Source organism: Actinoplanes sp. NPDC024001, assembly GCF_040638955.1.
In the GTDB taxonomy this organism is placed as follows: domain Bacteria; phylum Actinomycetota; class Actinomycetes; order Mycobacteriales; family Micromonosporaceae; genus Actinoplanes.
The window spans coordinates 1-40,956 of sequence record NZ_JBEZZB010000093.1 but is presented as its reverse complement, the minus strand read 5'-3'; the positions used below and the strand labels follow the sequence as shown (position 1 = coordinate 40,956).

Below are 40,956 nucleotides of genomic sequence, written 5' to 3'. Positions count from 1 at the left end.
CTCCAGCAGGCGCGCCACCGGCGGCAGGACCAGCGCGATCAGCGGGGGCAGCGCGGCCAGCAGGCCGGCCGCCAGCAGCACCCCGCCGGCCAGGGCGAGGGGCAGCGACGCGCTGACGGCCGCCACCGCCAGCGCGGCACCGCCGACCGCCGTGATCGCGACACCGAGGATCAGGCGGCGGCCACCGCGGACCGTCCCGGCCGGCGGCTCGTCGGCGGCCTGCAGCGCCCGCACGGGAGCGATCCGGGTCGCCCGGCGGGCGGGCGCCCAGGCGGCCACCAGCGTGGCCAGCACACCGGCGAACACACAGGCGACCAGCGCGAGCGGGTTGATCCGCAGGCCGCCGCCGCTGATGTCGAGCAGGTCAGCGCCGAGATAGCCCAGGCCCACTCCGACGGCTGCGCCGGCGAGACCACCGGCCGTGCCCGCGATCGCCGCCTCGGCCAGCACCACCCGGCTGACCTGGGTGCGGTGACCGCCGACCAGCCGCAGCAGGGCGATCTGCCGGACCCGCTGCACGATCACCACGTGGAACGTGTTCGCAATGACCAGCACGGCCGCCAGCAGCGCCACCGCGGCGAAGGCGAGCATCAGGACGACCAGCTGGCCGTTGCCGCCGGCGAACCGGGCGGCGGCCTGATCGGCGGCCGCCGAGGCGTCGGTCGCCGTGACCCCCGGGCCCATCGTCTGCCGCAGCGTGTCGACGGTGGCGGCGAGCCGGGACCGGTCGCTGACCGTGATCAGGGCGGCCGGTGGCACATCGCCGGAGAAGAACGACGGGTCGGCGTAGAACCGGAAGTCGGACCCGGTCAGCGGCCGGAACCCGAGATCGGCGGCGCCGGTCACGGTGACCGGCGCCGGCTGGCCCTCGCCGTGCCGGAACATCAGCGTGGCGCCGAGGTCCACCCCGAGATCGTCGAGGGTCCGCTGGTCGGCGACCACCTGGCCGGGACCGGTGGGCCAGGCGCCCCGGTCGAGCTGGAACCAGCGCACCTGCGGCGTGGCGGCGATGCTCTGCACATTGGCGGAGCCACGGCGCGAGCCGCCGAACACGCTGACCGTGCGCGCGAACTGAGGGTCGAGCGAGCGCACCCCCGGCACGGTGACCGCGGCATCGAACCAGGCCGGGTCGCGGACGGTGTCGTCGGCGTCGAGCACGATGTCGGCGGTCGTCAGCGGCGCGGCCGCGGTGCGGCGCAGGCCCTCGCTGGAGGTGGCCGCGAACGTCGCGGTCGCCGCCAGGAAGCCGGTCGCCAGCGTCACCGCGGCGATGATCGCGAAGAGCCGTGCCGGGTACGTCCGGAGCTGTGACCAGGCAAGCGCGAAGATCATGGTCACACCGCCACCGAAGCCATCGCGGCGAGGATCTGATCGCGCCCGGGGCTGCGCAGCTCCTCGCGGATCCGGCCGTCGGCCATCACCAGGACCCGGTCGGCATAGGTCGCGGCGCCGGGATCGTGCGTGACCATGATGATCGTCTGGCCGCTGCGGCGCGCCGCGTCGCGCAGGCCGCCCAGCAGGGCGCGGCCGGTCGCGATGTCCAGCGCGCCGGTCGGCTCGTCGGCGAAGACCACCGACGGTTTGGCGAGCAGCGCCCGCGCCACCGCGACCCGCTGCTGCTGGCCACCGGACAGCTCGGCGGGCCGGTGGCGGAGCCGGTCGCTGATCTGCAGCGCGTCGGTGACCTGCCGCAACTCGCCGGGATCGACGCGGCGGCCGGCAAGCCGCAGCGGCAACACGATGTTCTGCTCGGCGGTCAGCGTCGGCAACAGGTTGAACGCCTGGAAGATGAAGCCGATGCGGTCGCGGCGCAGGTCGGTCAGCGCGCGATCGTCCAAACCAGCCAGTGACCGGCCGGCCAGGCTCACCGCTCCCCCGGACGGGGTGTCCAGCCCGGCGAGCAGGTGCATCAGGGTCGTCTTGCCGGACCCGGACGGGCCCATGATCGCGGTGAACTCGCCGGCGGAGAAGCCCGCGGACACCCCGTCGACGGCCACCACGGCGGCCGGACCGGTGCCATACGTCTTACTGACGTCCTGGCAACTGACCATCTCGGCACGTGTCGTCTGCATCGTCACCGCACCCACGCTAGAAATCGGCGCGGACCGGCACATCCCACCACGGGATCCGCCTTCGCCGGGAGACCGATACCTAGGTATCAGACGCTGGTATCGACCTCGGGCGTCGTGTTCCCGCGGGCGACCGGCTCTGCCTAGTCTGGGAGCGTGGTGATTCGAGGCGGACGGGTGCTGAGGGTCGATGCCCTCATCGCCGGGGCCGCGATCACCGGCTGCCTGCTGCTCGGTCTCACCGGGCTGCCGGAGTGGTACTGGTCGGCCGTCATCGCCGTGCCGCTGGTGCTCCGGCGCACCGCACCCCGCGCCTTCCTCGTCCTTGTCGCCGTGATCTCCGGCCTGCACCTGCTGATGTCGCAGAGCTTCATGTTCCCGGGCGACCTGGCCATCCTGGTCGCCGTGCACGCCACCGCGGCCTACGCGCCGGATCGGTCACGGCACATCGGCCTGCTGCTCGGCGTGGTCGGCTCGGTGGTGGTCGCCGCCCAGGCCCTGCGCGACGGCCATCTCGGCTCGGCGCTGCCCGGCGTGCTGATCCTGGCCACCACGATGGTCGCCTGGTCGCTCGGCCTGATGCAGCGCCAGCAGCGGATCGCCGTGCAGGACGCCGAGCACCGCCGCCGGCTGGCCGAGCAGGACAGCGCGATGCGCGCCCAGCTCGCCGTGCATGAGGAACGCACCCGGATCAGCCAGGAGATGCACGACATCATCGCCCACTCGCTGGCCTCGATCATCGCTCAGGCGGAGGGTGGCCGGGTCGCGGCCCGGGCCGACGCGCGGATCGCGGGCCCGGTGTTCGACCGGATCTCCGGCCTCGGCCGGCAGGCGCTCACCGATGTGAAACGGCTGCTCACCGTCGTCGATCACGACGACGGCACCTGGCACGACGACGGGCTGAGCCGGCTGCCCGAGCTGCTCGCCGGGGTCACCGAGGCCGGCCTCGACCTGACCGCGAAATCGGACGGGCCGGAGCAGCCGCTCGCCGCCGGCATGGATCTGGCGGTGTTCCGGGTGATCCAGGAGTCACTGACCAACGTGCTCAAACACGCCCCGGTGCTCCGGGCGGAGCTGTGCATGGAGTGGACGCCGGCGCTGTTGACCGTCACGGTGCGCAGCCCGCTGCCACCCGGCCCACGGGAGGAGCTGGTGGAGGGCCGCGGCCTGTCCGGGATCCGGCAACGGTGCTCACTGTTCAACGGCGACTGCACCGTCACCGCCGCCGACGACCTCACTGTCCGCACCACGTGGCCGCTCACGCCGGAAGGAGCCCGGGCATGACCCGATCGCCACTAGGGACGCCGAGCATCGGACGGAGCCCAGGCATCACGCCGACCGCCGCAGGGAGCCCGAGCATCACGCCGAACGTCGCAAGCAACCAGCACAGGAGTCGAGTCGCCACCAGAAACCAGCGCATCACGCCGGATACCGCAAGGAGGCGGCGCTGGGATGCGGTCGCGGCGGGGAGCCGGCACTGGAATCGGGTCGCGGCGGGGAGCCGGCGCTGGAATCGGGTCGCGGCGGGGAGCCGGCGCTTGGCTCGGCCATCGGAAAGGGGCGGCGCGTGACGCCGATCGCGGTGCTCATCGCTGACGACCAGGAGCTGGTGCGCACCGGTTTCGCGATGGTCGTCGACGCCGCGCCGGACATGCGGGTCGTGGCGATCGCCGCGACCGGCGCCGAGGCGATCGACCTGGCGGCGAAACACCGGCCCGATGTCATCCTGATGGACATCCGGATGCCCGGCACGGACGGGATCACCGCGACCAGCGCCATCCTGGCGGCCGGCGACAAACCTCCCAAGATCATCGCGTTGACGACGTATGACAGCAACGACTACGCGACGCGCATCCTCAATGCCGGCGCCAGCGGTTATCTGTTGAAGGACGCGACCGCTGAGGGCCTGACCGCCGCCATTCGCAGCGCGTTCCACGGCGGGTCGGTGATCGCACCGACGACCACCCGCAACCTGGTCGCGGCCCGCACCGAGCCGCCACCACCGCCACGCGATCCGGCGCCGCTGGACTCGTTCACCGCCCGCGAGCGCGACGTGTTCGACCTGATCGTCGCCGGCGCGAACAACGCGGAGATCGCCCAGCGGCTGCACCTGGCCGAGGTCACGGTGAAGACCCACGTCGGCCGGGTGCTGGCCAAGCTGGGCGTCCGTGACCGGCTCAACGTGGTGATCTGGGCGTATCGGAACGGCGCCGCACGCTGAGCTGGAGGAGAAGGGGGTCCGCATGGACGCACGCTGTTGATTTCCGTGTTCGGCCGACCCTAGGTTCAGGGGTATGTCGCCGGCCGCGAGGATGTTCCGGTTCGACGAGGCGGTCGCCGACGTCTACGGCGACCTCCGGCTGGCGGCCGTCCTGCGGCGACTGCTGCGGCACACCGGCCGGCTGACCGGCTCGCCGGCCGGCAGCATCTCGCTGGTCGACGCCGACCGCGGCCGTTACATCAAGGCCGCCGAGTTCGGCGTCTCCTGCCGGCTCGGGCACGAGTTCCCACTCGACGAGGGTGCTACCGGGCGCGCCTTCGCCGGCCGCCGCCCGGTGGTGATCGGCGACTACGGCCAGTTGCGCGCCGGCCATCTGGCCGCCGCCCACCCGGCCCGGAGGGGCCCGGCCGCCGCGGTTCCGATCTGGTGGCGCGGCGACGTGATCGCCGTCAACGTCGCCTTCTCCCCGTCCGCCGGCGCCCTGTCGGCACGCGGCGTCGACGAACTGGAGGCGTTGTCGCAGTCCGCCGCCGCCGCGATCGTCGAGTCCGGACGCCACGACCCGTCGCTGGCCGCGCTGATCAAGAGACGGTTCGCCAACACCGTGGTCACCGAGGCCGGCGTGATCCGCCCGGTCACCCCGCAGGTCGCGAGGCTGGCCACGGACCTGGTCGCCCACGCCAGCCGCGCCGCCCCCCGGCAGCGGCTGGACGTCGCCATCGTCTACCGCCAGGACGGCCTGCGCGTGCTGCTGCAGGAGGAGGCCGCCGAGCCCGGCACCTGGAACCAGCTGCCCCGCCAGGACCAGGCGGCCGAGCCCGCCGCATGGAACCAACAAGGACAAGCCACCGAGCCCGCCGCCAGGAGCCAGCAAGAACAGACCACCGAGCCCGCCGCCAGGAGCCGGCAGGAACAGACCACCGAGCCCGCCGGCTGGGACCGGCTGCCCCGCATCGAGGGCGCCGACATCACCGTCGAGCAGGTTCGTGGCTGGGGTGTGCTGGTCCGCGCCGACCTTCCCTACGCCGCACCGGCACCCTTCACCCCGCGCGAGGCCGAAGTCCTGGAACTGCTCCGGCGAGGGCTCACCTACCGCGAGATGGCCGGCCGGCTCAACCTCTCGGCGAAGACCATCGAGAAGCACGTCAGCGCGATCATGCGCAAGACCGGCACCTCGAACCGTACGGCCGCGGTGGTCACCGCCATGGACAACGACTGGGTGGGGGTTCTCCCCCATACCGCGGAGCACCAGCACGGGTCTTGACTGGCGGCATGCCCGTCGTCGCCATGAAGGACATCCTGGACCGGGCGCTGGCCGACCGGTACGGCGTAGCCGCCTTCAACATCGTCAACGACCTGACCATCGAGGCCGTGCTGGCCGCCGCCACCGAGGAGAACGCCCCGGTCATCCTGCAGACGTCGGTGAAGACCGTCCGCATGTACGGCCGCCGCCAGCTCCACGACATCGTCCACGCCCTGGCCCGCGACGTCCCGGTCCCGGTGACCCTGCATCTCGATCACTGCCCGGACCGTTCGGTCATCTCCGACTGCCTGCGAGGCGGCTGGAACTCGGTCCTGTTCGACGCCCACGAGCTCGACGTCGCCGACAACCTGCGGCAGACCGTCGAGGTGGTGGCCGAGGCCCGCCGCACCGGCGCCCACGTGGAGGGCGAGATCGAGGGCATCCAGGGCGTTGAGGACGACATCGGCTCCGATTACGCCTCGATGGTGCAGAGCCTGCAGGTCGCCGTCGATTTCATCAAGCGCACCGGCGTCGACTGTTTCGCCCCGGCGATCGGCAACGCGCACGGCCAGTACCGGCAGGCGCCGGTGCTGAACGCCCAGCGGGTCAGTGACCTGGTCGCCGCCACCGGCGTCCCGATGGCGCTGCACGGCGGCACCGGCCTCTCCGACGAGCAGTTCACCGACCTGATCGCCCGCGGCTGCGCGAAGGTCAACATCTCCACCGCGCTGAAGGAGTCGTTCATGATGTCCGGCCTGGAGTTCCTGCGGGAGGCCGGCGAGCGCGGCAAATGGGATCCGCCGTCGCTGTTCCGGCATCAGCGGGCCGCGGTGACCGAGATGGCGCGGCGGCACATCCGGCTCTTCGGCGGGTCGGGACGCGCGTGGTGACCGCCCTCGTCTTCGACTGCGACGGTGTGCTGGCCGACACGGAACGGCACGGTCACCTGCCCGCTTTCAACGCGACCTTCGAGCACTTCGGGCTGCCGGTGCGGTGGAGCGAGCAGGACTATGCCGGGAAGCTGCGCATCGGCGGCGGCAAGGAGCGGATGGCCGCACTCTTCGCGGACCCCGCTTTCGCGGCCGCGGTGGGCGGCTCCGACCGTACCGAAATGGTGCGGGCCTGGCACACGGTGAAGACCGCGACTTTCACGCGGATGGTCTCCGAGGGCCGGATTCCGGCCCGTCCGGGCATCGCCCGGATCATCCGGGCGGCGCTGGAGGCAGGCTGGACGGTCGCGGTCTCCTCGACCTCGGCGGAGGATTCGGTACGGGCGGTGCTCACCCACGCCGTGGGTGCGGCAACCGCCGAGCGGATCCCGGTGTTCGCCGGTGACATCGTGCCGGCGAAGAAGCCGGATCCGGCGATCTATCAGCTCACCGTCGACCGGCTGGGTCTCGATCCGGCGGCCACCCTGGTCGTGGAGGACTCCCGCAACGGTCTGCTCGCCGCCACCGGCGCCGGGCTGGGCTGCCTGATCACGGTCAACGGCTACACCCGCGACGAGGACTTCCACGAGGCGCTGCTGGTCGTCTCGGAGCTCGGCGACCCGGGCCGTCCCGGGATCGAGGTGCTGGCGAACCGGAGCAGGGCGCGCCCGGGAAGCTTCCTCACCCTCGACGACCTGCGCGCCTGTCTGGAGGAACAGCGATGAGCGGCAACGCGCTGCCGGGCGCCGAACTGGTGGTCCGCACGATCGCGGAGACGGCGATCGCGAACGAGAAGTACTTCGGCGACCTCGACGCCGTGGTCGGCGACGGCGACCTCGGCTACTCGCTGGCCCGCGGCTTCGAGAAGCTGCTGGAGGGCTGGGACGAGCTCGACCGCAGCGACGCCGGGACGTTCCTGAAACGCAGCGGGATGATCATCGCGTCGCGGGCGGGCGGCACCTCCGGGCCGCTGTGGGGCACCGCCTTCCTGCGCGCCGGGACCGCCGCCGGCTCCGCGCCGGACCTGACCGGCGAGCAGGTGGTGGCGATGCTGCGCGCGGCCATCGACGGGATCAAGACCCGCGGGCGTTCCGACGTCGGCGACAAGACGCTGCTGGACGCCCTGGTGCCGATGACCGACCGGCTCGAGCAGGAGTTCGCCGGGGGCGCCGACGGCGACAAGGCGCTGCGGGCCGCCGCCACCGTGACCCGGGAGGCGGCGGAGGCGACTCTCGGCATGGTCGCCAAGCGGGGGCGCGCGTCGTACACCGGCGAGCGCAGCAGGGATTCGGTCGACGCGGGTGCTGTCGCGGTGGCCGTGATCGTCGAGCGGATCAGTGAGAACTGGCACAGCCGAGGAGCGACGTCGTGAAGAAGTTCGTCAACGACCCGAAGAACTACGTGGCCGAGATGCTCGAGGGCGTCGCCCTCGCCAACCCGGACAGGCTCAGGTACGTCCCGGACTACAACCTGATCATGCGGACCGACGCGCCGCGTGACGACAAGGTGTCCATCGTGCAGGGTTCCGGATCGGGTCACGAGCCGGCGCACGTGATGGCGGTGGGCCGCGGCATGCTCGACGCCGCCTGTCCCGGCGACGTGTTCGCCGCGCCACCGATGGATTACGTCTACGAGACCGCGAAGCTGCTGAACTCGCCGAAGGGCGTGCTGCTGCTGGTGAACAACTACACCGGCGACCGGATGGCGTTCGACATGGGCAAGGAGATGGCCGAGGCCGACGGGGTGCGCGCGGAGATCCTCACCATCGACGACGACGTGGCCGTGCAGGACTCCACCTACACGGTCGGCCGCCGCGGCGTGGCCGGGAACTTCTTCGTCATCAAGTGCGTCGGCGCCGCCGCCGAGCGGGGCGCCGACATGGACGAGGTGCTGCGGATCGGGCGCAAGGTCAACGACGTCACCCGCACGATCGGGGTCGCGCTGACCGCCTGCACGCCGCCGGCGAAGGGCTCGCCGCTGTTCGAGCTGGGCGCCGACGAGATCGAGTTCGGGGTGGGCATCCACGGTGAGCCGGGCCGGGAACGCCGCAAGATCAAGGACGCCGACGCGATCGTCGACGACATGCTGGAGGCGGTGGCCGGCGACCTGCCGTACGAGTCCGGCGACCGGGTCGCTCTCATGATCAACGGCTTGGGCGGGACGCCGATCAGCGAGCTGTACCTGCTCTACCGGCACGCTCACCGGCGTCTCGCCGATCGGGGCATCAGCGTCGGGCGCAGCTACGTCAACGAGTACTGCACGTCGCTCGACATGGCCGGCGCGTCGCTGACCCTGGTCCGCCTGGACGAGGAGATCACCGGTCTGCTGGAGGCGCCCGCCGAAGCCGCCGTCCGGATCTTCTGAGGACCCTTACGCAGCGCCGCGGCGGACGGCTTCGCTGGCCAGGCGAGGGCGGCGCCGGTCGGCGTTGGTGGTCAGGCCGAACTTGTCGTAGAGGTTGGTCAGGTGTTTCTTGACGGCGCTCTCGGAGAGGCCGAGTTCGCCGGCGAGCTCGCGCACCGACGGCGGCTCGGGGAACGCCTGACCGCCGGTGGTCAGCGGGCGGCACAGCGCGGTGAGCACGTCACGTTCGCGCCGGGTCAGCGACGGCACGGCCGGCGCCGGCTCCACGGTGACCGTCTCGGTGGCCGGCTGCACGTCCGGGCAGCGGTAGAGCAGCCGGGCCGGGCCGATGTCGATGCGGTCGCCGTCGTGCAGCGGCCGGGCCTGGCGCAGCGGCACGCCGTTGACCGAGGTGCCGTTCGTGCTGCCGAGGTCGCGGATCGACCAGCCGGACGGGAACCGTTCCAGCACCGCGTGCAGCCGCGACACCCGGCGGCTGTCGATTGCCACCTCGTTCGCCGGCGCCCGGCCGATGGACAGCAGCGGGCCGGCCAGGGCCACCAGCCGCACCCCGCCGCCCTCGTGCACCTCCAGATGCCCGGTCACGCGCAGTGTTCCCCGGTGGCGACGGTCAGCGGTGCGGTCAGACCGGTTCCGGTCATGGTCATGGTGGCCCGGGCACAGCCGGTCAGGGGCATCGGCTCGGTCCACTGCTCGATCGGCTGCCCGGTGGAGACGGCGGGCCGGCCGCCCGGTTCGGCGGCGACCCGCACTCGCCACTGCCCGTCGGCGCCGGCGTTGTCGCGGTACTGCTTCCACACCCAGGTGTAGGCCATCACCGCGCGGCAGGCCGGTGACCAGTACAGCTTCACCGACACCGCCTTGAAGCCGCCGACATACCCGTAGGCCGAGTACGCCACCTGGTAGGCGTCGGTGTAGCAGGGCCCGGGCGGCGGGTCGTCGTCACGGGCGTACGCGATCATCCCGTGGCCGGCCAGCACCACCGTACGGTCGAGGATCCGCAGCGTGCCCCGCTGCGTGCCGGCGGCGCGCGGGGTGAAGGCCAGCCCGAGCCGGCAGGACGCGCCCCGGGCCAGCACGCGCCCGGTGCAGTCGTCGCCGGCGAGCCGGAAGTCACCGTCGAGGGTGACCCGCAGTGACGGCGTCGGGTAGGGCCCGGCGTTGCGCACCGTCACCAGCCGCGGCTCCGGCTCGGCGGTCACCTTCTGCTCGCCGAAGTCCACCGTGGCCGGCGCCTCCAGCCGCGACGACGCCACCGCCTGCGAACCGCCCATGGCCAGCGTCAAGGTGACCGCGACCAGCGCCGGAAGGACCTTCCACCAGGCGCGGCGCGGCTGCGGCCGATTCGCGACGGTTGCCGAGAGTTCCTGTGCCGCCCGCACGCGCTGTGACAGCGACACGGCCGGCGGCGGCGCGGCCGGTTCGCCGGTGTCCGCCACGATCAACGGCGTCACCGCGACCCCGCACGCCCGCTGCGCCGCCCGCAGCTCCGCCGCGAACGCCGCGGCCGTGCGCGGCCGCGCCGCCGGATCCCTGGCCAGCGCCCGCTCCAGCACCGCGCACACCGGGTCGGGGACGCCGGGACGCAGGTCCGGCACGGGCTGCGCCTCGATGCGCGCCACCAGGCCGGCGACGCTCTCGTCCCGATCCGGTACGAACGGCGCCCGCCCGCACAGCCACCGGTACAGCGTCGACGCCAGCGAGTACACATCCGACGCCACGGTCGCCGGTTCGCCGCGCAGCACCTCGGGCGCCGCGTGCAGCAGGCTGGCCGTCACCGACCGCTGCTCCCGGGGCGGGTCGCGGCGCACCGGCCGGGCCAGCCCGAAGTCGGCGAGCTTCAGCTCCCCGTAGCGGGAGATCAGGATGTTCTCGGGTTTGACGTCGCGGTGCAGCACGCCCGCGCGGTGCGCCGCCTCCAGCGCCCCGGCCACCGCGACCCCGCCGGCGAGCACCTCTTCCCAGCCGGTGGCGCCGGCCCGCCCGGCCAGCGAGCCGCCCTCCTCGTAGGCCATCAGCAGGTACGGCGCACCCGAGTCGGTACGGCCCGCCTGATGCACCGTGACGATGTGCGGATGCCCGGACAGCCGCCCCAGCGCCTGCACCTCGCGCTCGAACCGGGCCTGGTCGACCCGTTCCGCGGCCAGGACCTTCACCGCGACCGTCCGCAGGAAGTCCGGCTGCCACGCCCGGTAGACCACGCCGAACCCACCGCGGCCGATCTCGATCGGGTCCTCGCAACCGGGGACACCGATCGACGGCCCGGTCGCCGGACCGGACTGCTGTCGGCGCAAGGCTTCCCCCCACTGCGGAACGATGGCGACCGTCGATGATACGTGGGGAGGAAAAGGTGGCTGATCCGGCACCTGTCGGGCACCCCGGACCGGCTGGTTCCCTGGTCGCGGACATTTCACCGGGAGGAAATCATGCCCAATCTCCGCCGAAGCCTCGCCACCGCGGCCGTGCTCGCCGCCGCCGGCGCCGCGGGCACCCTGATCAACCCTGCGCCCGCGCTGGCCAGCACCCCGCCGAGCTGCGGCAGCGTCCGCCAGATCGGCACCACCCGGGTGCTGACCGTCGGTGGCATGCAGGCCGCCTCGGTCAAGCAGTACTACGGCTGCGGATACAACTACGCCTACATCTACGTCTGGCAGCAGTACCGGGAGACCCACTCCAACTGGGACCTGCACGTGCACGTCGTCGACCACACGGACAGCGGCACCGATTACGGGATGGGCACGCTCAACAACACCACCCGCGCCGAACTGTGGGGCGCCCCGGCGCCGACCGCCGCGCACTGCACGCACGCCACCGGCTACCTCAACTCGACCGGTGGCTCCACCAGCAAGGTCTGCTGACCGGGGTTGTGCCGCCGTCCGCGGGGGGACGGGCGGCGGCACGGCCTTGCCCTGACTCGCATCCGTGCGGTCTGATTGACCCGGATCGCTTCGCCGCGGTGCGCCGCAGCGAGCAGGCACCGAGTCACGGGTGGTGGTGCGGTGAGTTCCTGGATGCGCCGGCGAGATCACAACATCTTCGTCAACGCGTTCTCGTTGATGGTCTGCGGCCTGATCACCGGCGTGGTCGTGGCGGCCGCGGTGTTCCCGTTCGCCGCGATGTCGGGGCTGGCCGCCAAGGCCGGCGAGCAGGCCTTCGCGAGTCTGCCCAGTGAGCTGAAGGCGTTCCGCTCACCGCAGATCTCCCGGGTCTACGCGGCCGACAACAAGACCCAGATCACCCAGTTCTACGACGAGTTCCGCAGCGAGGTGCCGCTCAAGGCGATCTCGAAACACATGCAGCAGGCCATGATCGCCGCGGAGGACCGGGACTTCCACCGGCACAACGGCGTCGACCTCAAGGGTGTGGCTCGGGCCCTGGTCAACAACAAGAACGGCGGCCCGAAACAGGGCGCCTCGACGATCACCATGCAGTGGGTGCGGATGTCGCTGGCCTATTCGGCCACCACGCCGAACGACGTCATCGAGGCGACCAAGGACACCCCGAAGCGCAAGGTCACCGAGATGAAGTACGCGCTCGAGGTCGAGGAGCAGCTGACCAAGGACCAGATCCTCGAGCGCTACCTGAACATCGTGCCGTTCGGCAAGCAGACCTACGGGATCTACGCGGCCAGCCGGGTCTACTTCAACAAGCTGCCCAAGGACCTCACCGTCGGCGAGGCCGCCATGCTGGCCGGCATCGTGCGGGCGCCCTCCGGTTACGACCCGACCTCTCCGGACGGCTACGAGGAGATCCTGCAGCGGCGCAACGCCTACGTCATCCCGGGCATGGTGGAGATGGGCTTCATCACCCAGGCCCAGGCCGCCAAGGCGGTCAAGGAGCCGATCCCGCGCAAGGTCCGGCCGGTCAGCAACGGCTGCGTCTCGGTCGCCAAGAACAACTGGGGCTTCTTCTGCGACTACTTCTACCGCTGGTGGCTGGGCCGGCAGGAGTTCGGCCCGACGACGTACGACCGGGAGCGCCGGCTGAAGAGCGGCGGCTACCGGATCACCACGACCCTCGACGTCAAGGCGCAGGGCCAGGCCCGCGAGCGGATCTCCGACCGGATCAGCGAGAAGAACAAGAACGCGCTGCTGCTGGCCGCGGTCCAGCCCGGCACCGGCAAGGTGCGGCTGCTCGCCGCGAACCGCAGGTACAAGCTGGACAACCCGGCCGACCCGCAGAACGGCATCTCCACCGATCCGGGCAAGGCCCGCAAGGGCATCCGCGGCACCTACCCGAACACGACGAACCCGCTGCTCACCGGCGGCGGCGACATCACCGGTTACCAGGCCGGCTCGGTGATGAAGATCTTCACACTGATCGCGGCCCTGGAACGCGGCTACCCGCTCGCCTACACGATCAAGACGGAGAGCCGGTACCGGTCGAAATACATCATCGACCGCGGCAACGACGCGGCCTGCCCCGGCACGCACTTCTGGTGCCCGAGCAACGCCGGCGGCGGTGGCGAGGGCGTCTTCAACATGTGGACCGGTTTCGGCCGCTCCATCAACACCTACTTCGTGCCGCTGGAGGAACGCGTCGGCGCCGAGAAGGTGGTCGGCGTGGCGAAACGCTTCGGCATCCAGTTCCGCTCGTCGGCGGACGCCGAGCTGGCCCTGCCCGGCAACTCCCACCAGTGGGGCGCCTTCACGCTGGGCGTCTCGGCGACCACCCCGCTCGACATGGCCAACGCCTACGCCACGCTGGCCGCCGACGGCATGTACTGCCCGCCCACCCCGATCGAGCAGATCACCACCCGGACCGGGGAGAAACTCGACGTCGGCAGCTCCCGGTGCGTGCGGGCGACCAGCGAGAGCGTGGCCCGCGCCGCCGTCGACGCGGCCCGCTGCCCGGTGGGCGACTCGGCCCGGCTCGGCCGGTGCGGCGGCAGCACCGCCGGCGACACCCGATGGGTGGTCGGGCATCCGGTCTTCGGCAAGACCGGCACCACCGACCGCGACCGGACCGCCTCGCTGATCGCCGGCACCACCGCCCTGGTCGTCGCCGGTTACCTGGTCAACCCCGACTACCAGAACCACCGCGACCGGCTCCAGCACGCGCAGGTCAATCCGGCCGTCTACCACACCCTCGCCGACTACATGGAGGGAAAACCCAGGGTCCAGTTCAAGAGACCGGAAAACCGCAAGATTGCGTACGGTGACCAGCGCTCGATCCCGAACGTCGAGTGTGACCCGCTGAACCGTGCCCGCAACCGGGTGGAGAACGCCGGGTTCTTCGTCTCGATCGGCGAGGAGGTCGACTCCGACTGCCCCGCCGGCACCGCAGCCGGCACGAACCCGAGCGGGCGCACCGTCAAGAACGGCGTGGTGGTGATCGAGGTGAGCAACGGCAAGGGCGGCGAACCGACGGATCCCGGCGAACCGGGCGGGAGGCGGCGCGGGCCACGGTGACGCGGGTCTCCCCGATTTGAGCCGACTCACACTGTCGACCCGCGGGGCGCGTGCGTCCGTACCTCACCGTGAGGGGGTGGAACAGCCACCACCGCGGAAGGGGAAACCGATGGCCGCCACGCGGGCGGACCTGCTCGAGGTCCGCCACCACGACGACCATGTCAGCCGTTACGAGCAGGTCACCTACTGCGCCTGGCGCGGCGGGGTCACCGTCTACCGCGACGGTGTCGAGATCGCCCGGCACGACGACGTCCTCCACACGCAGGTGCTGAACGTAGCCCCGGTGTAACACTCAGCGTGCGGCGATCGCCGCCGCGATCGGGGCGGCCACGTCCTGGTCGGACAGGTAGTCCCCGATCGAGTGCGGGCCGTTCGGGTTGTGCGTGACGACGTCGCGGATCGCGGCCGGCCCGCCGTCGAACTGGTCGTGGATCGGATGGATCAGCGCGACCACGTCCCGCACGTCGTACGCGTTGATCCACCGCGGGTTCGCGGGCGCGTCGATGACCGGCACCCGCGGGCGGTCCCCGCCCTGCCGGCCGAGCAGGTTGCGCTGCACGATCGGAAAGCCGATCGGCGAGCCGGCGGTGACCAGCAGGCTGACCGGCCGCGGCGTGCCGGCGTCCTGCAGCACGTCGTAGGCGACGATCGAGCCGAGGCTGTGGCCGACGACCACGACCGTGTCGTGCTCGGCGATCGCGGTCACCATCGTCTCCTGGACGACGTCCAGCACCCGGTCGCGGATCGTGGCGATCTCCAGGTAGTAGGCGACGTCGGTGAGGAAGCCCTCGATCACCCACTCCGCGGTGCCGGTCTTGCGGGCCAGGAACTGCAGGGCCGAGGCCACGATCGGTACGCGCAGCACACCGGAGAGGTCGATCTCCTCCTCGGGGCTGCGGGCGCTGCGCCGAACCCGGCCGGCGAGCTCGGGTTCGGTGTACTCCAGTTCGGTCGCCGGGTCGAAGCCCAGGTCCCGGGCGGCGTCGAGAATCAGCTGGTCCCGGGTGCGGGCCGGAGCCGCCTGCTCCAGCTCGAGGTCCGGGCGGGGCAGTCCGCGAGCCTCGTGGTCCTCGATCAGGTCGGCCAGCACGTTGCCGTAGAACGGGTAGTAGACGCTGCTCTCGGCCACCGGTGGCCGGCCGGCCAGGGTGAGTCCCTTGGCGAGCCCGGCCAGCCACCCGCGCCGGTCACCGGCGATCTTGGCCTCGACGCGGGCCTTGTCGCCGCGCAGCGCGCGGGGCATCTGCTGGCCCCGGCCGTGGATGAAGATCAGTCCGGCGCTCATCGGGACCCTCCGGTGGCGAGAAGTTCGGTGACCAGGATCTGCTGTGCCGACGTGAAGCTGCGGGACGCGAGATCGGTGACGATCGAGGAGACGCGCGAGCCCTGGTTGGCGACCCAGTGGCGCTGCTCCTCCGGGGTGTGGTCGGTGACCGGGTGGCCGTTGATGTCGATCGGCTGCCCGTCCGCGTCCCGGGCCTCCAGCCCGCGACGGTGCAGGCCGACCAGCTCCCAGCGGTCACTGAACACCGGGGAGCCCGACGATCCGGTCTGGGTGTCGGCGGCGTAGGTGAGGATGGTGTCGTCGAGGTCGACCAGCAGGTTCTCGCGGACGGCGATCTCGCGCGGGCGGCCCCCGGCATGCTGGATGATGTTGACCGGCTGGCCCAGCAGGATCTTTCCGGTGGCGCCGATCAGCGGGATGAACCCGAAGGTCTGGCCCGGCCCCCGGTTGCTGTTGCCGGTGCCCGCGACCGCGACCAGCGCGTAGTCGAGTTCTTTGTCGGTGACGTAGAAGCGGTCCGGGTCGAGGGCGTGCTCCCGGGTCCGGCCGATCCGCCCGGCCGCATTCTCCTGATACCGGAACCTGATCGTGGACTGCGCGGCCTCCTCGGCGGTCGGCAGCACGTGCTCGTTGGTCATCAGCAGCCACGGCGAGACCAGGAAACCGGTGCCGTCGCCGGCCGGGGTGCGTACCAGGGCCACCGCGTCGCTGACCTCGGCGCCGCGTTGCAGCCAGATCCCCGGCAGCAGGTCGCGGTTGCCGATGATGCGTTCCACCGCCATGTCGGTGGTGCGGGCGTCGGCGCCGGGCGCCAGGGTGACGCCGGCCCGGCGGGCGAACTCCGCCTTGCGGTGCAGCGGCTCCTCCCGCCAGCGCTGCCCGCTCAGGGCGCTCGACAGGGCCTGGGCGAGCTCTTTCTGCCCGGCCGGGGACACCACGGCGGCGGGTAGCTCGAGGGAACCTCGGGTCGGATGCGAATCTTCACTGGGCATGAGCGGCCTCGGCGTGAGCAGGTGACAGGTGTGTGAAGAAAAGGCGCTCGGGGCGGCTCTTCTTCACACACCTGGTGGGTCAGAGCAGACCGGCGTCCTGGTAGTCGCGGCGCAGATCCTCCAGCGCGGCGGCGATATAGTCGCCGTCGGCCGGCGGTGTCGGCGCGACCGGGGTGACCGGGGCGGCGCCGAGAGCACGCAGCACGTCGGGCACGCCCGCGCCGGTGCGCTCCGGTCCGCCGAGGTTGAGCGGGGTGGCGCTCTGCTTGAGGATCTGGAACAACCGGTCGACGCGGGCCGCGTCACGGTTGCGGTAGGCGGACTGGAAATCGGGATGGTGGGCCAGGGTCAGGACCGCGACCCCGGCGACGTGCGGGGCGGCCATGGACGTGCCGTCCCAGGCCGCGAAGCCGTCGGCCGGCACCGCGGAGACGATGGCCACGCCCGGCGCGCACACGTCGACCTCGGGCCCGAAGCAGCTGAACTTGGCCGAGAAGTAGCCGTTGTCGACCGTGCCGGTCACCTGCTGGGCGTGGAAGCTGGTCGGCGGGAACTCACCGAGCCGGCCGACCGCGGCGACGGTGAGCACGTCGTCGCGGATCGACCCGGGGAACTGGACCGGGCCGCCGGAGTTGCCAGCCGCCGCGATGCACGCCACCCCGGCCTGCTTGGCCTGGCCGATCTTCTGGGCGACCAGGTTGGAGCCGGTCTGGGTGCCCAGGCTCATGTTGACCACGTCGATCTGCTGCTCGATGCAGTAGTCCAGGGCGTCGAGCAGACTGCTGAACCGCCCGCCCGGGAAGATCCGCAGCTCGTGCACCTCGGCAGCGGGCGCGAACCCGCTGATGCCGGCCTTGTCGTTGCGGGCGGCGATGACCCCGGTGCAGTGGGATCCGTGGCCCATGGTGTCGTCGGTCCAGCCGTGGTCGTCGGCGGGAGTGACAGTCAGGTCCCGGCCGCGCCGCACATGGCTCAGGTCGCGGTGCGTGGTCGCGGTCCCGGAGTCGATCACCGCGACCTTGACGTTGGCGCCGGTCAACGCCGGGTCCAGGCGGTCCAGTCGCATGATGCGCTGACCCCAGCCGAGGGCCTGGGTCTCCGCCGGGTCGGGAATCGTCGACGACAGCGGAGTCAGCTTGACCTGGTTCGCCGTGCCGGCGGTCAGCCGTGGCCGGTCCAGCCACAGATTCCAGTACGTCGACTGCGGGTTGACGTAGAGGCCGCGCAGCGATTCCGGAGAGTCGTTGAACAGCGTCAGTGTGGCGACGCCGTCCTTGTCGGTGCGCGCCTGGGCCGGCACGCCGCCGCCGTACAGGAACACGGAGGCGTCGGGGACCGGGGCGTCGTCCGGTCCGGTGACCCGGATCTGCCAGCTGCTGCCGACACCGAACGGGTTGAAGACCGCCGGGTCGACGTTGTCGAAGACCGGCGTCACCGGGGATAGATGCAGCGGGGCGTCCTCCTCGATGATGATCGTCGGGTCGGCCGCCAGCTGGGCGGCCTTCTCGTCCGGCATCCGGGCGAGGAAGACCTGCTGCAGGGCCGCCGGAGTGGTCTCCAGCACGGCGAGGCTCTGCGGGCCGATGGTGCGGTCCACCGGTATGCCCTCCGCCCGCAGCCGCTCCTCCAGGGGAACGGACGAGGGCTGGACGCTGGCCGGCAGCAGCGCCGGATCCTGCCGGGCCACCAGGTACGGCCTCTCCCGGGAGGTGAGCGGTGAGTTGTCCGGATGCGGCGACGATGGGCGCCGCTTGCTAGGGGGTGGCATGGTTACCTCCCGGATGGGATGGGTCAGGCGTCATGACGGGTCGATGAGGGCGTCGGGTTCGACGATCAGCTGCCCGCGGAATGCCAGGCGCAGGGCGTCGGCCCACTCGGCCGGCACCTCGACCACGAGGTGGCTGGGATGATCAGCGGTTCCGCCGATCGCGATGAGATCGAGGTCGTCGTCCGCTGTCACGACCTCGACGAGAGCACGGAGCAGCACCGTGCTCCCGCCGAGGAGGTAACGCTCTTTCATGGGGGCGTCCACTCCGCTAGGGCAACGGCATGCCGGGGTAGGCGTCCCGGGTCCGCATGATGAACTGGTACGCCTCCATGCCCTTGCGGTGCGCCTGCTGCAGGTCGTTGCGCCCGAAGGCGCGCGCGGCCTCACGCAGCGCCTGCACTGACGGCAGCAGGAACGGGTACTGCCGGAGCTGGTCCACCACGTACCGGCGGAGCAGGACTAGCAGTCGCGCGGTCTGCTCCCGCTGGGGCGTGGCCATGGTGTGCACGGTCATCGCCGACTCCTTCGCTGGCTGCCGGACGAGCCCCTAGTTGGACATCTGCATGCTGGGGCGCTGCTGGAACGGCCAGCCGGTGTAGCCGGAGCTCCACGGGTACTGCTGACCCGGGTACGGCATCGGGAGGATCGACTGCGGCCCGAACTGCGACGGCAGGAACTGGTCCACGACCTGCCGGATCTGCGGCGGCAGGATCTGCTTGATGATGTTGAACAGGAACTGCGGGTCGAGCTGCTGCTGCTGCGGCTGGAAGCTCTGCGGGCCGAACTGCTGCGGGCGGATCAGCTGGCTGACGGCACTGACGATCGCCGGGATCGCCGGAATCAGGAACTGAAGGAACTGCGGGTCGACCTGCTGCTGTTGCTGGGGCTGCATGCCGCCGTACGACTGCTGCTGCAAGCCCTGCGGACCGGCGGACTGCGGCCGGAGCAACTGGCCGATCGCGGTCGCGATCGCCGGCAGCGCCGGCAGGATGAACTGCAGGAACTGCGGGTCGACCTGCTGCTGCTGTTGCTGCTGCTGCTGGCCCTGCGGTTGCATGCCCTGCGGTGTCATGGACTGGCTGGTCAGGGCGCCGGCCACGTCCTGAACCACCTTGATCAGGGTGGGCAGGTTCTTGGTGACGAAGTCGAAGAAGCCCTGCGGGTCGACCCCCTGCGGCTGCATGCCGCCGAAGCCGAACTGCTGCGGCTGGTACTGGCCGTAGCCGGACTGCTGCGGCTGGTAGCCCTGCGGGCCGGCGGACTGCGTGACGATGTCCTGGACGACCTTGACGAACGTCGGCAGGTTCTTGATCACGAAGTCGAAGAAGCCCTGCGGGTCGAGCTGCTGGGCCTGCGTCTGCCCGGTGTTGCCCTGGCTCTGCTGGCCGAGCAGCGAGGTGACCGCTCCGGGTGTGGCGGTGGTGGTCATGCCGCTCCCCTTTCTGTGTTTCCGATGGCTGTGAGCGCGTCTCCCACCCTTCGACCGGAGTACTCACGCTGTCGTGAGCACCGGCTACTCATTCGAACGGGTGAACCGACCGGGTACGCGATACTCAGCCACACCGAAAGTCACGCGCAGGCTACTGAGAGTCGATCGCTAGTAGGGAGCCGCGGAATGTCATCCGACTGGTCCTACCTGGAACGACGCCCCGTTCGCGAGGGCGTCCTGCAAGCACTACGGTCACCACGAGAACCCGGCGTCCTGCTCGTCGGACCGTACGGAAGCGGCAAAACCCACCTGCTGCGGGCACTGTCAGAAGACCTACAGAACCACTGCCGCCTCGTGCACGGCGCCGCCACCACCGAGGCCGCCGTCGCCGACACCACCGCGCAGGGCGCCGACGTCCTGCTGATCGACGACGCCGACCGGCTCGACGACCGCACCCTCGGCTCCCTGGCCGACGCGGCCACCACCGGCGAACTCAACCTGGTCGCCGCCACCCGGCCGCTGCTCTTCCCGCACCTGGCCGAACGCGCCGCCGGCCTCAACCTCGCCGTCACCGAGGTGCCCGCCCTCACCGAGGCGGAACTGCACACCTACTGCAGCAGCCGGCTCGGCGGCGTCATCGACGACCTCACGCTCACCGAGATCGGCGAGGCCACCGCCGGACTGCCCCTGCTGATCCGCGAAGCCGTCGACACCATGGTGCGCCAGCGCAAGCTCACCAGCGTCCACGGCGTCTGGCAGCTCGACGGGCCGGTCAGTTTCCCCACCTGGTTCAGCCAGACCGCCGCCGCCTCCCTGAACCCGCTGAAACCGGCCGAACGTGACCTGCTGCAACTGCTGACCATCACCGAGGGCCTGCCGCTGATGCTCGCCGACGCCCTGCAGGTGCAGGACACTGTGGAGCGGCTGGAGCGGCGCGGGCTGCTCGCCGTACCGGACGGGGACCGGGCGATCGTGTCGCCCGGCACCGGCTGGCTGTTCCCGATCGTCAACGCCATCGGCACCCGCGCCCAGCGCCGCCGGCTCGCCCGCGCCTGCCTGGACGCCCTGCAGCAGCCGGTCGACCGCACCGACCTGATGGACCCGCTGGACATCGCCAAGCTGCGGCTCGCCGCCGGCTGCCCGGTCGCGGTCGACCACGCCATCGCCGCCGCCGGCACCGCCCTGCGCAACCGCACCCCGCGCTGGGTGCAGCAGCTGCTGCACCCGCACGCCAAGGAACCGGCGAGCACCCCGCTGCTGGCCGACATCGCGATCCGGGAGGGCCGGCCGCGCGCCGCCGAGCAGATGCTCGCCACCTCCACCACGATCGCCCCCGCCGAGGTCCGCGCCCCGCTGGCCGCGCACCGCCTGGAGGTGCTCACCCTCTGGCTGGCCGACCTGAACACCGCACAGCGCGCCGTCAAACGATCCGACATCCGCTCGCTGCGCACCCAGCTCGACGCGGCAGGCTCGCTCGTCGCCGCCGGGTCCGAGAACGTCTCCACTCTGCTGCCGACCCTGCACAAGCGCCTGGAGAACCTCATCCTGAGCACCCGCGACGGCCAGCGGACCTTCCTCGCCCACCTGCACGCCCTGCTCGCCGCCGGGCAGGCCGAGGCCGCGGTGCGCGCGAGCACCGAGATCGGCGACACCACGCTCGCCCACTTCACCCCGGACCTGCGGCTCTGCACCCTGCTGCTGCGCGGCCGGGCCCTGATCACGGTCAGCCGCATTCCCGAGGCGCTCGACGTCGCCCGCCAGCTGACCGGTGCGGGCCGCCTGCTGCGCCACCGCCTGGCCCTCGCCGCCGGGCAGGCCCTGGCCGGCACCGCCCACCTGCAGCACGGCGCCCTCGACGAGGCCGAGGTCAGCCTGCGCCGCGCCCTGGCCACCCTGCACGGCGAGGAGGCCGGCTGGACCCAGATCCGGGCGATGACCGGCATGGCGCTGTGCCAGGCCTGGCGCTCGGACGTCGACCCGGCCGGCGCCCTCGACGAGGCCCGCGCGATCACCACTGCCCTGAGGTCCCCCGACCTCGACGAGATGGTCGCGCTCGCCACCGCTCAGGTCCTGCTGATCCGCGGTCAGATCAACTTCGCCAGCGAGGAGGCCCTGCGCGCCGCGGACCGGGCCGAGAGCCTGGGCCGGCGCGCCGGCGTCGCCGAGGCCCTGCTGATCGCCGGGCAGGCCATCCCCGACCTCGGCCTCGCCAAGCGGCTCGCCCGCCTCGGCGAGGACTGCGACTACGACCTGCCGCAGGTCCACGCCGGCTGTCTGACCGCCCTGGCCCGCCGCTCCGGCGCCGCCCTCAACGCCTCGGCCCGCGCCTACGGGCAGCGCGGCCTGCGCCTGCTCGCCGCCGCCGCCAGCGCACACGCCCAGGCCCACCTGCGCACCGCCGGGGAACAGGTGACCGCCAACGCCTCCGCCCGCCGGCTGTCCGACCTGATCGCCGAGACCGGCATCGCCGCCCCGGTCTCCTGGCCGGCCGCGTCCACCCTGGTCCCGCTGACCACCCGCGAGCAGGAGGTGGCCGCGCTGGCCGCGCGGGGCCTGCGCAGTGACGAGATCGCCAAGCAGCTGTGGCTGTCGGTGCGCACCGTGGAGAACCACCTGCAGCACTGCTATCGCAAACTCGGCGTCACCAGCCGTACCGAACTGGCCGAAACCCTCAAAGGCCGCGCCGACGGCTTCTCTCAGCGATGACCCACCCGAGGTCGCGCCCGATGGGCGCGACCTCAGGCGGTCGCGGCGTGGTCCGGGCCCAGGCTCGCCGGCAGGTCGGTGCGCCGCGTCACGCTGAGCTTGCGGTACGTCCGGGTCAGGTGCTGTTCCACCGTGCTGATCGTGATGTAGAGCTTCGCGGAGATCTCCCGGTTGGTGTATCCGGCCGCGGCCAGCGCAGCGACCCGGCGCTCCGCCTCGCTCAGGACCGCCGCACCCCGCGCCGGGTTCGTCGGCTGCGCCGCGGCCTCGCCCTTGTCCCAGCCGGTCTCCCGGCCCAGAACCGTGAGCAGCAGCAGCGCACCCGCGATCGCGTCCTGGCGCTCCATCAGTGTCATGATCGTCCCTTCCGTTTCGATCGCGGTTCCGGTCTACCGATGACGCTAGGGACCACTGCTGTCGTCCCCTTATCGCCGCACCATCCGTGGGTCAGCAGCGGACGTCGAAGAACATCGAGTACGAATAGGGCGCGAGCAGCACCTGGATCTGACAGGCGTCCGCCTCCCCGACCATCACGAAGGCCACGGCGATCTCGGGGTAGACCGAGCCCACGCCGAGGTTCGCGAAATAGGAGCGGCTGTCGAAGACGATCCGATAGGTGCCCCGTTCGAGCCGGCTCTTGGCCCAGTCGCCGATGTGCCCGTTCTCGTCGGTCGCCGCGCCCGCGACGGCCTTCCAGCCCTCCGGCGTCTGCTGTTCCAGCCGGGCCGGCACACCGGCCGCGGGCTGGCCGTAGACGACATCGAGGGCTTGTGCGGTGACATTCATCGGTTACTCACTCACTGTTCGGCCCGAGGTGGGCGCACCCCATTTCGGCGATCTTCGAAGGGCCCGCTATCACCCGGCATTCGATCGGTTATCACCACCGCGGAAAGGGGTTCGATAACGCATCAATGGTTGTCCCTCATAACGTCGTTGCCAGAACCGCTGCCAGGGAGAACACCGGCAGCCACGCTCGATCAACGGGGGATTTCATGCGTTCGACCATCGTCCGCATCGTCAACGTCGCCGTCGCCGTCGCCGGCGTCATCGGCACCGCCATCGCCCTCGGCGGTGCCGCAGCCGCGCAGGCCGACGAGGTCGCCCCGGAGGCTCCGATCACACCAACGGTGGCGACGTCGCTGCCGGCCGCGCCCAACGGCCAATGGCCGTGGACCTGATCGGAGCGCGATCCCGCGACCGTAGACATCGGACGGCAGGCCATCCGGCCGGCCGTCCGATGTTCTTTGGTACCGCCTATCAGGTCCGCACGGCCGGGCAGGGCTCCGGCTCCGCCACCGCCAGGTGCTTCTCGCTCAGCACGACCAGCGCGTCGGTCACCGACGCATCGACCAGCGGCCGGTCGGCTCCACCGGCGGCCGCGTACGCGTCGCTGAGCATCGCCAGCACCTCCGCCTCGAAGACCGGCGCCTGGATGCTGCGGAACAGGCTCAGCGCCCGATGCAGGTGCACCACCGCCTGCGACGCCCGCCCCGCGGTCAGGGCCAGCTCGCCGAGACTGCGCTCGACCCGCGCCTCGATCATCCGCTCGCCGTTGGCGGCGGCCAGCGCCCGCGCGTCGTTGAGCGTGACGCTCGCCTGGGCGTGATCGCCGGAGCGCAGCTGGGCCAGGCCGAGACCGTGCAGCGCGTACGCCTCGCCGATCGGATCACCCAGCTCGTGCACCGCGGCCAGGCACTCGCCGTACGCCGTCACGGCCGCCGCCAGCTGCCCCGCGCCCAGATGCGTGTCGGCCAGCCGGTGCAGCACCTGCGCCTCGATCCGCCGGTGGCCGGCCCGCCGGCTCAGCTCCAGCGCCTGCGGCAGCAGCCGTTTCGCGCCGTCCGGGTCGCCCTTCTCCAGCGCGGTCTGCGCCATGCTGTTCAGCACGTACGCCGCGGCGGCCAGGTCACCGGCGGAACGCAGCACCACCAGCGCCTTCTCGTAGCGGCGCGACGCGCTGTCGAAGTCGCCGGCGACCCGGTCCAGGTACGCCAGGTGCCGGCCGACCAGAGCGGCGCCCTGGTCGGCGCCGAGCTGCTCGAACAGCTGCTCGGACTGCTCCAGGTTGCGCCGGGCCTCGTCGAAGTTCTTCTCGACGATGCTGAGCGAGGCGGTGGAGTAGAGCATCACGGCCTGGCCCCGCTGGTTGCCGGTGGCCCGGCAGGCGGCCAGCGCGACCCGGTGGGTGTCGCGCCAGTCGTTCAGATAGATCCTCGACTCGAACAGGGCCACCGCGGTGAACGCCAGATCCCAGCACACGTCGATCAGGCCCACCTTGATGGCCTGGCGCACCGCGGCGACCAGCGTCAGCCGTTCGCGTTCCAGCCAGCTCATCGGATCGCCGATCAGCCGCTCGGCCACTTTCGGCGCGAACGCCCACCGCTCGGCCTCGCTGTGCACCTGCGGGCTCTCCTCGCCGTGCAGCCGGCCGCGTGCCTGCTCGGTGAGGAACAGCAGCGCGCCGAGCACCCGCGACAACGCGGCGGTACGGTCGGCCGCCGTCTCCTCCACCGCCAGCCGCTCCCGGGCGAAGACCCGGATGAGGTCGTGGAACCGGTACTGGATGCGCGGGCCCGCCTCGGTGCCGGTGATCTCCACCAGCTGCGCGTCGACCAGGTCGTCGAGCAGGTCCTGGGCCTCGACCAGCGGCATGTCGAGCAGCGCGGCGCCGGCCCAGCCGCCGAAGACCCGGAAGTCGAGCAGGGCCAGCCGGCGGAACAGCCGGCGAGCGTCGTCGTCCATGTTGTCGTAGGTGTGCGAGATGCTCACCCGGATCCCGAGGGCGCCGTGCTTGAGCTCGTCGAGCCGGCGCGACTCGTTCTCCAGGCGGCTGGCCAGCTGCTCCACCGTCCAGTGCGGGCGGGCCGACAATCGCGCGCCGGCGATGCGCAGCGCCAGCGGCAGCTGGCCGCAGAGCTCGGCCAGCTCGGTCGCGGCGGCGGTCTCGGCCTGCACCCGGTCGTCGCCGGCGATCCGCGAGAGCAACTCGATGGACTGCTCCCGGTCGAAGATGTCGACCTCGACGTGCGCCGCGCCGGGCAGTCCGGCCAGCCGGCGCCGGCTGGTGATCAGTACGGCCGCGCTGGGGTTGCCCGGCAGCAGCGGCAGCACCTGCGTCTCGCTGCCGGCGTTGTCCAGCACGATCAGGATGCGCCGGTCGGCGAGCAGCCCGCGGTACATCTCCGCCCGCTCCTCCAGCCCGTCCGGTATCGCGGCGCCGGGCACGCCGAGCGTGCGCAGGAACCGCTCCAGGATCTGGGTGGGACTAGCCTGCCGGGACGCGCCGCCGTGCAGGTCGGCGAAGAGCTGACCGTCGGGATAGCGCCAGGCGAGCCGGTGCGAGACGTGCACGCAGAGCGAGGTCTTGCCGATGCCGGGCTTGCCGGTGACCACGACGATCGGCACGGCCAGCTGCGCCGGGTTGTCCGCCGCGACCGCCAGCAGGGTCTGGATGTCCCGGATCTGCGTGGAGCGGCCGGTGAAGTCGGCGATGTCGGTGGGCAGCATGCTCGGCCCGCTGCCGGCCGGCGCCGGCTCGACGATCTCCGGCGGCGCCGGCGGAACCTCGATCGGCTCCGCCGCGACGGGCAGCCCGATCTCCACCGTCTCCCGTGGTGTGGGCACGCTCAGCCCGGTGTCGGAGCTCAGGATCGAGCGCTCCAGCAGTTGCAGCCGCTCGCTGGGCTCCAGGCCCAGCTCGTCGATCAGGATCCGGCGGGCCGACCGGTAGCACTCCAGCGCCTCGGCCTGCCGCCCGGACCGGTAGAGCGCGAGCATGAGCTGGCCCCGCAGGCGCTCACGCAGCGGATAGGCGGTGACCAGTCCGCTCAGCTCGGCGATCAGGTCGCCGTGCCGGCCCAGATCGAGCTCGTGGTCGATGCACTCCTCGGTGACGGTCAGCCGGCGCTCGACCAGCCGATCGGCGGCCACCCGCAGCGGCTCGCTGTCCAGGCCCTCCAGCGGCGCGCCACGCCACATGCCCAGTGCCTCGCGATAGCGCCTGACCGCCTCCTCCTTGCCGGCGGCGTTGCTCGCCCGGGTCAGCAGTGACTCGTAGCGCTGCAGGTCGACCTCGGAATCCGGGACGTCCAGGGCGTAACCCTGATGGCGGGTGGTGATGGCCTCCGGCCGCCCGTCGGCGGCCAGCAGCCGGCGCAGCGCCGACACGCAGATCTGCACCTGGGCACGCGCGCTGCTGGGCAGCCGTTCGCCGTAGACGGCGGTCACCAGCCGCCCGACCGAGATCACCCGGCCCGGTTCCAGCGCGAGACTCGCGAGCACGATCTGCTGGCGATGACCTCCCAGGTCGAGACGGCGACCGTCATCGGCGATGGCCTCGAGCGGACCGAGAACGCGGAAGTCCATGGATCGCCCGCCTATTTCGGACGATCCGGACGATGTCGCTCGAACACCCTGGTCGCCATCACTGCTTTTTCTACTGCTTTTCGAATCACCACTAATGCCCCCGTGCCAGTGATCATTCCACAATGCACTGTCGCTCGTGCGCCTGGTCTGAGGTTACGAATCCATCCATGACTGCCGCTACTTCACTCGCGGAACAGCGCCTTTCGTCCAGTCGCCGACTGGCCGTTCTACCGATAGCGCACGCGCGAACTAACGGCCCGCTAAGACTGCTCCCAGCGAATTCCCAGGCCGGCCCACCGCTGTCGCGTGCTCAGTGTGCGATGTCGTCGTGCGGCAGCGAGTTGCTGACCCGCCCGATCATGACCACCGCGAGGGCGACAGCCACGACCACCGCCACGGCGGCCAGATAGGAGCCCGTCGCCAGGACCGAGCCGAACGTCCCGATCGTCAGGACCGAGCCGAACGAGCCGACCGATGCCACGGACCCGAAGGAACCGACCGAGGCGACCGAGAGGACCGAGCCGAAGGAACCGACCGACAGGATCGACCCGAAAGATCCGACCGACAGGACGGAATCCTTCGAATAGAAGCTCAAGATTGAGTTGCTCGACCGGTAGGAAAGGATGTTCCTCGCGCGGCGCGTCTTATCAGTGGACATTCGCCCATGATTGCCCACTGTGGCCGGGCTCGCGATCCCTCGATAAACACCGGCCGGCCGGCTGGCCGATGCCCGCCGGGCCGCCGGTCAGTGATCGCCCTCGGTCAGCGGCTCCAGCATGCCGGTGATCTGCAGAACCCGGCGGACCGGCCGCCGCAGGTTGATCAGCCGCAGCCGGACGCCGTTCGCCCGTGCCTGGGCGTGCGCGTCCGCGAGCGCCTGAACGCCGGTGGCGTCGCAGAACGTGACCCCGGCGAAGTCCACGACAATCTCAGCGCCGCCGGGAGCGGCCAGCGCTTGCCACAAGACCGCCCGGAGGTGCTCCACCGTCTCCATGTCGATCTCACCCGTGACGGTCAAGACCACCGAACCGCCTCCCCCTGAACGCTCCACAGGCTAGGAAAAGCGGGCGGCGGGGGCCTAGGCGAAGACGGACATTCGCGCAGTGCGCATCATCGGCCATCGCGAGTAACGGAATCCCCCGCCGGAACGCTGTCAGATCTTGGCGAGAACGTGCCGCACCGTGTCGGCGAGCTTGTCGCGCGGAACCACGGTGGGACCGGTGAACTGGACCACCCGCAGCTCGTTCTGGTACGGCACCACGGCCATCACCGCGCGGCTGCCGCCCTCGACGTAGCCGACCGCGGCGGCGCCGAGGTCCTTGATGCGCACCGACTTCTCGCCCGCCTTCGCGACCGCGTCGATGGTCTCCTCGACGGTGTCAGAGCGGTTCGGCATCGTCGCGACCGACAGCGCGAACGGCTGCTTGCCGTCCCGGCCGTAGGCACAGTGCCGCCAGACGTTGCCGTTCGGCCCCTCCTCCGCCGGCAGCTCCTTGGCAGCCAGCCTGGTCCGCTCCGACCCGCCGAGCAGATCGATCACCACGGTCGCGGCGAGCAGGTCACAGGCCGAGGTGATCTGCTTCGGGCGCGCGGGCGGGGCCGGGGACTCGGCAGCGGGCGCGGCCTCGGACGGCGCCACCCAGGCCGGCGCCGGGTCCGCGCCGCCGCAGGCCGAGGACACCATCACGACGGTTCCGGCCGCGGCGAGCAGGCCGATTCGGTTCGGCACTCTGTCGTTCCTCTCCCAGTGCGAGCAGAAGCGGAACGAGGCTAGGGGCACGACATATGCGCCGAGCTATCTTCTCGATATATCGCGCCCCGGCGGCTAGGCTCGGCCATCGACATTCCTCGAACTCGGGAGCGCTCCCAGACATGTCGACGAGACGCCTCGCCGCGCTGACGGCCACCACCGCACTGATCGCCGGCGCGATCGTCACGCCCGCCGCCGCGGCCCCGGCCGGCGCCGGCCGGGCCTGCGCCGGATACGTGGGGCTGACCTTCGACGACGGGCCGGCCGCCGGCACCACCGCGGCGCTGCTGTCCGCCCTGCGGCGGGCCGGGCTGCGGGCCACCGTGTTCAACACCGGGCAGAACGTCGAGGCCCACCCGGATCTGGCCCGGGCCCAGCTCGCGGCGGGGATGTGGATCGGCAACCACAGCTGGGACCACCCGCACATGACCCAGCTCACCGAGGCGGAGCAGGCCGCGCAGATCTCCCGTACGCAGGAGGTCGTCCGGCGGGTCACCGGGGTGACACCCGAGCTGTTCCGGCCGCCGTACCTGGACACCAACGACGCGCTGCGCGCCGTGCAGCGGCGCTTCGGCCTCACCGAGATCAACACCGACGTGGACTCGCAGGACTGGAACAACGCCACGGTCGAGCAGATCGTGGCGAGCGCCGCGAGGCTGCGTGACGGCGACGTCCTGCTCCTGCACGACTGGCCCGCGAACACCATCGCCGCGATCCCGCAGATCGCCGCCACCCTGCGGGAGCGGGGACTCTGCTCCGGGAAGATCTCCCCGGTCACCGGCCGTGCCGTGGCGCCGGACTCGCGGGCGCTCGCCCGCGCGCACACCGCCGGCCGCGTCGACGACCGGGGCGCCGGGGTGCGCTTCACCTGGCCCGGCGTCTACTTCGAGGGACGGTTCCGGGGCGCCGACGTCGGGATCGTCCTCGACGACGCCGTCAACGACTACGCGGTGCAGATCGACGGCGGGGCGCCGGTCACCCTGGTGACGCCGGGGCGGACCACCCACTGGGTCCGCGGGCTGAGTGCGGGCGTCCACACCGTACGGATCGCCAAACGCACCGAGAGTCCCTGGGTGGCCGGGCAGTTCGGCGGGTTCGTCGCCGGCGCCAGCGGCGCCGTCCTGAGTGAGCCGGCGGCCCGCCACCGGCAGATCGAGTTCATCGGCGACTCCTGGACCGCCGGCTACGGCAACATGTCCCCCGGCCGCGACTGCACCGGCACCGGCGGGGTCGACCGCAACACCAACGCCGACGAGAGCTTCGGCGCCCGCACCGCCCGGGCGCTCGGCGCCGACTACCAGCTCAACGCCTGGTCCGGGATGGGCATGGTGCGCAACTACAACGGCGGCAACCCGGACGTCGACTACCGCACCTACTACGACCGCACGCTGCAGGCCGCCGACACCGCGCGGTACCGCCCCGGCGGCTGGCAGCCGCAGGTCGTGGTGATCGGGCTGGGCATCAACGACTTCTCCACCGCCCTGAACCCCGGCGAGCGCTGGGCCAGCGAGGCCGCCCTGGCCGCCGACTACCGCGCGGCCTACCTGGGTTTCCTCGGCAAGCTCCGGCACCGGTACGGCCCGCACACCCAGCTCGTGCTCACCTACCCGGACATGGGCACCACCACCGCCCTGGCCGAGTCGATCGAGCGGATCGTCGAGCAGCGCCGCGCCGCCGGTGACCGCCGGGTGCACGCGCTGCACTACGACAACGCCGCCCTCGGCCTCGACCTGCTCGGCTGCGACTGGCACCCGTCGGCCCGCGACCACGGGCTGCTGTCCGGTGCGCTCACCGACTTCGTCACGAGCCTGCCGGTGAGGTGGTGATCACACCGCTGGGCCGCTGACCGTGTCACTGGGAGCCGGGCTACCTCGTCTCGGGAGTGGTAGCCCCTTCCCGACGAGCACGGAGGCGAGACGATGACCGCACGACTGAACTACCTGACCAGCCCGACCGGCAGCCGGACCCTCAAGCACTTCATGGCGGCCGGCCGGTCGATCAAGGAGTCGGCACTGCCGGCCGCCACCCAGGAGCTGGTCGCGCTGCGGGTCAGCCAGATCAACGGCTGCGCCGCCTGCATCGACATGCACACCAAGGACGCCGCCGCGGCCGGCGAGAGCGCGGTACGGCTGAACCTGGTCGCCGCCTGGCGCGAGGCCACCGTCTTCACCGATGCCGAGCGTGCCGCCCTCGCCGTGGCCGAGCAGGGCACCCGGGTCGCCGACGCGGGCACCGGGGTCGACGACGAGGTGTGGGCGGCCGCCGCCAAGCACTACGACGACGACCAGCTGGCCGCGCTGGTGATCCTGGTGTCGTTCATGAACACGGCGAACCGGCTGAACATCATCACCCAGCAGCCGGCCGGCAGTTACCAGCCCGGTCAGTTTCACTGAACCCATGAACAAGGTCGACGAGTTCGAACAGCTGCGGCCGCTGCTGTTCTCCATCGCCTACCGCATCCTCGGCAGCGTGAACGAGGCCGAGGACGCGGTGCAGGAGACGTGGCTGCGGTTCGACGCCACCGCGACCCGGCCGACGTCGGCCAAGGCGTTCCTGGCCGCCGCGGTGACCCGGGTCTCCATCGACGTGCTGCGCTCGGCCCGGGTGCGCCGGGAGCAGTACGTCGGCCCGTGGTTCCCGGAACCGCTGCTCACCGACCCGTACCAGGATCCGGCCCGCTCGGCGGAGCTGGCCGACTCGGTGTCGATGGCCGCCCTGCTGCTGCTGGAACGGCTCAGCCCGCTGGAACGGGCGGTCTTCCTGCTGCGCGACGTGTTCGCCTTCGGTTTCGACGAGATCGCCGCGGCGGTCGGGCGGTCGGAGCCGGCCTGCCGGCAGCTGCTCGTCCGGGCCCGCCGGCACATGCGGGACGGCCGGCCGCGGTTCGAGGCGGACCGGCACGAGCGGCAGGAGCTGGCGGCCCGGTTCTTCGAGGCGCTGCAGGACGGCGACGTCGGCGGGCTGCAGGAGCTGCTCGCCGCCGACGTGCAGCTGGTCGGCGACGGTGGCGGCAAGGCGCCGCAGCTGGCCAAGGCGGTCGCCGGCGCGCAGAACGTGGCCCGGCTGCTGGCCACGGTCCTGCCCTGGATGACCCGGGTCGGCGTGGCGATCGAGCCGCACGAGGTGAACGGCCAGCCCGGTGCGATCTTCCGTGACCGGGACGGCCGGGTCCTCAACGTGCTGGTGCTGGAGATCCTGGACGGCCGGATCCAGACCGTCCGCGGGGTGATCAACCCCGACAAGCTGGCGCACCTCGGCCCGGTCGCCGACGCCTGGGCCGTCGACCGGGAGGTGCGCCAGGCCCGCCGGCGACCGGGCTGAGCCGGCCGGTCAGAGGCTGTGGGCGTCGATGTCGCCGTAGCCGGTGGTCGCCCGGATGGTCAGCTCGGTGGCGCCGTCGTTCTTGAGGCTGTTGCTGACCCGGCCGTAGCCGGTGCCGGCGTCGAGGGCGGCCGAGACGCCGGCAGCGGCGCCGACGGTCACGTTGCCGGCCTGGGTGCTCAGCACGACCGTGCCGCTGGTGGCCTCGGTGATGCGGATGTCGCCCTTGGCGGTGGTGATCTCGGCCGGGCCGGTGAGCCGGCCGATCGTGACGTCGCCGGCGGACGTGACGATCCGGACGCTCGCCGCCTCGTCGAGCTTGATCACGCCCTGCGCGCCGTCGAAGCCGACCTCGCCGAGCCGCCCGACGCCGCGGACCTCGGCGCCGGCCGCCTTCGCCTCGACGCGGGAGCCGGCGGGCAGCTGGACGGTCACCTCGACGCTGCCGGACGGGCCGAGGATCTGGTTCTTCACCGTGGTCGCCACCCGCAGGACACCGTCGGCGAACTCGATCGTGGTCTGCTCGGCGGCCTTCACGTCGCGGCTCTTCGAGGCGTCCGCCGGCCGGACCTCGACGGTGGTGTCGGTCCGGTCGGCGGCGATGAACTGGATGCGCCCGGCGGGGATGTCGACGGTGGCGGCGACGGTGGCGGGGCTGTCGAACGTCTGCATTGCTGGCTCCTCCGGCTCGTTGTTTCTTACAACGGAAAAGCTACGTTGCGTTCGACATATGGGCAACAGAGTCGTTGCTTATATCCTTCATTCTCCCAGCTAGAGCTATTGCAATCGTTGCAACGGTTCAGAATCTAACGCAACATGCGTTGCAATGGAGTGTGAATGAACGCTATCCTGACGGCATCACGGAGCACGAAGGAGAACGCGATGCCGGGAGGCAGACTCACCCAGCAGGAACGCCAGCAGATCGCGCTGGGCCTGGCCGACGGCCTCGCCTATGCGGAGATCGCCCGGCGCCTCGACCGCCCCACCTCGACGGTCACCCGTGAGGTGATGCGCAACGGCGGTCCCACCGGCTATCGCGCCGACCTCGCCCACCACGCCACCGAGCGCCGCGCCCACCGGCGCAGGCAGGCGGCGCCCCGCGGGACGGAGGCGCCGCCGCAGGCGCACGGGCGCGACACCGAGGCGCTGCGCGAGTTCGAGGAGACCTTCACCACCGCCCTCATGCAGGCGGGCACCCCCAAGATGATGGCCCGGGTGATGAGCTGTCTCTATCTGACCGACAGCGGCAGCATGACCGCGTCCGAACTCGTCCAGCGCCTGCAGGTCAGCCCGGCGTCCATCTCCAAGGCGATCGCCTTCCTGGAGAGTCAGAGCCTGGTCCGGCGCGAGCGCGACGAGCGCCGCCGCGACCGCTACGTCGTCGACGACGACGTCTGGTACCAGTCGACGATCGCCAGTGTCCGGGCCACCGAGCAGCTCATGGAGACCGTCCGGCACGGCGCCGGCGTGCTCGGCCGGGACACCCCGGCCGCCGCCCGCCTGGAGAACATCGCCCGCTTCCTCGGCTTCGTCAACGAGAGCATCACCCGCGCCGCCGAGCTGGGCCGTCAGGTCCTGCACACACCGGCACGCGATCAGGCGGAGCCGAGCGTGTAACGGCGGGTGTGCCCCAGCGCCCGGAAGCCCAGGTGCTCACGGACCGCGAGCAGCGCCGGATCGTCCTCGTCGGTGGCGGTCTCGATCTCGGTGACGTGCGGGTGGATCTCGCTCAGCCGCTGGATCAGCGCGGCGTTGACCCACAGACCGAGCCCGTGGCCGCGGTGGCCGGGAAGCACGACCGGTCCGTACTGGCGGGCGCGGGGCTGGGAGGCCGCGCCGACGACGGCCACCGCGTAAGCCGCGAGATCGTCGCCGGCGTGCGCGGTGGTGAGCACGGGATCGTCGGACGGGTGGGTCAGGTGATATCCGGGATGCTCGGTGTCGACCAGCTCACCCAGCCAGGCCCGGTGCACGTCGCAGTAGGTGAGCAGATCCCGCCGCCGGGATCCGGCCCGCCGGAAACCGTGCCGCAGGCAGAAGGCCTCCCCCGGCGAGCCCTCGGTCACGTCCGTGACCAGGCCCGGCGCGCCGACCCGGTCGCGGGCGGCCGCCAGCAGCCGCGAGCCGATTCCCCGGCGCCGCCAGTCCGGCTCCACGACCAGGGACAGCTCGACGGCCGCCGCGGGGTCCGGCGGCGGCAGGAAGGAGAGCCCGGGCGCAGCGAGCGGCCGCACCGCGGCCACCCCGGCCACCGAGCCGCACGGCGCCACCGCGTGCCACCGCGACTCCCCGGGGTGATCCGACACCGCGACGATGTCGATCAAGCGCTCGCTCATCGGCTCACGATCGCCCGGGCGGCGGCGCCGGAACAATGCGAAAGATCGAAACGTCGATTAAGCCGTTGATTATCGGTCGGCCGCGCGTCGTAGACTTCCGGGTCGCGACGACCAGAGGGAGCGGACGATCAGGTGGAACTACGGGACATCGAGATCTTCCTGACCCTGGCCGAAGAGCTGCATTTCGGGCGGACCGCCGAGCGGCTGCACGTCTCCCAGGCCCGGGTCAGCCAGTCGATCAAACTGCAGGAGCGCCGGATCGGTGGCGCCCTGTTCGAGCGGACCAGCCGCAGTGTGCGCCTCACCCCGCTCGGTGAGCGGCTGCGCGACCGGCTCGCCGCAGGCTACGGCGAGATCATGGCCGGCGTCGACGAGGCGGCCGCCACCGCCAGCGGGCAGACCGGCACCCTGACCGTCGGCACGTTCGCCACCCACTACCAGCGGATCACGCACGTGCTCGATCTGTTCCGGCAGCGGCACCCGCAGTGCGAGCTGCGCATGCGCGAGATCCTGCCCACCGACCCGTTCGGACGGCTGCGCGCGGGCCAGGTCGACGTCTCGGTGCTCTGGCTGCCGGTGCGCGAACCCGACCTCTCCGTCGGGCCGACGCTGCACCCCGAGCCGCTGGTGCTGGTGGTCGCGGCCGGCCATCCGCTCGCCGGGCGCGACCGGGTCGGCATGGAGGATCTCGGCGACTATCCGGTGGTGGAGGCGGAGGGGCCCATTCCGGACTATGTCTGGCACACGCACACACCGCTCACCACACCGTCCGGGCGGCCCATCCGGCGCGGCACCACCGTGACCACCCTGGAGGAGGCCTTCACCGCGGTCGCCACCGGCACGGTCGTCTCCCCGATCGGCGCGGACGCGGCCGCCTCCCGGCGGCGCAGCGACCTCGTCTTCCTGCCCATCACCGACGGACCGGTGCTGCGTTACGCCCCGGTGTGGCGCACGGCCGGCGAGACCGCGCTGGTCCGGGCCTTCGTCCAGGCCGCCCGGGACGCGCAGGAGTCCGCTCAGGACGCGCCGGTCTGATCCACCCCGAAACGGGCGGCCGCGGCGTTCGCGGTCGGGCACCGGCCCTGGTCGCGCCCGCAGGCGGGCAGGTCGCACAGCCGGCAGATCCAGGCGCCGCCGTCCTTGCCCTGGACGATCGCGGCCAGCACCGGCCCGAGCAGTTCGTGCAGGGTGGCCCGGCTGTCCGGCGGCAGGCCGCGCAGCGCGCGCTCCAGCACGGCGGCCCGGGCCGCCGCCACCCGTGTCGCGGCCTGCCGGCCGGCCGGGGTCAGCGTCACCGCCCGCGATCGCCCGTCGGCTCCCGGCGCTCGCGTCACCAGCCCCTCGGCCTCCAGGCGGTTCACCAGCCGCACCGCGCCGGAGTGGGTCAGCCCGAGCACCCGGCGCAGCGTGTCCAGGGTCGGCCGGTCGAGGAACTGGTGGAGCGAGGTGAGCGCCGCGGCCGCGGCGCCGGACTCGCCGGCCTCGGCAGCCCCGGCGGCAGCCATCTGGTCGGTGAGCACCAGGGCGAGCGCGCCGAGCAGATTGGCCTCCGCGCTGAGCGGGTCAGCCAACGTCGTACGTCACCGTGAGCGGCATGAACGGATAGTCCGCGTGGGTGGAGCTGCTGGTGGCCGTGCCGGTGAGGCCGCGCAGCTCGCCGGTCGCCTCGATCACCCGGGACTCGCCGCGGGCGGTCGTGCCGTCGAAGGTGCCCTCCCCGGCGAGGACCACGGTGCCGTGCCGGCCGTCGAGCGTGCCGGTGAGCGACATCAGCGAGACATAGGTGCTGGTGCCGTCGGCCCGGTAGAACATCAACGACTCGAAGGCGCCCTCGGCGAGCTGCCCGTCCGGATCGGTGCCGGCGAGCGTCACCTCGGCCCGGGTCCACTTGCCGTCCGGCGACTCCCGGTAGGGCTTCTCGTCCCACGACGTGATCTCGAACTTCATCTCCAGCGTCGACATGCCCCCACGATATATGACTCAGTCACATATCGCTGCCCGGCGGCGTGCCGATCAGCTCGGCCAGCCGGGCCGCACCCACGTTGCCGCCCGAGATGATCACCCCGATCCGGGCCGGCACCGGGTCGAGCCGGCCGAACAGCAGCGCGGCCAGCCCCGACGCCCCGCTGGGCTCCAGCACCAGCTTCAGCCGGTCCACCGCGAAGCGCATCGCCTCACGCAGCTCGTCGTCGCTGACCAGCACGATCTCGTCGACCAGCGTCCGGTTCAGGGCGAAGGTGAGCTCGCCGGGAATCGGCGCGGCCTGCCCGTCGGCGATGGTGCGCGGCACGTCGATGCGGACCCGCTCCCCGGCGGCGAGCGACCGCTTGGTGTCGTCGCCGGCCCGCGGCTCGACGCCGATCACGCGGATCCCCGGCTGCAGGCCCTTGGCCGCGACGGCGCTCCCGGCGATCAGGCCGCCGCCGCCCACCGGCACCACGATCGCGTCCAGCTCACCGGCGTCCTCCAGCAGCTCCAGGGCGGCGGTGCCCTGCCCGGCGATGACGTGCGGGTGGTCGTACGGCGGGATCAGCGCGAGGCCACGCTCCTCAGCCAGCTGCCGGCCGATCGCCTCCCGGTCGCCGCTGTACCGGTCGTACGTGACGATCTCGGCGCCGTACCCGCGAACGGCGTCCAGCTTGGACGGCGGGGTGTCGGCCGGCATCACGATCACCGCGGTGCTGCCCAGTTCCCGGGCGGAGAGCGCGACCGCCTGCGCGTGGTTGCCGGACGAATAGGTGACGATCCCCCGGGCCAGCTGGTCCGGCGGCAGCTGCACGATCGCGTTGTACGCACCCCGGATCTTGAAAGCGCCGATCCGTTGCAGGTTCTCCGCCTTGAGATGGACCCGCGCACCGACCAGCCCGTCCAGGGTGCGGGAGCGGATCACCGGCGTACGGTGCGCGACCCCCTCGATCCGCTCGGCCGCGTCCCGGACGTCCCGCAGAGTCACCGTCATGCCGCCGATCGTACGAGCGCCCGCTGGTCGGTTGATGCTGATCGTGTGACCCGGTTGCGCGCCGACGGGGACTGCGGCAGAGTTCGCCACTAATGAGCCGCCGAGCCACACGTCACGGATGAGTCCGGAATGAGAACAGGCGCAGCCGCGAGCCACGAGGGCTATTTCCACGAGACCGCGTTCTACGGCTCCGATCAGGCCTTTCTGGACATCGTCGTGCCGTTCTTCACCGACGGGCTGGAGGCGGGTGAGCCGGTGGTCTCCGCGTTCGCCGGGCACAACCAGACCCTGGTCCGGGACAAGTTCGGCACCGGCAGCGGCATCCGGTTCGTCGACGCCGATCTGCAGTACGCCCGGCCCGCCTCCGCGATCCGCGCCTACCGGGAGATGCTGGCCGGCTATGTGACGGCCGGAGCCGGTCAGATCCGCATCGCCGGCGACGTCCCGCATCCGGGCACCGGGGTGCCCTGGGACTGGTGGGCGCGCTACGAGGCGGCGGTCAACCGGGCCTACGACGACTTCCCGCTCTGGGGCCTGTGCCCCTACGACACCCGGACCGTCCCCGACCATGTGCTGGAGCAGGTGCGCAGCACCCACCCGCACATCGCCGTCGGCGGCGAACACCGGCCCAACCCGGCCTTCGTCGACCCGGAGACGTTCCTGGCCGCGCACACCCCGTCGTGGCGTGACCGGCTCGAGGACAGCGTCCCGCGGATCGAGCTGCTCAACCCCATGCCGGCGCAGGTCCGGCACGCGGTCACCGACGCCGGCCGGTCCGCCCGGCTGTCGCCGGACGACCTCGACGGGCTCACGCTGGGCGCGACCGAGGCGGTCACCAACGCCATCCGGCACGGGAAACCGCCGGTCACCGTACGGCTGTGGAGCGCGCCCGAGCGGATCGTCGTCACCGTGACCGACGCCGGGAGCGGGCTGCGCGATCCGTTCGCCGGGCTGCTGCCGACCGACCGTTCCCCGGCCGACGGCGGCATGGGGCTCTGGCTCACCCATCAGGTGTGTGCCTACGTCACGTTCGAACACGGCCCGGCGGGATTCACGATCCGGCTCGCCGCCGGCCGTACCGAGCCTCGGGGGTGATCTCCATGCTCACCGTTCAACCCGGTGACCACATCGGCGCCACCTTCCTGGCGCCGGCGCAGTTCGCCGACGCGACCGTCACCTTCGCCGAACAGGCCCTCGCGGCGTCCGCCCAGGTCATGGTCTTTCCGGGGGACCCGTACCGGGACCGCCTCGACGAGTTCCGGCGCCACCTCTGCCGGCGCAGCCGGACGGTCGCCGCCGCCGTCGCGGACGGCCGGGTCCGGCTCGCGGACAGCCGGGCGGTGCAGCTGGCGCCGGGCCGGTTCGACCCGGACCACCTGCACCGGGCCTACGCGGGCGCGACCCGGCAGGCCGTCGCCGACGGCTTCTCGGGGCTCTGGGTCAGCGTCGACATGAGCTGGGCGGCCCGGGTGGACCTGGAGGCGCTGGTCGATTTCGAGGCCGGGGCGGCCGGGCTGTTCACCAGCCGGGAGCTGACGGCGATCTGCCACTACGACTCCCGGATCTTCTCCGAGCAGCAGGTGGCGGCCGCGTGCCAGGCCCATCCGGCGGGCCTGCAGGACCGTTCGCCACTGCGCCACCGGCGCCTGCACGACGGGCGGACGCTCAGCCTCTCCGGTGAGGCCGACCTGGCGAACTCCGCCGCGTTCGCCGCCCTGGCCCGCGAGCTGCGGCCCGGCGACACCCTGGACATCACCGCCATGACGTTCCTCGACGTCCGGGCCCTGGCCACCATCGTGCGGGTGCACACCGCCACCGCGGGTGTGCGCATCCGGGCGGGCCGCTCGCAGAGCCGGCTGCTCGACCTCATCCGGGCCGGCGGGTCATGACGGCGGCCGCTGCCCGGCCGGGCGGATGACGATCTCGTTGACGTCGACGTCCGGCGGCTGCCCGATCGCGTAGGAGATCGCCGCGGCGATGCTGTCGGCGCTGATGACGGCGGCGCGATAGGCGCGCATGGCCTCCTGCGCGTACCGGTCGGTGATGTGGTCGGCCAGTTCCGAATCGGTCACGCCCGGCGAGACGGTGGTGACCCGGATCCCCGGCCGGGCCTCCTGGCGCAGGCCTTCGGTGATCGCCCACGCCGCGAACTTGGTCGCCGAGTAGACGGCCGAGGTGGGCACCACCTCGTGCGCGCCGACCGAGGCCACGGTCACCAGGTGCCCGCTGCCCTGCCGCTCGAACACCGGCAGGGCGGCGGCCACACCGTGCAGCAGGCCGCGCACGTTGACGTCCAGCATCCGGTCCCACTCCGGCACCAGCAGCGCGCCGAGCCGGGACAGCAGCATCACGCCGGCGTTGGCGACCAGCACGTCGAGCCGGCCGTGCCGGCTCAGCACGGCCTCGACGACGGCGGTCATCGCGGACGGGTCGGTCACGTCCAGCTCGGCGGCCTCGGCCGAACCGCCGTCGGCGTGGATGCGCCGGGTCAGCTCGTCGAGCCGGTCCTTGCGGCGGGCCCCGGCGACGACGTGGTGCCCGTCGCCGGCCAGCCGCCGGGCGGTGGCCGCGCCGATGCCGCTGCTCGCCCCGGTGATCAGGATGATCTTGTCGGTGTTGGTCATGTCCCGATCCTGCGGCGGCGGGCGCCGCCCGGGCAGGCCGCGGCGCTCCCTGGGAGTGCTGCTGCCAGGCAGCGCGGCGGCGGTCCGCCTACGCTCGACGGCATGCCCGCCACACCCCTGGGAGACTTCCTCGCCCATCGCCGGGCCGCCGTGCGGCCGGCCGACGTCGGACTGACCACGTTCGGACAGCGGCGCGTGCCCGGGCTGCGCCGCGAGGAGGTGGCGCAGCTCGCCGGGGTCAGCGTCGACTACTACGTGCGGCTGGAACAGGGCCGGGAGAGCAACCCGTCGGTGCAGGTCCTGGACGCGCTCGGGGCGGCGCTGCGGCTCGACGACGACGGGCGGGCCCACCTGTTCCGGCTGGCCGGGCTCGCCCCGCGCCCGCAGGCCGCTCCCGGTCCGGAGCGGGTGGACCCGAGCCTGCTGGAGCTGATGAACGCCTGGCCGCAGAATCCGGCGCTGGTGCTCGGTCCGGCCTACGACGTGCTGGCCGCCAACCCGATCGGGGAGGCTCTGTTCGAGGGCTTCCCGTTCTCCCGCAACCTGATGCTGCTGGTCTTCCTCGACCCACTGGCCCGGCGGTTCTATCTGGACTGGCCGGCCACCGCCGCGAGCGCGGTGGCCGGGTTCCGGGTGCAGCTGGGCAAGGACCCGCAGCACCCGCGGGTGCGGGCGGTGTTGCGCAAGCTCCTGGCGGAGAGCCCGGAGTTCACCTGGCTGTGGTCGCGGCACGAGGCCCGCGGCAAGGCCCAAGCGGTCAAGAGCTTCCGGCACGGCGAGGTCGGGGAGATCACGTTGCGCATGCAGACGTTTGACGTACGGGGCGCGGCCGGGCAGGAACTCATCGTCTACCACGCGCAGCCGGGCTCGCCGAGCGCGGACGCGCTGGTCCTGCTGGGCACGCTGGCGGCGACCCGCCAGTCGTGAGACCGCGAGCCGCTGCCCGGCCGTCCACGGCCCCGCGGACCGCTACGCGGCCGGCGCGGAGCAGGAACCGGCGATGCTTCCCGAGGTTCCGCGGGAGACCGCGGGGTCAATCTCCGGGGCGCCGCAGAACCCGCCTCGCGACCAGCGCCGCACCGCCGGCCAGCGTGATCAGGGCCAGACCACCCAGCACGCCGGGGGTGACGGCCGGCCGGCCGGTGGGCGGAACGACCACGGGCTCGACGACACCGCCGGCCGGC

General features: G+C 71.9%; 41 protein-coding genes and 1 pseudogene. 20 read left to right on the top strand and 22 right to left on the bottom strand.

Annotated features, from left to right (window positions below):
* A partial coding sequence (locus tag AB0F81_RS31135; RefSeq protein WP_360202975.1) for an ABC transporter permease occupies positions 1-1,338 on the bottom strand: 1,338 nt, incomplete at its 3' end.
* Entirely contained in the window at positions 1,335-2,078 is a 744-nt protein-coding gene (locus AB0F81_RS31130) for an ABC transporter ATP-binding protein (protein ID WP_360202973.1), read from the bottom strand. The genes AB0F81_RS31130 and AB0F81_RS31135, both read right to left, overlap by 4 nt.
* A gap of 168 nt (positions 2,079-2,246) precedes the next feature.
* Here AB0F81_RS31130 and AB0F81_RS31125 point away from each other — a divergent pair, with 168 nt between their 5' ends.
* The 7 genes from AB0F81_RS31125 (at position 2,247) to dhaK (ending at position 8,826) form a co-directional block, all read left to right on the top strand.
* The gene (locus AB0F81_RS31125) at positions 2,247-3,353 is read left to right on the top strand and encodes a histidine kinase (RefSeq protein ID WP_360202972.1); all 1,107 of its coding nucleotides are present in this window, start codon (positions 2,247-2,249) and stop codon (positions 3,351-3,353) included.
* Positions 3,354-3,636: 283 nt separating this feature from the next.
* Positions 3,637-4,290 carry a response regulator transcription factor gene (locus tag AB0F81_RS31120; protein WP_360202971.1) on the top strand — a complete coding sequence of 218 codons (654 nt, stop codon included), beginning with the start codon at positions 3,637-3,639 and terminating at the stop codon, positions 4,288-4,290.
* A 73-nt stretch (positions 4,291-4,363) separates the two neighbouring features.
* Complete coding sequence (locus AB0F81_RS31115) at positions 4,364-5,554, top strand: LuxR C-terminal-related transcriptional regulator (protein WP_360202970.1); 1,191 nt, start codon at positions 4,364-4,366, stop codon at positions 5,552-5,554.
* A gap of 8 nt (positions 5,555-5,562) precedes the next feature.
* On the top strand, positions 5,563-6,423 hold the full coding sequence (locus AB0F81_RS31110) for a class II fructose-bisphosphate aldolase (RefSeq protein WP_360202968.1): 861 nt from the start codon (positions 5,563-5,565) through the stop codon (positions 6,421-6,423).
* Entirely contained in the window at positions 6,420-7,187 is a 768-nt protein-coding gene (locus AB0F81_RS31105) for an HAD-IA family hydrolase (RefSeq protein ID WP_360202967.1), read from the top strand. The genes AB0F81_RS31110 and AB0F81_RS31105 overlap by 4 nt, the downstream gene beginning before the upstream one ends.
* Positions 7,184-7,834, top strand: a complete 651-nt coding sequence (gene dhaL / locus AB0F81_RS31100) for a dihydroxyacetone kinase subunit DhaL (protein WP_360202965.1) — start codon at positions 7,184-7,186, stop codon at positions 7,832-7,834. Before AB0F81_RS31105 ends, dhaL begins: the two co-directional genes overlap by 4 nt.
* The gene (gene dhaK, locus AB0F81_RS31095) at positions 7,831-8,826 is read left to right on the top strand and encodes a dihydroxyacetone kinase subunit DhaK (protein ID WP_360202963.1); all 996 of its coding nucleotides are present in this window, start codon (positions 7,831-7,833) and stop codon (positions 8,824-8,826) included. The genes dhaL and dhaK overlap by 4 nt, the downstream gene beginning before the upstream one ends.
* A gap of 6 nt (positions 8,827-8,832) precedes the next feature.
* Here the strand turns inward: dhaK and AB0F81_RS31090 are convergent, their stop codons facing one another.
* A complete protein-coding gene (locus AB0F81_RS31090) occupies positions 8,833-9,411 on the bottom strand; it encodes an FHA domain-containing protein (RefSeq protein WP_360202961.1) in 579 nt (192 codons plus the stop codon).
* Positions 9,408-11,120 carry a protein kinase gene (locus tag AB0F81_RS31085; protein WP_360202960.1) on the bottom strand — a complete coding sequence of 571 codons (1,713 nt, stop codon included), beginning with the start codon at positions 11,118-11,120 and terminating at the stop codon, positions 9,408-9,410. Before AB0F81_RS31085 ends, AB0F81_RS31090 begins: the two co-directional genes overlap by 4 nt.
* A 132-nt stretch (positions 11,121-11,252) precedes the next feature.
* On the opposite strand from AB0F81_RS31085, the gene AB0F81_RS31080 reads away from it, so the two are divergent.
* From AB0F81_RS31080 to AB0F81_RS31070, 3 genes are all read left to right on the top strand, one after another.
* Positions 11,253-11,684, top strand: a complete 432-nt coding sequence (locus tag AB0F81_RS31080) for a hypothetical protein (RefSeq protein WP_360202958.1) — start codon at positions 11,253-11,255, stop codon at positions 11,682-11,684.
* A 153-nt stretch (positions 11,685-11,837) separates the two neighbouring features.
* Positions 11,838-14,237 (top strand): transglycosylase domain-containing protein, encoded by a 2,400-nt coding sequence (locus AB0F81_RS31075; protein ID WP_360202977.1) that lies wholly within the window; start codon positions 11,838-11,840, stop codon positions 14,235-14,237.
* A 109-nt stretch (positions 14,238-14,346) separates the two neighbouring features.
* The gene (locus AB0F81_RS31070; protein ID WP_360202956.1) at positions 14,347-14,526 is read left to right on the top strand and encodes a hypothetical protein; all 180 of its coding nucleotides are present in this window, start codon (positions 14,347-14,349) and stop codon (positions 14,524-14,526) included.
* Between the two features lie 3 nt (positions 14,527-14,529).
* Here the strand turns inward: AB0F81_RS31070 and AB0F81_RS31065 are convergent, their stop codons facing one another.
* The 6 genes from AB0F81_RS31065 to AB0F81_RS31040 form a co-directional block, all read right to left on the bottom strand.
* Positions 14,530-15,522 carry an alpha/beta fold hydrolase gene (locus AB0F81_RS31065; protein WP_360202954.1) on the bottom strand — a complete coding sequence of 331 codons (993 nt, stop codon included), beginning with the start codon at positions 15,520-15,522 and terminating at the stop codon, positions 14,530-14,532.
* Positions 15,519-16,514 (bottom strand): serine protease, encoded by a 996-nt coding sequence (locus AB0F81_RS31060; RefSeq protein WP_360202952.1) that lies wholly within the window; start codon positions 16,512-16,514, stop codon positions 15,519-15,521. Before AB0F81_RS31060 ends, AB0F81_RS31065 begins: the two co-directional genes overlap by 4 nt.
* Positions 16,515-16,593: 79 nt before the next feature.
* A complete protein-coding gene (locus AB0F81_RS31055) occupies positions 16,594-18,282 on the bottom strand; it encodes a S8 family serine peptidase (RefSeq protein ID WP_360202951.1) in 1,689 nt (562 codons plus the stop codon).
* Between the two features lie 30 nt (positions 18,283-18,312).
* Positions 18,313-18,534 (bottom strand): hypothetical protein, encoded by a 222-nt coding sequence (locus AB0F81_RS31050; RefSeq protein ID WP_360202949.1) that lies wholly within the window; start codon positions 18,532-18,534, stop codon positions 18,313-18,315.
* Between the two features lie 16 nt (positions 18,535-18,550).
* A complete protein-coding gene (locus AB0F81_RS31045) occupies positions 18,551-18,796 on the bottom strand; it encodes a hypothetical protein (protein WP_360202947.1) in 246 nt (81 codons plus the stop codon).
* 33 nt (positions 18,797-18,829) lie between these two features.
* Positions 18,830-19,711, bottom strand: a complete 882-nt coding sequence (locus tag AB0F81_RS31040) for a hypothetical protein (protein WP_360202946.1) — start codon at positions 19,709-19,711, stop codon at positions 18,830-18,832.
* Between the two features lie 186 nt (positions 19,712-19,897).
* Between AB0F81_RS31040 and AB0F81_RS31035 the strand changes: the two genes are divergently transcribed.
* Positions 19,898-22,417: a LuxR C-terminal-related transcriptional regulator gene (locus AB0F81_RS31035; RefSeq protein ID WP_360202945.1), complete on the top strand. Its 2,520-nt coding sequence runs from the start codon at positions 19,898-19,900 to the stop codon at positions 22,415-22,417.
* A gap of 32 nt (positions 22,418-22,449) precedes the next feature.
* Here the strand turns inward: AB0F81_RS31035 and AB0F81_RS31030 are convergent.
* Together AB0F81_RS31030 and AB0F81_RS31025 are read right to left on the bottom strand one after the other, a co-directional pair.
* Positions 22,450-22,641 (bottom strand): annotated as a pseudogene (locus tag AB0F81_RS31030) (helix-turn-helix transcriptional regulator); the annotation flags it as partial.
* Between the two features lie 223 nt (positions 22,642-22,864).
* Entirely contained in the window at positions 22,865-23,203 is a 339-nt protein-coding gene (locus AB0F81_RS31025; RefSeq protein WP_360202943.1) for a hydroxyisourate hydrolase, read from the bottom strand.
* Positions 23,204-23,409: 206 nt separating this feature from the next.
* Between AB0F81_RS31025 and AB0F81_RS31020 the strand changes: the two genes are divergently transcribed.
* A complete protein-coding gene (locus tag AB0F81_RS31020) occupies positions 23,410-23,595 on the top strand; it encodes a hypothetical protein (RefSeq protein WP_360202941.1) in 186 nt (61 codons plus the stop codon).
* Positions 23,596-23,674: 79 nt separating this feature from the next.
* On the opposite strand, the gene AB0F81_RS31015 is transcribed toward AB0F81_RS31020, so the two are convergent.
* The 4 genes from AB0F81_RS31015 to AB0F81_RS31000 all read right to left on the bottom strand — a co-directional run bounded on the left by AB0F81_RS31015 (position 23,675) and on the right by AB0F81_RS31000 (position 28,511).
* The gene (locus AB0F81_RS31015) at positions 23,675-26,782 is read right to left on the bottom strand and encodes a BTAD domain-containing putative transcriptional regulator (RefSeq protein WP_360202939.1); all 3,108 of its coding nucleotides are present in this window, start codon (positions 26,780-26,782) and stop codon (positions 23,675-23,677) included.
* 310 nt (positions 26,783-27,092) lie between these two features.
* On the bottom strand, positions 27,093-27,377 hold the full coding sequence (locus AB0F81_RS31010) for a hypothetical protein (protein WP_360202938.1): 285 nt from the start codon (positions 27,375-27,377) through the stop codon (positions 27,093-27,095).
* A gap of 150 nt (positions 27,378-27,527) precedes the next feature.
* A complete protein-coding gene (locus AB0F81_RS31005) occupies positions 27,528-27,806 on the bottom strand; it encodes an STAS domain-containing protein (RefSeq protein WP_360202936.1) in 279 nt (92 codons plus the stop codon).
* Between the two features lie 129 nt (positions 27,807-27,935).
* Positions 27,936-28,511: a hypothetical protein gene (locus AB0F81_RS31000; protein WP_360202934.1), complete on the bottom strand. Its 576-nt coding sequence runs from the start codon at positions 28,509-28,511 to the stop codon at positions 27,936-27,938.
* Between the two features lie 143 nt (positions 28,512-28,654).
* Here AB0F81_RS31000 and AB0F81_RS30995 point away from each other — a divergent pair, with 143 nt between their 5' ends.
* From AB0F81_RS30995 to AB0F81_RS30985, 3 genes are all read left to right on the top strand, one after another.
* Positions 28,655-30,358, top strand: a complete 1,704-nt coding sequence (locus AB0F81_RS30995) for a polysaccharide deacetylase family protein (protein ID WP_360202932.1) — start codon at positions 28,655-28,657, stop codon at positions 30,356-30,358.
* 93 nt (positions 30,359-30,451) lie between these two features.
* Positions 30,452-30,925 (top strand): carboxymuconolactone decarboxylase family protein, encoded by a 474-nt coding sequence (locus AB0F81_RS30990; RefSeq protein WP_360202930.1) that lies wholly within the window; start codon positions 30,452-30,454, stop codon positions 30,923-30,925.
* Positions 30,926-30,929: 4 nt separating this feature from the next.
* Positions 30,930-31,853, top strand: a complete 924-nt coding sequence (locus AB0F81_RS30985; protein WP_360202928.1) for an RNA polymerase sigma-70 factor — start codon at positions 30,930-30,932, stop codon at positions 31,851-31,853.
* A 9-nt stretch (positions 31,854-31,862) separates the two neighbouring features.
* On the opposite strand, the gene AB0F81_RS30980 is transcribed toward AB0F81_RS30985, so the two are convergent.
* Positions 31,863-32,525: a DUF4097 family beta strand repeat-containing protein gene (locus tag AB0F81_RS30980; protein WP_360202926.1), complete on the bottom strand. Its 663-nt coding sequence runs from the start codon at positions 32,523-32,525 to the stop codon at positions 31,863-31,865.
* A 210-nt stretch (positions 32,526-32,735) separates the two neighbouring features.
* On the opposite strand from AB0F81_RS30980, the gene AB0F81_RS30975 reads away from it, so the two are divergent.
* On the top strand, positions 32,736-33,470 hold the full coding sequence (locus tag AB0F81_RS30975) for a helix-turn-helix domain-containing protein (protein WP_360202924.1): 735 nt from the start codon (positions 32,736-32,738) through the stop codon (positions 33,468-33,470).
* Here the strand turns inward: AB0F81_RS30975 and AB0F81_RS30970 are convergent.
* Positions 33,449-34,189, bottom strand: a complete 741-nt coding sequence (locus AB0F81_RS30970) for a GNAT family N-acetyltransferase (protein WP_360202922.1) — start codon at positions 34,187-34,189, stop codon at positions 33,449-33,451. The two genes, AB0F81_RS30975 and AB0F81_RS30970, sit on opposite strands and share 22 nt — an antisense overlap.
* Positions 34,190-34,321: 132 nt before the next feature.
* Here AB0F81_RS30970 and AB0F81_RS30965 point away from each other — a divergent pair, with 132 nt between their 5' ends.
* Positions 34,322-35,224, top strand: coding sequence for a LysR family transcriptional regulator (locus tag AB0F81_RS30965; RefSeq protein ID WP_360202920.1), 903 nt, complete (start codon positions 34,322-34,324; stop codon positions 35,222-35,224).
* Here AB0F81_RS30965 and AB0F81_RS30960 read toward each other — a convergent pair.
* The 3 genes from AB0F81_RS30960 to AB0F81_RS30950 are packed head-to-tail and all read right to left on the bottom strand — an operon-like array spanning position 35,206 to position 37,148.
* Entirely contained in the window at positions 35,206-35,760 is a 555-nt protein-coding gene (locus tag AB0F81_RS30960; protein WP_360202918.1) for a MarR family transcriptional regulator, read from the bottom strand. The genes AB0F81_RS30965 and AB0F81_RS30960 overlap by 19 nt on opposite strands.
* Positions 35,753-36,151 carry a DUF3224 domain-containing protein gene (locus AB0F81_RS30955; protein ID WP_360202917.1) on the bottom strand — a complete coding sequence of 133 codons (399 nt, stop codon included), beginning with the start codon at positions 36,149-36,151 and terminating at the stop codon, positions 35,753-35,755. The genes AB0F81_RS30960 and AB0F81_RS30955 overlap by 8 nt, the downstream gene beginning before the upstream one ends.
* Positions 36,152-36,173: 22 nt before the next feature.
* Complete coding sequence (locus AB0F81_RS30950) at positions 36,174-37,148, bottom strand: pyridoxal-phosphate dependent enzyme (protein WP_360202915.1); 975 nt, start codon at positions 37,146-37,148, stop codon at positions 36,174-36,176.
* Between the two features lie 129 nt (positions 37,149-37,277).
* Here AB0F81_RS30950 and AB0F81_RS30945 point away from each other — a divergent pair, with 129 nt between their 5' ends.
* Together AB0F81_RS30945 and AB0F81_RS30940 are read left to right on the top strand one after the other, a co-directional pair.
* Positions 37,278-38,243 (top strand): sensor histidine kinase, encoded by a 966-nt coding sequence (locus tag AB0F81_RS30945; protein WP_360202913.1) that lies wholly within the window; start codon positions 37,278-37,280, stop codon positions 38,241-38,243.
* 5 nt (positions 38,244-38,248) lie between these two features.
* Positions 38,249-39,037 (top strand): MEDS domain-containing protein, encoded by a 789-nt coding sequence (locus tag AB0F81_RS30940; RefSeq protein ID WP_360202911.1) that lies wholly within the window; start codon positions 38,249-38,251, stop codon positions 39,035-39,037.
* Here the strand turns inward: AB0F81_RS30940 and AB0F81_RS30935 are convergent.
* Positions 39,032-39,772: an SDR family oxidoreductase gene (locus AB0F81_RS30935; protein WP_360202909.1), complete on the bottom strand. Its 741-nt coding sequence runs from the start codon at positions 39,770-39,772 to the stop codon at positions 39,032-39,034. The genes AB0F81_RS30940 and AB0F81_RS30935 overlap by 6 nt on opposite strands.
* A gap of 102 nt (positions 39,773-39,874) precedes the next feature.
* On the opposite strand from AB0F81_RS30935, the gene AB0F81_RS30930 reads away from it, so the two are divergent.
* Positions 39,875-40,699, top strand: a complete 825-nt coding sequence (locus AB0F81_RS30930) for a helix-turn-helix transcriptional regulator (RefSeq protein ID WP_360202907.1) — start codon at positions 39,875-39,877, stop codon at positions 40,697-40,699.
* Positions 40,700-40,956: the final 257 nt, after the last annotated feature.

Coding starts and splice junctions, on each gene's coding strand:
- AB0F81_RS31060 (WP_360202952.1), bottom strand. CDS start 16,514: ATGCCCAGTGAAGATTCGCATCCGACCCGAGGTTCCCTCGAGCTACCC.
- AB0F81_RS31045 (WP_360202947.1), bottom strand. CDS start 18,796: ATGACCGTGCACACCATGGCCACGCCCCAGCGGGAGCAGACCGCGCGA.
- AB0F81_RS31070 (WP_360202956.1), top strand. CDS start 14,347: ATGGCCGCCACGCGGGCGGACCTGCTCGAGGTCCGCCACCACGACGAC.
- AB0F81_RS31040 (WP_360202946.1), bottom strand. CDS start 19,711: ATGACCACCACCGCCACACCCGGAGCGGTCACCTCGCTGCTCGGCCAG.
- AB0F81_RS30990 (WP_360202930.1), top strand. CDS start 30,452: ATGACCGCACGACTGAACTACCTGACCAGCCCGACCGGCAGCCGGACC.
- AB0F81_RS30985 (WP_360202928.1), top strand. CDS start 30,930: ATGAACAAGGTCGACGAGTTCGAACAGCTGCGGCCGCTGCTGTTCTCC.
- AB0F81_RS31080 (WP_360202958.1), top strand. CDS start 11,253: ATGCCCAATCTCCGCCGAAGCCTCGCCACCGCGGCCGTGCTCGCCGCC.
- AB0F81_RS30940 (WP_360202911.1), top strand. CDS start 38,249: ATGCTCACCGTTCAACCCGGTGACCACATCGGCGCCACCTTCCTGGCG.
- dhaL (WP_360202965.1), top strand. CDS start 7,184: ATGAGCGGCAACGCGCTGCCGGGCGCCGAACTGGTGGTCCGCACGATC.
- AB0F81_RS30930 (WP_360202907.1), top strand. CDS start 39,875: ATGCCCGCCACACCCCTGGGAGACTTCCTCGCCCATCGCCGGGCCGCC.
- AB0F81_RS31050 (WP_360202949.1), bottom strand. CDS start 18,534: ATGAAAGAGCGTTACCTCCTCGGCGGGAGCACGGTGCTGCTCCGTGCT.
- AB0F81_RS31020 (WP_360202941.1), top strand. CDS start 23,410: ATGCGTTCGACCATCGTCCGCATCGTCAACGTCGCCGTCGCCGTCGCC.
- AB0F81_RS31035 (WP_360202945.1), top strand. CDS start 19,898: ATGTCATCCGACTGGTCCTACCTGGAACGACGCCCCGTTCGCGAGGGC.
- AB0F81_RS30935 (WP_360202909.1), bottom strand. CDS start 39,772: ATGACCAACACCGACAAGATCATCCTGATCACCGGGGCGAGCAGCGGC.
- AB0F81_RS30975 (WP_360202924.1), top strand. CDS start 32,736: ATGCCGGGAGGCAGACTCACCCAGCAGGAACGCCAGCAGATCGCGCTG.
- AB0F81_RS30980 (WP_360202926.1), bottom strand. CDS start 32,525: ATGCAGACGTTCGACAGCCCCGCCACCGTCGCCGCCACCGTCGACATC.
- AB0F81_RS31065 (WP_360202954.1), bottom strand. CDS start 15,522: ATGAGCGCCGGACTGATCTTCATCCACGGCCGGGGCCAGCAGATGCCC.
- AB0F81_RS30995 (WP_360202932.1), top strand. CDS start 28,655: ATGTCGACGAGACGCCTCGCCGCGCTGACGGCCACCACCGCACTGATC.
- AB0F81_RS30970 (WP_360202922.1), bottom strand. CDS start 34,189: ATGAGCGAGCGCTTGATCGACATCGTCGCGGTGTCGGATCACCCCGGG.
- AB0F81_RS31075 (WP_360202977.1), top strand. CDS start 11,838: ATGCGCCGGCGAGATCACAACATCTTCGTCAACGCGTTCTCGTTGATG.
- AB0F81_RS30945 (WP_360202913.1), top strand. CDS start 37,278: ATGAGAACAGGCGCAGCCGCGAGCCACGAGGGCTATTTCCACGAGACC.
- AB0F81_RS31115 (WP_360202970.1), top strand. CDS start 4,364: ATGTCGCCGGCCGCGAGGATGTTCCGGTTCGACGAGGCGGTCGCCGAC.
- AB0F81_RS31015 (WP_360202939.1), bottom strand. CDS start 26,782: ATGGACTTCCGCGTTCTCGGTCCGCTCGAGGCCATCGCCGATGACGGT.
- AB0F81_RS30955 (WP_360202917.1), bottom strand. CDS start 36,151: ATGTCGACGCTGGAGATGAAGTTCGAGATCACGTCGTGGGACGAGAAG.
- AB0F81_RS31055 (WP_360202951.1), bottom strand. CDS start 18,282: ATGCCACCCCCTAGCAAGCGGCGCCCATCGTCGCCGCATCCGGACAAC.
- AB0F81_RS31110 (WP_360202968.1), top strand. CDS start 5,563: ATGCCCGTCGTCGCCATGAAGGACATCCTGGACCGGGCGCTGGCCGAC.
- AB0F81_RS31025 (WP_360202943.1), bottom strand. CDS start 23,203: ATGAATGTCACCGCACAAGCCCTCGATGTCGTCTACGGCCAGCCCGCG.
- AB0F81_RS30950 (WP_360202915.1), bottom strand. CDS start 37,148: ATGACGGTGACTCTGCGGGACGTCCGGGACGCGGCCGAGCGGATCGAG.